The sequence below is a fragment of the Enterococcus sp. AZ149 genome, assembly GCF_051714285.1.
GTDB classification, from domain to species: Bacteria; Bacillota; Bacilli; order Lactobacillales; family Enterococcaceae; genus Enterococcus_D; species Enterococcus_D entomosocium.
Genome location: NZ_JBIORO010000001.1, coordinates 1,077,501 through 1,135,171 on the forward strand (window position 1 = coordinate 1,077,501; position 57,671 = coordinate 1,135,171).

Below are 57,671 nucleotides of genomic sequence, written 5' to 3' on the forward strand. Positions count from 1 at the left end.
TCAAATCCGGTTACCGCCTTAGTACTAAATACTAACCTTTCAACATGCCGGCGTGGCGGAATTGGCAGACGCGCTGGACTCAAAATCCAGTGCCCGTTGAGGGCGTGCCGGTTCGACCCCGGCCGCCGGTATCATTGATGTATCAGTCTTTTATAAGATTGATACATTTTTTTGTTTATAAAAGTCTACAAATACGATTTTGGAGGACAACTCATATAGCAAAGATTTTTTTGTTTTGTTACTATTGAAAGCCTTTTCTTAATCTTGTATAGTTTTTACATGAATAGCTGCAAGGAACAGGAAAGAGGGGGGATCAAATTGAAATGGTATGAGAATAGAATCGAATCAGCGATAGATGGGACAAATCCAATGGTGATCAAAGAATTGTCTGGCAGTTTTGCTGTTTATGGCGATGTCCAATTTCTTCCTGGATATTGTGTATTATTACCTAAAAGAGAGGTGGCTTCTTTAAATGATCTAGATTTAAATGAGCGACAGGTTTTCTTAACTGATATGACTCTTTTAGGAGATGCTATAATACAGTCGTGTTCTCCATTGAGAATCAATTATGAACTATTGGGAAATACCGATAACTTTCTTCATGCCCATCTTTTTCCCCGTTATGAATGGGAAACCGGCGAAGCGAAAAAAATGCCTGTTTGGTTGTATGACAAATCCCATTGGACTAATCCAGAGTATCACTATTCAGAAAAAAGAGATGGAGAGCTAAGACAAAAGATAGCCTCTTGTTTAGAAAATGCCTATCGTTTGTCTAATGAACCTTTCTAATCTAGTAACCTCAATAAAAGAACCTCCATGAAGCGATCGCTTCATGGAGGTTCTTTCCTTAGATCAATCAATATACTTAAGAATTGCGACTTCTTTTGGTTTCAGAACTGTCAACTGTTTGGTCTCTTTGGTTAGAAGGTCTACTCCAGCGGCTTTCAGCTTCACTTCTGTTGTCTGCTCGGTATGGTTTAAGAAAAAGACGAGTGTATAGCCAGCACCTTTGCGACAGGTAACGGAGATTTCAGTAGGAGCAGCCAAGAAGTGCTGGGCATGAGTCGTTAATTTGTGATTTTCCAGAATGGTCGCTAAAAATGTAGTTAGTCCTTCAAGAGACAATTCTGTTCCCACGTAATACGCATACCCATCGTCGATCCGGTTCATGGTAATGGCGGGCTTATCGGTCAAATAACCGGATTGGAAGGTTGCCAAAGCTTTCGCACCTTTTAGATGAATGACTTCCTCCCATAGAGAATTGTCGTTCCGATGACCTTGAAAGTCAATCTGATGCTGGGTAGCTGCTTTCATTGGGTAAAACTCTTCTACAATGATCCCTAATGTGTCTCTAAACAAGCCTGGATAGCCCCCAAGATAGACTTGGTCATTTTCATTGACGATCCCACTAAAGAAATTGGTCAAGAAGATACCGCCTTGTTGCACGTAATCATGGATCTTCTTACCGAATGCTTCGGGTGCTGAATAGAGATTTGGGGCGATCACTAAAGGATAGCCATCTAGGGATTCGGAAGGATGGACAAAGTCTACGCTCAAATTTAACGCCCTTAGCGCGGCATACAGGCTGCGTAACTGATGAATGTACTTTAAGGTTCTTGGTTTGGCATCCAATTCCAGCGCCCACCAATTTTCCCAGTCGAAGACAACCGCGACATCAGCCAAGAAGCGCGTCCCAACGATTTCGGATAGTTGCGAAAATTCGTTGCCTAATTGTGCACATTCACGAAAGATACGGCTTGACTGAGGATCTCCGTGAGGCACCATCGCACTATGAAATTTTTCCGCACCGCCACGAGACTGTCGCCATTGGAAGAACATGATACCATCAGCACCATGAGCTAGCGATTCATAACTCCAAAGACGCAACTGGTTGGGTGTCTTGGCCCCGTTGATTTGTCGCCAATTAACAGCGCTTGTGGCTTGCTCCATGATCAAGAATGGCTTTTTCTTCAAACTGCGGGTTAAATCGTTAGCAAGAAATTGCGGGTAAGGGATTTTTTCAAAGGGATTCGGGTACGAATTCCAGCTGACCACATCTATTTCAGGTGCCCATTTAAATCCATCTACGTATTTGTGTAAGCCCATAAGATTGGTCATATAAGGAATGTCATGGGAATATTTTGCGATCGCCGCCTTTTCAATTTGATAAAGTTCCAGATTCATGTCGGAAAGAAACCGACGGTAGTCTAATTGCTGTGCAGGATTTTTGAAGGTTGGCATTGCCTCTGGTAAGAAAATTTCCTCCCAGCTGCCATAGGATTGACTCCAAAACTTCGTTGACCAAGCATCATTCAATCCAGCGATGGTCAGATATTTCTCTGCTAACCATGTCTGAAATCTTTTCCGACAATGATCGCAATAACACTCGTGGATGTGACAGGTATATTCATTATTGATATGCCACATGACCAGCCCTGGATGATTAGCATAACGGTTTGCGACTGCTTCAGACAAATCGGCGGCATATTGACGATAGATAGGGGAAGTCGGACAGTAGTGCTGGCGCGCACCATGAACCAGTCGATTGCCATGAATGGTCACAGGCAGCATCTCAGGGTGTTTTTGAACAAGCCAAGCGGGAGGAGAAGCTGTTCCATTGGCTAGGTCGATCATGATATTGTTTTCATATAAAAGATCCATCAGCCAATCCAGAAATTCAAAATCATAGGTGGATTCATCTGGCTGCAGATTGACCCAGCCAAAAATATTGATACTTACATAGTTCACACCTGCTTCTTTCATTAAGCGCATATCTTCAAGAATGACTTCTTTAGACCATTGTTCAGGATTGTAGTCGGCACCATAGTAAAGCTGACGTTGCGTTTTCATCAAATCGCTCCTTTATAGACGTTTCTTTAGTATCAAGATACTTGAATCATATCAAATATTCATCTGTTTGATAGCGGTATCATTTGAAAATCATGAAATGATCCAAAAAAACAAAGATAGTTCAATCTGGTTTCGCAACTAGGGCTATAGTCCGCCAGTTCTTTTGCCTTGCTGTTTTTTTAACAAAAATATACAATTGAAAAAGGCGGTAAATTAAAGTATCTAGAATTTATATTCTTTATTAGTTGTTTTTTTATCGGGGGTTTCTTTTTTTAAAATGCATGTTTATAACTATATGATCCGAAAAAACTTTGAATCACGAGTAGAAAAAACACGATGAGTCGAAGAAATGAATAATTATGTGATGTAGAATCAAAAAAAAGAATGACATAAGTTATTCTACAAAATTGCCAAGAAGGAGAGAAAAGTCCATGAACCAGCCAATACAGATCTTTTCTGAGATTGCGCCCTTAAAGCGGGTGCTGTTGCATCGTCCAGGAGCAGAATTGGAAAACTTGATGCCGGATTATCTTGATCGCTTGTTGTTCGATGATATTCCTTTTCTAGACCAAGCACAAAAAGAGCATGATTTTTTTGCCGAGACTTTAAGAAACAGAGGGGTGGAAGTCCTTTATTTGGAAGATCTTGCTGCAGAGACATTGTCGACGACCGGTGCCAAAGAAGCTTTTTTAGAAGATTATTTAAATGAGACAACGATCCTTGATGAAGAGATTCGCAACGAAGTGCGCAATTTTTTCCTGTCGATCAAAGATAATCGCTCCTTTATCGATCATACGATGGCGGGCTTGAAAAAAAGTGAGGTAGAAATTCCAAGAGCTAGCAAGTTAACGGCGATCGTTGAAACGGAATATCCTTTTTTGATCGATCCAATGCCAAACTTGTATTTCACGAGAGATCCGTTTGCTACGATTGGTCATAGCGTTTCCTTGAATCGAATGTATTCTGCAACGAGAAGACGAGAAACCCTCTACGGAAAACAAATTTTTACGCACCACCCGATGTTTTCCCGCAATGAGACGAACTTTTTGTATCATCGGGACGAAACGACGCGGATGGAAGGCGGCGATCAGCTGATTTTATCTGATAAAATCGTGGCGATCGGTATCTCTCAACGAACCGAGGTTGCTTCTATCGAAAAAATTGCCGAAACGATTTTTGCTACAGAACCGAGTTTTGAACATATCTTGGCATTTAATATTGGTGAAGAACGAAAATTTATGCACTTAGATACGGTCTTTACGATGGTGGATCATGATAAGTTCACGATCCATCCAGAAATCGAGGGAGAACTTTCGCTGTATTCAATCACTAAACACAAGGACGGTGTGCGAGTATATGAGGAAAAAGATACGTTGGAAAACATTCTTTGCCGTTATTTAGATTTGCCTGAAGTACACTTGATTCGCTGTGGTGGTGACGACTTAGCGGCAGCAGCCAGAGAACAATGGAATGATGGTTCCAATACATTGGCGATCGCCCCAGGGGAAGTCGTGGTCTATGACCGCAATACCATCACCAACGGGTTGTTAAAAGAGGCAGGCGTCAAGTTGAATGAGATCTCAGGAAGTGAATTGGTTCGCGGACGTGGAGGTCCACGCTGTATGAGTATGCCATTTATTCGTGAGTAGGACGAATCTTTGTTATTTTAATTACGGATTTTTGCTTTGAAATTATGAAAGTTAAGAAATAGAAGAGAGAAAAATAAAAGAAAGATTTGAAACGGAATTCTGTTTCTAATCTTTCTTTTTTGTCATCATTTAACCCCCTATAAATTGAAAAGGATTTCTTTTTGTGAAAATGTGTAATTTTTGTGACTTTTATATGTAAAGACTATAAAAAAACGCTAGGAACCTTGTTCTATCGCTAAATTTATGGTACGGTTATATTAGAAAACGGAAATAGGTGAAGGTATTTGCCACTTATTGATTTTTGACACCCTACGATCAGCGAATGCCATATGCTTGATTTGTAGTGGTTTTTTTTGCGGAAAAAAAGGGAAAGCAGGTGAGAAAATGGCAGTAGATGCAATTCGATTATTACAAGAAGCAGAGCAATTTGCTGAAAATAAAAACCAAGAAGCGGAAGCAGAAAAAAAACAATTGGCACAAGAACGCGAAGAACTGTTGAAGGCGTTTAAAAAAGAGTTAGCAGAAAAAGAAGCCCAACAAAAAGAAGCAATCAATCAAAAAATCGCAGCTGAGTTAACACAGTCAAAAGAACCGCTCATGGCTAAAACGAAAGCAGAAGTGGAAACACTACGAACGATCCCTAATGAGTTAAAGGAAGAAGCATTGGCAATAATAATAAATAAGGTTGTGACATAAATGGCAATTGCAAAAATGCAAAAGTTCAGTCTGTTGACCTTTTACGATCAGAAAGAAGCTGTTTTAGAGCAGCTGCAAGACTTTCAGGGCGTAGAACTGCTTTCTTCGGAGAAATACTACGATTCTGAAGAAACGACGGGTGTTTTGACACCGGTTCGCGAGGAACAGTCTGAAGAAGAAATGGAGAACCAGTTTGGTCAAGTCAACTGGAGCTTAAATTTTTTAGAAGAATATGTACCCAAAAAAGGAATGCTGGCACAACTGCGGCAACCAATCAAAAAATATACCCTTCAAGAATTGGCTGAAACAGCCCACACCTATCCCTGGCAAGAATTATGCCAGACCCTTCGTAAACAAGACAAACGTCTTCGCTTGATCGATCAAGAAAAACGCGATGTATTAGCACAAGAAGCAGAGCTGTCGATTTGGAAGTATTTTAAAGAGCGTCCAGCGGTTTTAAAGGAATTAAAAAAATCAGGTGGCTTGCTAGGTTCGATTCCCACTTCTGAAATGACTGACTTCACGACGAACAGTGAGAAGCTGCCGCTCGTCTATGTGGAAACTGTTTATCAATCACAAACAACCACTTATTTACTGGTCCTTTTCCACAAAGATGTAAAAGAAAAAGTAACTTCACTTCTTAAAAAAGTAGCCTTTGAGCAATACATCTACCCTTATGAGGGCATCCCAGAAGAAGATCTGCAAACGATGAAAGAAAAATCCCAACGTTTAATTGATGAAGAAAAAGAGATCAAAGCCTCTCTTCGTGCAATGACAAACGAGCAAGAAACTTTGCGGATCGTTGCCGAGTATTTAGATGGAGCAATCACCCGCTTAAAAAGCAATAAGATGCTTTTACGTTCTACTCATGCGGTCTCGCTTTCTGGCTGGGTTCCTGTTGATGGAACGGCCGAATTAGAAAAACGCATCAAAAAAGGAACCTCGGATAACTATTACCTCGAATACCAAGAAGTGACGGAAAAAGAGATTAGTAATGTGCCGATTTTATTAGAAAACGCACGTTGGATCAAACCTTTTGAAGGACTTGTTCGGATGTACAGCTTGCCGCAATATGACGAGTTAGATCCGACACCATTTATGGCGCCTTTTTATATGGTGGCATTCGGGATGATGGTTGCCGATTTTGGCTATGGTTTGCTTTTGTTTCTGGCGACGTTTCTTGGGAAAAAGCTGTTCCACCTCAGCAAAGGGCTGGAACAAAACTTGACCCTCTTTCAGTTATGCTCGATCCCCACGATTATTTGGGGCTTGATCTATGGCAACTTCTTCGGATTTGAATTCTCATTCCAACTGTTGTCTGCCCAGGATGATGTCAACCAGATCTTAGTCTTATCCGTGATCTTTGGGTACATCCAGATCATGTTTGGTTTGGCGCTGAAATTCTATATTCTATGGAAGAAAAAAGACCAGAAACTGGCTGCGATGTTCCAAGCCGGTTCATGGATCGTCTTTTTGATCAGTGTGGCTTTTGTTGCCGCAGGAATGCTGCTTTTCCCTGACACACCGTTACAAATGATTGGGATCGTAATGATCGCTGCCAGTCTATTAGCAGTGGCCATCGGAGGCAGTTTAGAAGGTAAAACCTTAGCAGGAAAAATCGGTTCTGGATTGTACGGATTGATGGATGTGACCAATTATGTTGGTGACTTGATCAGTTACACCCGTCTGATGGCGTTAGGGGTTGCCGGCGGAAGTATCGCCTCAGCCTTCAACTTGATCATCAGCTACCTGCCGCCAGCAGCCCGGTTTACGGTTGGTATCTTATTATTTGTGGCATTGCATGGCCTAAATATTTTCTTAAGTTACCTTAGTGCGTATGTTCATGGTATCCGTTTGCAGTATTTAGAGTATTTTGGAAAATTCTTTACGGGGGGCGGACGTGCCTTTGACCCCTTCAAATCAAATGAAAACTATGTAGAGATCATCTCAGAAGAGAAGTTACAGGAGGACAATAATGGAAAATTGGATTAGTTTCTTTTACGAAAATGGTGGAATTGTTTTTGCAGCTTTAGGTGTAGCGACCGCAACGATTTGCGGCGGTATCGGATCAACGATTGGTGTTGGGATGACCAGTGAAGCAGCGTCAGGCTTGATCTCAGAGCAGCCAGAGAAATTCGGACAAGCGTTGATCTTAGAGTTGCTGTCTAGTACTCAGGGGTTATACGGGTTCGTAATTTCCTTCATGATCTTTGGTCAAATCAGCGGTTCGCTCTCATTCGATCGCGGATTGTACTTGTTTATTGCTTCATTGCCAATCGCATTAACAGCGATCGTAGCCGGAAAATGGCAAGGACGTGCCGCAAGTGCTGCGATGCAGATTTTAGCCAAAAAACCAGAACATGTGACCAAAGGAATTATCTTGGTAGCGATGATGGAAACGTATTGTATTTTAGGGTTCGTTATTTCCTTCTTGCTTGTCTTGAATTAAGAGGAGGGAAAAGTGAATGTCTGATATTACACGTTTAACTGACAAAATAACCGCTGATGCGGAAAAGAAATACCAGCTGCAAATCAAAGAAGCGAAAAAAGAAAGTGAAAATCAAGAAAACTTGAAGCGAACGCAATTAGAAAAAGAGCTTAGTGAGCGGTTAGCTTTTTATGAAAAAGAAAAACGTGCGGCGATGTATTTGGAAATCTCAGATGTGCATATTCAATCAAGAAACAAGGTCTTGGCAGCAAAGCAGTCGGTCTTAGATGAGCTGTTTACTGAGGCTTTGACCCGTTTAAATACGATGGATCAAGCAGCATTTTATGCGTTTATCGCTAATGGCTTGGCGAATGCAAGGTTAACTGGTGAGGTTGAGTTGCTTTTAGGTGAGAAGACCCGCCATTTAGTGGATGAGGAGCTCCTCGCTAAATTGCAGGCATCTGCCCCAGATGTTCAGCTGAAACTGGTAAATAAAACGATCCCTCGTAAGGGTGGCTTTTTGTTGCGACAAGAAGCGATCGAGTTGAATTTTACTTTTGATGCGCTACTAGAAGCCAACAAAGAAGAGTTAAGCAATACGTTACTGCAATTGATTTTTGAACAGTAAGCAGGTGCAAACAGATGAATGACATCAAATACAATACCTTAAATACGAGAATTCGGACGTATGAATCGCAATTATTCGATCGCAGCCGCTATGAGCGGATGCTCTCGGCTGCTAGCGCAGAAGAAATCTACGGTATGTTGCAAGAAACGGTTTATGGTGACTTCATCAACGAGGATGATCGTGTACACGACTTTGAACATGTGTTGATGGCGGAGTTGAAACGGGTATACGACACGATGTATCAGCTGACACCGGAAAAAGCGATCGTTGATTTCTTTGCTTTGAAATATGACTATCAAAATCTGAAAGTCTTGGTAAAAGCGGCGTACATGCAAGAAGATTTTTCTGAATATCTTGTCCCAATTGGTACCCAGCCGCTTTCCGTCCTTAAGGATCTGGTCAAGACCAGAAAAAGCAATCTTGTTGCCAAAGAGATGGTTGATTGTGTGGAAGAAGTCTTCTCTTATATTGAGAACTACCATGAGGTCCAATCGATCGACATCATCTTTGATAACCACTATTGGGAACAATTGTGGACGATTGGCAAAGAATACGACGACGATCTGCTGCAAAGCTTGATTCGTCGACAAATCGATATTTTCAACATTTCAACAACGTTGCGCAGTTACGCGATGAAACGCAAGCGCGGCTTTATCAGCGCAGTTTTAGCCGATCATGGAAACCTACCTGCAAAAGAATTGTTAGCTGAGATCACGACTTCCCTTGAGGCATTTGTGGCATATTTACAAGGGACTCCTTATAAAGAACTGATCAATCACAGCTATGAAGAGTTGGTAGAGAAGAAGACCTTGAATACCTTTGATATACGCAAAGACAATTTTCTAATGGCGAAGCTCAAAGAACATAAAATTGTTCCTTTTGGCCCTTCAGCATTGGCAGGGTACTTGTACGCCAAGGAAATTGAAAGCAAGAACTTGCGTATTCTCCTGATTGGGAAAATCAATAAGGTGCCGGAAGAGATTTTAAGAAGTCGGGTGCGTGATAGTTATGCATAAAAAAATAGCAATGATGGGTGGTAAGAACTCGATCTTGCCTTTCAAAGGGCTAGGGATCGACATCTTTCCAGTCAGCGATTTGGATGAAGCCGCCCAACAACTAGAAGAAATGGCTGAAGCCTATGGGGTAATCTTTTTGACTGAGCGACTGATCGAACAATTAGAACCGATCGTTCGCCGCTATGAAGAAGCACCGACACCAGCGATCATTCCGATTCCAAGTAGTACGGGTAGTTTAGGGATCGGCATGGCACGAATTCAGCAAAATGTGGAAAAAGCGGTAGGAATGAATATATTAGATTCATAACAGACAAGTCAGCCAGCTAGGAGGAATAAATGTGGCATTTGGCACAATTGAAAAAGTATCGGGACCACTGGTCACCGCCTCAGGATTAAGTGGCGCAAAAATCCACGAAATCTGCAAAGTCAGTGACAAGGGCCTTATCGGTGAGATCATTGAGATCAAAAAAGGGCTGGTTTCGATCCAAGTATACGAAGAAACAGCGGGAATCGGACCAGGCGAGCCCGTGGAAACGACAGGCGCACCATTGTCTGTCGAACTAGCACCAGGTTTGTTGACTCAGATGTTTGATGGGATCCAACGACCATTAGATACGTTTATGTCGCAAACAGAAAGTGATTTTTTGGAACGAGGGGTTACCATCGATCCACTGAATCGCCAAAAGAAATGGACCTTTGTCCCTCAAGTACAAGTCGGTGATACCGTACAAGGTGGCGACATTTTAGGTTCAGTACAAGAAACATCGGTGATCGAGCATAAGATCATGGTGCCACCAAACTATGAAGGAACCGTCAAAGAAATCATGGTAGGGAATTTTGCTATTACTGAAGTGATCTGTGTCTTAGAAACCATTGAGGGTGAAAAAAACTTGACGATGGTTCAGAAATGGCCGGTTCGTCAACCACGTCCCGTTACTGCTAAATTAAATCCAGGCGAACCGCTGGTCACTGGTCAGCGCGTCATCGACACCTATTTTCCAGTGGCAAAAGGCGGCTCAGCTGCCGTTCCCGGACCATTTGGTGCCGGAAAAACGGTTGTTCAGCACCAAATTGCTAAATGGTCGGATGTGGATATCGTTGTCTATGTCGGCTGTGGCGAGCGAGGCAATGAAATGCGGGATGTTATGAATGAATTTCCTGAACTGATCGACCCAAATACCGGCAAGTCCATCATGGAACGAACGGTCTTGATCGCCAATACGTCGAATATGCCAGTTGCTGCTCGGGAAGCCTCAATCTATACAGGAATCACGATTGCAGAATATTACCGTGACATGGGCTATAGTGTTGCTATCATGGCAGACTCAACATCACGTTGGGCAGAAGCGCTGCGGGAAATGAGTGGACGATTGCAAGAGATCCCAGGAGATGAAGGCTATCCGGCGTACCTTGGAAGTCGAATTGCGGAATACTATGAGCGAGCAGGGCGTTTCCATTCATTAGGCACACAACCTCGGGAAGGAAGCATTACCGCAATTGGTGCGGTTTCACCTGCTGGTGGAGACATCTCAGAACCGGTCACCCAAAATACCTTACGAATCGTGAAAGTCTTCTGGGCATTGGATAGTATGCTGGCGCAAAAACGGCATTTTCCTTCCATCAACTGGATGAATTCCTATTCCCTTTACGAAGATCAAATCAATTCTTATTTAGATCAATTATTAGGCGATCGCTGGTCGGAGCTAGTCAATGAATCAATGGCGATTCTCCAAGAAGAAAGCCGTTTAGAAGAAATCGTTCAATTGGTAGGGATGGATTCTCTTTCTCAAAGAGACCGTTTGACAATGATGACAGCCCGTTCTTTGAGACAAGATTACTTGCAGCAAAACGCCTTTGATGACGTTGACACGTATACATCTCGCAATAAGCAGTTCAAAATGTTGGAGAATATTCTTTACTTTAATGAACAAGCCCAACGTGCACTGCAGCTAGGTGCTTACTTAGATGAGATCACAAAAGGAACGGTTGATCTGCGTGAGCGCATCGCCCGCAGCAAATACATTCCTGAAGAAGAATTGACCCGCTTGGATACGATCAAGCATGACATCAAAGAAAAGTTACAACGAATCATTGAAACTGGAGGTGTTCATTGATGTTAAAAGAATATCGTACAGTTTCCGAAATTGCCGGCCCTTTAATGGTGGTCGAAAATGTTCGAGGCGTTAAATTCGACGAACTCGTTGAGGTCCGCATGGACACAGGCGAGATCCGTCAAGGTCAAGTACTGGAAGTCAGTGATGACAATGCTGTTGTCCAAGTATTTGAAGGTACCAGTAATTTGAGTGCTGAAGAAAGCAAAGCAAGGTTTCTAGGAACTGGTTTAACTTTAGGGGTTTCTCTAGATATGATGGGTCGGGTTTTTGACGGTTTAGGAAAACCAAAAGATAATGGCCCGAGAATCTTGCCCGAAAAACGCATCGATGTAAACGGTGAAGCCATCAATCCGATGGCACGGGACTTCCCGGATGAATTTATCCAAACTGGGATCTCAACGATCGATCATTTAAATACATTAGTTCGTGGACAAAAATTACCAATCTTTTCTGCTTCTGGTTTGCCTCATAAAGAGATCGCTGCTCAAATCGCACGACAAGCAACAGTACCCAGCCAAGAAGGCAATTTTGCGATCGTCTTCGCAGCAATTGGGATTCCGTTTGAAGAAGCTGAATTTTTCGTGGATGAATTCCGCAAAACCGGTGCATTAGATCGATCTGTTTTGTTTATGAACCTTGCCAACGATCCAGCAATCGAACGGATCGCTACTCCTAAGATGGCATTGACTGCAGCAGAGTATTTGGCTTTTGAAAAAGGCATGCACGTCTTAGTGATCATGACCGATATGACGAACTATTGCGAAGCATTGCGAGAAATCTCCGCTGCCCGCCGAGAAGTTCCGGGACGTCGCGGCTACCCAGGGTATCTATACACCAACTTAGCTACACTGTATGAACGGGCAGGACGTTTGATGGGCAAAGAAGGATCGGTTACACAGATTCCGATCTTAACGATGCCAGATGGCGATAAAACCCACCCGATTCCTGATTTGACTGGCTATATCACAGAAGGACAAATCATTTTGTCGCGGGACCTTTACAAACGCAATATCAATCCGCCAGTGGATATTTTGCCAAGTCTTTCTCGGTTGAAGGACAAAGGAACGGGAGAAGGTAAGACCCGTGCAGATCATGCGGCAACGATGAATCAAATTTATGCCGCCTATTCCGATGGGAAAGCTGCCAAAGAGTTATCGATCGTTTTAGGAGAGTCTGCCTTGTCTGATCTTGATAAAAAGTACGCGCGTTTTGCAGATCTTTTCGAAAAAGAGTATGTCAACCAGGGATTTGAAACCAACCGGACGATTGAAGAAACGTTAGATTTAGGCTGGAAGCTATTAGCTACCTTGCCAAAACAAGAGTTGAGCCGTATCAAAGAAGAATTTATCGACGCCTATTACCCAACGGACGAGGATGTGAGTTCTTAATGGCGATCTTAAATGTCAATCCAACTCGGATGGAACTAAGTCGTTTGAAAAAACGGCTGACGACGGCAACCCGTGGTCACAAATTATTGAAAGACAAGCAAGATGAGCTGGTGCGCCAATTCATTCAGCTAGTAAAGAAAAACCAGAAGCTTCGTAAAAAAATGGAAACTGCGCTGCAAGCAGGGATGGAAGAGTATGTGCTGGCTTCTAGTAGTATTCCCGATGTCGTTTTGCAAGAAGCATTTATGATCCCTTTAAATAAAGTGACCCTAGATGTACAAAGTCGGACCATCATGAATATGGATGTGCCAGTGTTAAATCCTGTTTACGAAGAAGAGAGCTCCGATGATGACTTTTCCTACGGTTTTGTAAGTACCACCAGTGAGCTGGATCTCTCGTTGTCTCATCTTGATCAGATGCTGCCAGTGATGCTTCAGTTGGCCGAAATCGAGAAAACCTGTCAACTGATGGCCAATGAGATCGAGCGGACGAGGCGAAGAGTCAATGCGTTAGAGTATATGACGATTCCCAAGCTGACGGAAACCATTCAATACATCGAAAGCAATCTGGCAGAAGACGAACGAGCAACATTGACCCGCTTGATGAAGGTCACAGATATCATTGCGGAAAATGAAGCAAAGTAAGGATTTTGCCAATCATTTGGAAGAATCAAAAAAGGCACGTAGAAGGGGGTTCCTTTCTACGTGTCTTTTTGCTTGTTAAGAGCGTAAGAGCAGTTGGTCATCTTTTAATTCAGCACCGCTATTTTGATGGAACATTTCCATCAATTCAGGGACGGTTAAATGTTGCTTTTGCTCACCGGCAATATCCACGACGATCTTGCCTTGATGAAGCATGATCAGGCGATTGCCATAGCGAATGGCATCTTCCATATCATGAGTAACCATGAAGGCCGTCAACTGCTGTGAACGAATCAATTGATCGGTCAATGCCATGACAGTCAACGAGGTTTTTGGATCTAGGGCAGCGGTATGTTCATCTAATAAAATCAATTTAGGTTGTTGCAACGTTGCCATCAAGAGGGTAATCGCTTGACGCTGTCCGCCTGATAACAAACCGATCTCGGCAGAAAGACGATTTTCTAAGCCTAAGTTTAGACTGGCTAATTTTTCTTGGAAAAACGCGCGATTTTTTGCTTTGACGCCTGTCGCAAACCCTCGGACTTGGCCCCGTTTGTAAGCAAGTGCTAAGTTTTCTTCAACAGTCAAACGAACCGCTGTCCCCATACGTGGATCTTGAAAGACTCGGCTAATATCCTTTGAGCGTTTCGTAACGGATAAACGGGTGATGTCTTTCCCATCTAAGGTGATTTTTCCTTGTTCTGTTGGGATCGTTCCTGCAATACTGTTTAAAAGGGTCGATTTTCCGGCACCATTGCCACCGATGATCGTGATAAAATCTCCGGCATTCATCGTCAGGTCAATGCCTCGCAAGACATGGTTCTCATTGATCGTCCCTTTTTCAAAGGTTTGGTGTAGATTTTCGATTGTTAAGACTGAAGTCATTAGGATTGGCCTCCTTTGGTTTTTGGCAGCATCTTTTTAAGTACTAGTTTTGAACGAAGCTGCGGTAACGAGAGGCAGATGACTAAGACGATTGCGGATGCCAGTTTGATATCATTGGCTTCGACATTGAACTCGAAAACGACGGCCAGGATAAAGCGATAAACGATCGCTCCAATCACGATGGTGATCAACCGCAAAAGCAAAGATTTATTGGCAAATAAAACTTCTGCAATAATGATCGATGCTAAGCCAATCACGATCGTACCGATTCCGGAGTTTAGGTCAGCAAAACCGTTGTTTTGGGCTAAAAGAGCACCTGAAAGGGCGATACAGCCGTTAGAGATCATGTAACCGATGATCTTCATATTATCGGTGTTGATGCCGTTGGCTTCACTCATAGCTAAATTATCGCCTGTTGCGCGCAATGCTAAGCCGATCTCTGTACGGAAAAAGAGGAACAAGCACAAAATGACGATAGCTGCGAAGAGAAAGCCCGCAAGAATCACGGCATTGTTTTTGGTCAGACCCATTGCTTGAAATTGGGTGAAGACCGTGTCTTGTCCTAACAAGGCAATGTTGGGAGCACCCATCACACGATTTGTGATGGAATAAAGCCCAGTCATCGTGATGATCCCGGCCAACAAGGCTGGGATCTTTAGTTTTGTATGCAGTAGTCCGGATACCAAGCCGGCTAACATGCCACCGCCAAAGCCCATCAAACTGGCTAGTATGGGGGAGACGCCATTCGTAATACTGATTGCAGCGATCCCTGCACCTAATGGAAAACTTCCTTCTGCAGTTAAATCAGCGATATCCAGAATACGGAAGGTCAAAAATACTCCGATTGCCAGCAATGCCCAAAGGATCCCTTGAGAGGTGGCAGATTGTAGTAATAGTAAGAACGTGTCGACTAAATTCATATGATTTCCTCAAATCTAAAATAGTATGGTTATTCTGGGGCAGTGATGCTGGCAGGATCAATCCCTAAAGCTGCAGCCATTTCTTCATTGACGACTAACTCTAAATTCTCCGCTGTTTCAACGGGTGTGGTAGCTGGTTCTGCATCGCCATCTAAAATTTTTGCTGCTAGTTTTCCTGTTTGAATGCCTAGTGATTTATAGTCAATACCATAAGTTGCTAGAGCTCCATCATCGACTTGTTCCACGGAACCTGCGACGATCGGTGTTTTGGTTTCTTTCGCCACTTCACCGACGATTGCAGCAGCAGAGGCAAAGGTATTATCTGTTGGAATATAAATGCCATCGACATCTTTTGCCAGGCTAGTGGTCACTTGCTGCACATCATTGGTGGTATTGGCGGTCAATACTTTAACGTCGACTCCAGCAGCTTTTAAGGCTTCTTCTGCCAAGTCTGCTTGAATTTTCGAGTTAGCTTCACCTGCATTATACATAATGCCGATCGTCTTGGCGTCAGGGACGATGCTTAACAGCAAATTGATCTGCTGCTCAATGGGTACCATGTCTGACGTACCGGTGATGTTGCGACCGGGTTCTTCATTTGAGTCGGCTAATTTTGCCCCAACTAAGTCAGTAACTGCGGTAACCACGATTGGGGTATCAGTGGTTTCATTTGCTAACGAAACAGCAGCAGGCGTAGCGATGCCCAATAAAAGATCAGGGTTGGCATTCACTAGGCGTTCGCTCATACTTTTTAAGTTGTCTTGACTGTTTTGCGCATTTTGGTATTCGATCATCAGGTTTTCACCTTCTGTGTAGCCCGCTTCTGCTAAGCCTTCTTTAAATCCTTCGTAGGCGGCATTCAAGGAGCCATGTTCCACGAGTTGCAAGACACCGACTGTTTTTGATCCGTCGTTTCCCTCAGAAGCATTGTTTGATTCCCCACAAGCTGCCAGTGCCAGTAGTGAAGCCGTTAATAATCCAGTTGTGATCCATTTTTTCATTTTCATTGTAACTCCTCCTATAAACGTTTCTTTTTTAATTGGGGTTTACCTGAACAAAAAAATCCATTCAGACAATCGTCTAAATGGATTCGATCCTATACCAAGCGTAAACGTATATTGGCAACCATTTAGAAGATTTTCTACATGGCTGCAAGTTCAAGTTAAAATGCTTTAGCCATCATAGATACAAACAAAACTCGTTTTGCGGTTTGCATCCATAATGTGTTATGAATACAAACTATCTAAAGTAGCTAAAGTAAAAGATATTCAGTTGTGGGGACACGGTCGTTTTTAACATAAAAAAGTTCCTCCATACTTGAATTGTTTTTAGTATAGACAAAAAAAAGCGGACTGTCAAATGTTTTTCCTGAATTATCTGAAAATTTTTGAATAACAATCAGAAAAAGTCTGAAAAAGATGCTTTGTTTCAACAAATTAAAAAGAAAGAAAAAAACTTTGTTTCATCAAGCTTTCTTGCTTGAAAATAAACAAAGTTTTTCTAAACATCACTCGTTTTCTTCTTTATAATAACGAATGGTATTTTTGATTTCACGAATACTGTAAAGCAGATCATCCTCAAAGGATTGATCTTGATCAATATCGATGGTCTCATTGAACATTGCTTCGTATTCAGCGATCGTTAGTTTTTGACGGGCATCAAGTAACGTTTGGTGAGCAGCTTGTGCTAACTGTTTTTCATAACCGGGTACCAATACGCCGCTGAAAAATTCAGCAACCGCTCCTGAGCCGTAACTAAACAGTCCTATCCGATCATTGGCTTGCAAGCTGGAGGAATTTTCTAATAAAGAGATCAAGCCTAGGTACAATGAACCCGTATACAAGTTGCCGGTCCGACGACTGTAAACGATCGATTCTTCATAGCGAGCCATCAGGCGTTCTTGTTGCGTTTCTTCTTCTTCGGCAAAAACAGCCAATAAGGCTTTTTTTCCCATTTTTGTATAAGGAATATGGAAACTCAATGCAGCGTAATCTTTTGCTGTGCGTTGCGTTTTTTCGCAATGGGCTTGCCAAACTTGTTTAAAGGAATCGATATAGACGGCATTTGACAAGTGGCCATCTACCATTGGATATTGATGACCAACGGGACGCCAAAAATCATAAATGTCTTGCGTCAACATCAAATTATCGTTATCCAACTGCAAAATCGCTGGATCTGCAGAGATCAGCATAGCAACTGCACCTACGCCTTGAGTGGGCTCTCCACCGGAAGCTAAGCCATACCGGGCGATGTCTGAAGCCACCACCAAAACTTTGCTTTTTGGATTGGCTTGTACGTGGGCTTTAGCAAACTGTAAGCCTGCTGTTGCGCCATAACACGCTTCTTTGATTTCAAAGGAGCGGGCAAATGGTTGAATACCCAATAGGCGATGCAAAACCACTGCCGAAGCCTTTGATTCATCGATGCCGGATTCTGTGCCGACGATCACCATATCAATTGCTTGTAAATCTTCTTTTGTGAGGATATCTTTTGCCGCATGCATGGCAAAGGTGACGATATCTTGCGTTTTTTTATTGACCGCCATTTGATCTTGACCGATCCCGATCGTAAATTTATTTGGGTCGACCTCTCGGGCGTGAGCTAGATCAACCATATCTATAAAATAGGGGGGGACATAAAAATTTATTTTATCAATACCAACGTTCATTCTGTCGCTCCTTTATGTTCTACGTACTTAGTAGGCTACACGTTCTAAGGTATCATATTTTTTGAAAAAAATGAAAAAGAATTGATTAGAATTTAAACTTTATTAAAGAAAGTAGAAAAGGGCACAGCAAGCTGATGTGGGGTATTCTTTTTTGGAGGATTTAATGATATATTTCAAGAGGAGGTGACGTACGTGGAAGAAGTTGTCATTATCGACGCACTAAGAACGCCAATTGGCAAATACCATGGGTCATTAAAAGAATATTCAGCAGTAGAATTAGGAACAATTGCTGCGAAAGCCTTGTTGGCAAGAAACCAACAAGCAAAAGAACATATCGCACAAGTGATTATCGGAAATGTCCTGCAAGCAGGCAGTGGGCAAAATCCAAGTCGCCAAGTTTCCCTGCAAAGTGGGCTTTCTTCAGATATTCCAGCCTCAACGATCAACGAAGTTTGCGGTTCGGGAATGAAAGCGATTCTAATGGGCATGGAGCAAATTCAGTTAAACAAGGCATCAGTCGTCTTGACTGGTGGGATCGAAAGTATGACGAATGCGCCGCTATTCAGTTATTATAACAAGGCGGATGATCAGTATTCAAATCCAGTATCAACAATGATGCATGATGGCTTAACAGACGCTTTTAGTAGCAAACCGATGGGCTTAACGGCTGAGACTGTTGCAGAAAGATATGGCATCACTCGACAAGAACAAGATGAATTTGCCTACCACTCCCAAATGAAGGCTGCCAAAGCACAAGCGGAAAAGAAATTTGAGCAAGAGATCGTACCCGTGACCGAAAAGTCTGCTACCGTTTCCCAGGATGAAGGCATTCGCGCCGCTACGACAGTCGAAAAATTAGCTGAACTAAAAACGGTTTTCAAAAAGGACGGTACGGTGACTGCTGGGAATGCCTCAACCATCAATGATGGGGCTGCCATGGTCTTGATCGCCTCAAAAAGCTATTGTGAGGAGCATCAGATTCCTTATCTGGCAGTGATCAAAGAGATCGTTGAAGTTGGCTTTGCCCCAGAGATCATGGGAATCTCACCAATCAAAGCAATCGATACTTTGCTGAAAAAGCAAGCACTGTCGATTGAAGACATCGGTATTTTTGAAATCAATGAAGCCTTTGCAGCTTCCTCGATCGTAGTAGAACGTGAACTTGGTTTGGATCCCAAGAAAGTCAACCGTTACGGTGGGGGCATTTCCCTTGGCCATGCGATTGGAGCAACCGGTGCTCGGATCGCAACGACCGTCGCTTATCAGCTAAAAGACACACAAGAACGTTATGGGATCGCCTCTTTATGTGTCGGTGGCGGGTTAGGGCTAGCGATGCTGTTAGAAAACTCTTCGGCGGCAGCAAGTCAAGCCGATTTTCATGAAGAGTCGGCATCAGAAAAAACAGAAAAAAAAAAGTTTTACGCCCTTACGCCTAACGAACGACTAACCTTTCTTGAAGCACAAGGGGCGATCACAGCAGCCGAATCCTTGGTTTTTCAAGAAATGGCATTAGACAAGGAAACTTCCAATCACTTGATCGAAAACCAGATCAGTGAAGTGGAGATTCCCTTAGGTGTGGGGTTGAATCTGCAAGTGAATGGCAAGAGATACAATGTCCCGTTAGCCACAGAAGAACCTTCTGTGATTGCAGCGATGAGCAATGGAGCAAAAATGGCTGGGCCCATTACAACGACCAGTCAAGAACGTTTGCTTCGAGGCCAGATCGTCTTTATGACTGTTCAGGACCCGGATGCCATTTTGGCAAAAGTCAACACAGAGCAAGCGGCGATTTTTGCAGTGGCGAACGCGGCGTATCCCTCGATCGTAAAACGCGGTGGGGGCTTACGACGAGTGATTAGTCGGAACTTCTCGCCAACAGAATCTGAATTAGCAACAGCCTATGTCTCAATCGATTTGTTGGTTGATGTCAAAGATGCCATGGGCGCCAACATCATCAATTCGATTTTAGAAGGAGTGGCCGACCTCTTTCGGAAGTGGTTCCCAGAAGAAGAAATTCTCTTTAGTATTTTAAGTAATCTTGCCACGGAATCGTTAGTAACAGCCACTTGCTCCGTGCCTTTTGACAAACTGAGCAAGATCGGAAAGGGTAGACAAGTTGCCGAAAAAATCGTTCATGCAGCTGATTTTGCCAAGATTGATCCATATCGTGCCGCCACCCATAACAAAGGGATCATGAATGGCGTTGAAGCGCTGATTTTGGCTACCGGAAATGACACTCGCGCCGTTTCGGCAGCTTGTCATGGCTATGCTGCCCGTAATGGTCGCATGCAAGGGCTGACTTCTTGGAAAATAGTAGAAGACCGTTTGATTGGTAGTATCACACTTCCGTTGGCGATCGCCACAGTCGGGGGTGCCACAAAAGTATTGCCAAAAGCCCAAGCGGCGTTGGCTTTGACCGGTGTTGAAACGGCGAGTGAGTTAGCTTCGCTGGCGGCAAGTGTCGGGTTGGCTCAGAATCTGGCAGCTTTGCGGGCATTGGTTTCAGAAGGAATTCAGCAAGGCCATATGAGCATGCAAGCCCGTTCATTAGCTATTTCAGTTGGGGCAAAAGGAACTGAGATCGATCAGCTGGCAGCTAAGCTGCGAGCGGCGAGTCAAATGAACCAAGAGCAAGCCCGTAAATTTTTAACAGAAATACGCAACTAAAAAAGGTTCTCTAGGGAAATTCCTAGAGAACCTTTTGTTTATCGTTTAGAAATCGCCGTGTGGGCATACGCCTCGATCAATGGAATGACTTCTAGTTTAACTTTGTATTTGCGTTCTAGAGCGGTTTCGATGGTAAAAGTATCACTTTCTGTTTCAGAAATTGTTGCTAGAACACGATCTTCTTTCGGGGAAGCTTCGATCACGGTCGTTTCTCCTGAAGATTGTTTTGCAGAAAATTTAGGGAATGCTGCGATTTTTTCGGCAAATGCTGAAAAAGTCATGGATTCGTCAGAATCATCAGCCGTTGATTTTTCCACTTCTTTAGTTTTAGTTGATGCAGGTATAGTTGGTGCCGTTTCTTCCTTCACTTCTGCTGGTTCTTTCGCAGGAGCGGAGGTAGGTGCCGCACTTTCTTGCGGATTGGTCGGTAACCAGTAAGCAGCGATCTCATCGACTAAGTTATCGCTGAAACGATCAAGTAAGCCAGCTTCTAAGCGTTGAATTCGTTTCACGACGATTTTGAAGTTCTCATCTAAAGGAACAGCGATTTTTTGTTCTTTGGGTGTTTCCTTCAACAATTCAATCAATAATTCCTCTTGATTTTTAGGATTGATATAAACAGTTGTCGGAAGGTCGAACTTATCTGCTGTTTTGCGCTCGATCGCTGTAAACAACTGTTGTCGAGCTGTTTCATAAGACGGGCGGAATTGTTGTTTCAATTTTGCTAATTGTTTCTTTTTCATAATCTTCTCCTCTCGATCACTATCGATTATAAGGAAAATTTGCAGAAAAGAACAGTCATTCTCATGAAAAAATACAAAAAAAATTATATATTTCCTGAAAAAACGCCAGCGCTGCTAAAGAAGCGGCGTTGGCGTTTCTACTAGATCATTGATTTGATGGTACTTAGGCATTAGGATCAAAAGCTCCTTGTCTCCAGTGGCGACTAAGTAGTTTTCCCAAAGAAAAAAGCGTACTTCCCCAGTGAGTTTCTCAGCCAGCATCTGCTGATAGTCGCTAGACGACCATTGACGCGCCGGAAAATGTTGGACTTTGTCTGGCCATACAAGAAAAACAAAATCAGCATGTAAGGCTTTTTGAACAGCAGGGGAGAGGTGAATCAAATCAGTTGTCTTCATAGGCTTCTCCTTATAGAGAGTAAAATTAAAACCCTGTCGTATCTGGATTGGTCGCTTTCCCAACGACACCATCTAATTGATCGATCGTTTTCATGTCTTCTTCAGATAGCTCAAAATCAAAGACATGGATGTTTTCTTCGATCCGACTCGATGTGACTGATTTTGGTAATGGCAAGAAACCATGTTGTAAAGACCAGCGTAATGCAACTTGAGCGATTGATTTTTGATGCTTTTCAGCTAATGCTTTCATTTCTGGTACATCAAATATCTTCCCGGTACCTAATGGGCTGTATGCTTCAAGCAATACATCGTGTTCTTGGCAATAAGTTACCACTTCTTCTTGTAACTCGCCAGGTGCAAGGAAAATCTGATTGACCATTGGGAAGATGGTCGCTGTTTTTTTCAATTCTTCAAAATGATGAGGCAAGAAGTTGCTGACCCCGATCGCTTTGATTTTGCCTGCCTGATACAGTTCTTCAAAAGCGCGCCATGTTTCTGCATTCGCTGTTTGCCAGTTGTCACGAAAGGCTACTGGGTTTGGCCAATGGATTAAGAAAAGATCGATATAGTCTGTTTGTAGTTTCTCTAAGGACTCTTCAAAAGAAGACATCACAAGATCATAGGAATGGTTCGCATTCCACAATTTTGTAGTCAAAAAGAGTTCTTCGCGGGGAATGCCGCTTTCTTTGATCGCTTGACCAACACTGGCTTCATTTTTATAGCCTTGGGCTGTATCAATATGGCGGTAACCTACTTCCAGTGCTTTTTTGACTGATGCTACGGCAACGTCGCCGTCTGGTGTTTGCCATGTGCCAAAACCTAACTCAGGGATGGTTACATTGTTTGATAACGTATAGCTGTTCATGTTCATTCCTCCGTTTTCTGTGATACCTTTAGTTTAGCAGACGAGGACGGATTTTCCAATGAATGCATCTTTCAAAAAGGAAGTGGCCAATAAGAAAAATGACGTTTGGCTCTTGTCAGTTCGCCTATTTTTTTTGTACACTAGACAAATGGATAAGGAGCGTAACTAATGGATATTTATTTGAAACATGCGATATTACACATTATTGACCGTCAAACTGGTGATCCGGTTTTTTCTCAAGTTGAACTCGATTTGACCACGGAATACATCCGCGATTATTTGACGAAAAAAATACAGAAACTTGCAACACCGCAAACCAAAACAGGGCGTTTACTCGAAACATCAATGATCGCTCAACTGGTCAAACAAGCACCCGAAGACTTTGTCGCAGCCAGTGAAGCGATCGTCCAACGGTGGTATGAAGCGTACAAGGAAAGTGAAGATGCACCAAGTGCGGATGCCTTTGTGGTCTTGTATGAATTTGATACAAGAATGCAGTTGGCGTTTTTGAAGGTCAACTATCAAGACGGCTATACGCACTTTATTGATAATGGGGAAGCTGGGATCGAAAACAATCTGATTTTGCATCGTGCCTTACTAGCAGGTAAAACTCAAAAGGCCGATGAAGGGATCACAATTGATGTGGAGAGCTTAGACTTTGAACTGATTGAAAAGAAATATAGCTTTTCAGGTGAAAAATATGCCTACTTTTCAACGAAAGTCATTGATGCCGAACCGATTCCCTCGTTAGAAGAAAACGTCAAAGTCATCAAAAAAGTAGCGGAAAAAATTGGTCAGAAATTTGAAACACCTACCTATAACGTTGTTGCCGATCTAAAAGAAGCGGTTTACGACACGATCGAAGAGTCAGGACACATTGATGTCAGTGAAGTGGCGCAAAAAGTCTTTAAAGACAATATTACCGCTCAGCTTTCTTTTCAAGAAGAAGTGGCTGAAAAAGGATTTGTCAATCAGGCACCAATGATGCGGGATGTCCGTGAGATCTCAGAGAAAAAATTCGGGAAACAAAAACTAAAATTATCTAACGGGATCGAATTGATCGTTCCTTTGGATGTTTACCGAGATCCAAATTTGATCGAATTTATCAATAATCCAGACGGAACGATTTCCGTAACGATCAAAAATGTAGAAGAAGTAATTAATCGGATGTAGGACAAAGGTCTTATGTGTGGATGATGCGGAGCTAACAACATAGAACGAGCACAAAAAAGCAGAGATTCCTCTTTAAGTAATGAGGAGTCTCTGCTTTTTTTCTGGATATCTTTGATCAATATCAGCAATTATTGATCGGTCAGTTTCTCAAGGGCGGCTTTGGGAATGTCTTCTTCAGAAACTTCTTCCCAGCTCAGAACACCTTTATTAGGATTGACCAATAATTTCAAATAGGCACCTTCTCTTAAAGGCGCGGAACGGTGCTCATTCATTTTGACCGTTTTGACTTCTCCAGAGGAACTGTAAGCGTCTTGTGTGTAACGGTAGACATCTTCGGCAACTCCGTTATCACTAATTTCCGTGTCGTGCTCGCCGGCATCCCTGATGACTGTATAGTAGTCACTTCCACCATAGTAATAATGATAAGTAGCAAAACAGCCACCAAGGAAAATTGCTGCAAAAACCAGCGTTGCAATGATTTTTTTCACATTTCTCACCTCATCTTCTATTATTCATAAAAATTGTCCTACGTCCAATAGATCGAAAAAAGCAAAGAAATTCTTAGGGATTAGCAGACGAGACATCTCACTTGACTTTGACTAATTTTGACCTATAATAAGAGTAGATTTAAACTTACAAAAAATAAGTTGATACTTATGAATTTGGAAGCGTAAATCGCAAAATATGATTCGAGTCAAAGAACGACTCAACTTTCTCTAGGAGGGAAACAATATGGCAAAACAACATTATGATCGTAGCAAACCCCATGTTAATATCGGAACGATAGGACACGTCGACCATGGGAAAACAACCTTGACTGCTGCTATTACCACAGTTCTTGGGAAAAAAGGACTTGCCAATCCGCAAGATTACGCAAGTATCGACGCGGCTCCTGAGGAACGCGAACGTGGTATCACCATCAATACTGCCCATGTAGAATACGAAACAGAAAAACGGCACTATGCCCATATCGATGCACCAGGACACGCGGATTACGTGAAAAATATGATTACAGGGGCTGCCCAAATGGACGGCGCAATCTTGGTCGTATCAGCGACAGATGGCCCAATGCCGCAAACCCGTGAACATATTTTGCTTTCTCGTCAAGTGGGTGTGAAACATTTGATCGTCTTTTTAAATAAAACAGACCTTGTCGATGATGATGAGTTGATCGATTTAGTTGAAATGGAAGTCAGAGAATTGCTGACTGAATATGATTTTCCAGGTGATGACATTCCTGTGATCAAAGGCTCTGCCTTAAAAGCCTTGGAAGGTGACCCAGAGGCTGAAGCAGCGATCTTAACGCTGATGGATACGGTAGATGAATATATCCCAACACCTGAACGAGACACTGATAAACCATTATTATTGCCGATCGAAGATGTCTTTTCAATTACTGGACGGGGAACCGTTGCTTCCGGTCGGATCGATCGCGGAACAGTAAAAGTCGGTGATGAAGTAGAAATCGTCGGAATCAAACCTGAAACACAAAAAGCAGTCGTGACAGGAGTAGAAATGTTCCGTAAGACGATGGACTTTGGGGAAGCTGGTGATAACGTAGGGGTATTATTACGGGGAATCACCCGGGATGAAATTGAACGGGGCCAAGTGTTAGCAAAACCAGGTTCCATCACACCACATACGAAATTCCAAGCAGAAGTCTATGTGTTGACAAAGGAAGAAGGCGGTCGCCATACCCCATTCTTTAATAACTATCGCCCACAATTTTACTTCCGTACAACGGACGTAACTGGGAATATCGTTTTACCAGAAGGAACGGAAATGGTTATGCCTGGTGACAACGTAACGATCGATGTGGAATTGATCCATCCAATCGCTGTGGAAAATGGAACGACCTTCTCCATTCGTGAAGGTGGACGAACAGTTGGTTCTGGTATCGTGACCACGATCGAAAAATAAAAAACAGTGAAACAGTGCTTCCATTTTCTGAAGGAGCACTGTTTCCTTTTTCATGTCAAACCAGCAACAATTCCTTCATCAGCTTAGGATTGCTTGTTTTTTTCTAAATAATCTTGTGATTTTATTAAGGATTTTTTAGGAGAGAAAAAATTCTAGTCAGCCTGTTCATTTCATAGTACGATAGATTCTGACTTAGAAAAGATGGGATGTATTTGATGAGAAAAATTCGACGTTTCCTAGGATTTGTACTGAAGCTTGCACTCTTGGTGCTGCTGATTGGAGCAGGGGTTTGGGGCTATCGAAACTACACGGCATTGAAAGCTGTCTATGCGTATGAAGCGGAAATCGCACAGCAGACACAAGCCCACGACATCTCTGAATATCAGTCTTTAGCAATGAGTATCATGCTGACGGAGTCAAAAGGACAAGGCAATGATCCGATGCAAAGTTCTGAAAGTGTATATGGAAAACAAAACCAATTTGATACGCCAGAACAAAGCATCGAACAAGGGGTTTCTTATTTAGCCGAGTTGATCGAAAAATCAGAGCAAATGAACTGTGATCTTTGGACCGCAGTCCAGGCTTATAATTTTGGTACAGATTATATTGATTATGTCGCTGAACGGGGTGGCGTGAACACCTTAGAATTAGCAGAAACATATTCCAGAGAGGTTTTATCCCCGTTATTAGGCAATGATACAGAACAAACCTATCGTTATTGGGGCATCCAATCGGTCTTTTATAATGGCGGTCATTTGTATCACAATGGCGGCAACATGTTCTATGCGGATCTAATAAAATTGAACCGATGGAAAATCGATGTTACGGCAGGGTTCTTTTCCTGATCGTCACAAAATAACTGAAGTAAAAAAGCTTGAAATACAAATAGAATATGGTAAAATCATTATGAGTGATTCCGTCTAATTATTCTTCGCACTGATACCTATTAGTGCGTTTTTTTACCTAGTAAACGATGAATACTTACCAAATGGAGGTGAGTGGATGGCACGAATTCCTCAAACGATCATTGACGACATTCGCGAACGTAGCAATATTGTTGATATCGTGGGACAGTATGTCCAGTTAAAGAAATCTGGAAAGAATTATTTTGGTTTGTGTCCCTTCCATAATGAGAAATCACCTTCTTTTTCCGTTGCAGAAGACAAACAAATTTTTCATTGTTTTGGTTGCGGTCGTGGGGGCAATGTTTACGGTTTTTTGCAAGAGCTTGAAGGCATCAGTTTTCCTGAAGCAGTCGTCAAAGTAGCAGAAATGAACGATATTCCTCTTGATCCGCAATACCAGCAATCAGAAGGCATCAATGAAGCGACCTCACAAACGAGTCAATTGATTGCGCTGCATGAAAAAGCCGCCGAGGTCTATCATCACATGTTGGTGAATACGGCTGCTGGCCAAGAAGCGCTTGATTATTTATTGGATCGCGGATTGACGATGGCATTGATCGAAGAATTCAATATTGGTTTTGCGCCGAATGAACGCTCGTTTTTGGAGAAAGTCTTTTTGAATGAACAAGCCAAAGCTGAATTTTTTCCTGATACAGGGCTCTTTGTTCAACGAAACGATGGCTCATTGGCAGACCGCTTTTACCAACGAATCATGTTTCCGATCCGTAATCCTCAAGGAAAAACAATTGGTTTTTCTGGTCGTTGGCTAGCAAGCGAAAAAGTTGGTGATCAAGACCAGCCGAAATATTTAAATAGTCCAGAAACGATCCTTTTCAACAAGCGCGAGGTTCTGTTCAACTTTGACAAAGCACGCCGTGCGATGCGCAAAGATGGCCAAGTGTATTTATTTGAAGGATTTATGGACGTGATCGCCGCTTGGCAGGCAGGAATCGAAAATGGGATCGCCTCAATGGGGACCAGCTTGACCAATCAGCAGATCGCCCATATCGAGCGAGTGGCACAAGAAGTGATTCTTTGTTACGATGGAGATAGTGCAGGGGTTGAAGCGACAAACCGCGGGATCGAGCTTCTGCAAAACAATAGTCGTTTGAAATTATCTGTGGTGCGAGTGCCGGAACGGATGGACCCAGATGAGTATTTGCGCAAATATGGGACAGAAGCTTTTTATAAACTAGCTGTCCACGGCAAAGAAACCGTTTTTGCCTTCAAGATGGATTATCATCGGATGAATCGCAATTTAGCCAATGAGAAGGAGCAACTGGACTATGTCCAAGTTGTTTTAAATGAATTGCAGCGTGTGGATTCTTTGTTGGAGCAAGACCGCTATTTGACTCAGTTGTCTACAGAGTTCAATTTGAGTCGTGAGACCTTGCAGCAGCAGCTCAAGCAAAACCGGCAAGAGCAACGGACGATGCAAGATGTAGCGCCACCGCCGCCAACAGACACCCCTGTGGTCTTTACGCCGCCTACACGGCAGCAGCCCAAAACACAGGTGGAAAAAGCGCAAGAATTATTATTGTACCGTTTGTTTCATGACAGTACGTTAAACCATCGCTTTCGAGCGAGTGGTATATCCTTTATTCATGATCGTTATCAACAACTGTATCTGCTGTTTGATGCGTATATGGAAACAGAAGAACACTTTGTTTTAGCAAAGTTCTTAGATTTTTTAAAAGAAGATTCAATGAAAAAAATGGTGATCGATATTGCAGATCTTAAAGCTTCTGAGGAAGGGACTGAACAAGAATTTCAGGACATTCTGCAGGTCTTTCAAAAGTCGGGCATTGCTGAAGAAATCAATCAAAAACGAATCCAGCAGCAAGAAGCAAGACAAATAGGAAACCAGCAATTAGAACTTGAACTTGCAATCGAAATCATTGATTTGACCAAACGGTTGAAACAAGCTAAATAGCGAACTGAAAGGGGCTTTCTTTCATGGCAGAAGAAACAAAAAAAACGTATGACAAAGCAGTTGCCGAATACATCCGAGAAAACAAAACAAAGGGGCAAGTTGTTTACGATGACATTACCAATCGTTTAGCAACGCCTTATACTTTGGATGCTGATGCAATGGACAAACTAATTCAAAAACTGGAGGATTCCGGCATCAGTGTCGTGGATGAAAATGGAGAGCCTTCAGTCCATAGTTTAAAGAGTAATGAAAAACGACAAGAAACCCAACCTCAAGAAGATTTGTCTGCACCGACTGGTGTGAAAATCAATGACCCTGTGCGGATGTACTTGAAAGAGATCGGTCGGGTACCGCTTTTGACCGCAGAAGAAGAAGTGGCTCTCGCTCTGAAAATCGAAGAAGGCGACCAAGAAGCGAAACAGCGTTTGGCAGAAGCCAACTTACGTTTGGTAGTCAGCATCGCCAAACGTTATGTGGGTCGGGGAATGCAATTTCTTGATTTGATCCAAGAAGGAAACATGGGCTTGATGAAAGCCGTTGAGAAATTTGATTATCGCAAAGGGTTTAAATTCTCGACCTATGCGACCTGGTGGATCCGTCAAGCGATCACTCGTGCCATCGCTGACCAAGCTCGAACCATTCGGATCCCAGTGCATATGGTGGAAACCATCAACAAATTGATTCGTATCCAACGGCAATTATTGCAAGACTTAGGACGCGAACCGACACCAGAAGAAATCGGCGCAGAAATGGATTTGCCAACGGAAAAAGTTCGTGAAATCTTGAAGATCGCTCAAGAGCCCGTTTCATTAGAAACACCAATCGGTGAAGAAGATGATTCTCATCTAGGTGATTTTATTGAGGACCAAGATGCTACAAGTCCGGCAGAGCATGCGGCTTATGAGCTTTTGAAAGAGCAATTAGAAGATGTATTGGATACGTTAACTGACCGTGAAGAAAATGTGCTACGCTTGCGTTTCGGAATCGATGATGGCCGTACTCGGACCTTAGAAGAAGTCGGCAAAGTCTTTGGGGTAACCAGAGAACGGATTCGTCAGATTGAAGCAAAAGCGTTACGGAAACTACGCCACCCATCTCGTTCAAAACAATTGAAAGATTTCTTAGAATAATTAAGGTTTATTGACTTTCCAAAGACCCCCTTTGGAAAGTCTTTTTTGTTCAGGTTTTGTCATCTCTCCATAGGATAAGTAAAGAACTTAATAAAAACGTAACCAAGCAAGTGTTGGCTAATTGCCTAGAATGTGATAAATTTAATTTTGTGCATCTGCACAATTGAGTAATAAAAAAGAAATGCGAAAAAAGACCCATTATTTGTCGGTCTTTGAAATAGGAAGCAGTGGGCGCATCAAGCGTTTGATCTGGTAGGGTACTGCTTCATAGAAGGAAATGCAAAAAACAAAAGGAGTCAGTTTGAATCAATGAAGAAGACATGTCCTGAATGTGGATTTCAAGCAATAGAAGAAACACCCGTTTGTCCCAATTGCGGGTTTCAATGGAACCAAGCAAAGGAGAATGAACAGGAACCATCATCTGACTCTTCCGTTACGCCAGAAGAGCTACAAAACAAAAACGATGATATTCGCTGGTCTGACTTTAAAAATGTTCCGATTGGAAAAATGGAGGAGCACTTAGGCGATCGGCCATCCTCGAATGAAGAAACGATCGACCTTGCACAGCAAGAGGCTTTTTCTGATGAGCAAAAAACAACACTTGAATCAGAGTCTAAACAAGAACCAAAAACAGTGGAAAACTCTGAGTCTACAGAAGAACACACAATTTCAGCCAGTGAAGAAGTTAATGAGACCGATGCACTGAGTACGGATGAACAGCATGACTCTGAGATTTTGGCCGCTTATATCCGACAGCACAAACTTGATGAAGAAGCAAAGGCAGCAGCTGCTCTAGAAGCAGAAGAAACCGCCATTGATCTTTCCTCTGCTGAAGAGGAAAGTCAGATGCAAGCCAGCGAGGAACCTCTGCCGTCAAGCGAGGAGGAAGTGGTGACGGAGCCAGTTATTGAAGAAGCTGAGAAGCAGCCAGAACCAGTCATCGATCCAATTCCTGAACCAATCACCGCAGCGGATGAAACGCCACAAAAGGCGACTGCTGAAGAAGAAACATCTTCTTCCAGTGAAAGCAAGAAGAGCCCTCGCAAAGCACTCTATATTACAGCGGCTTGTTTGTTAGTGGCAGCGGGTGGTGGTTGGGCTTATTACTATCAACAGCAGCAACAAGAAACTGCCCGAGAAACGCAACTGGCGCAGGAAAACCGTACACTCGATCAGATCGAAAATGAGTTGAATGATTTTTATACAAATGATGAGCGAGTGTTCATTAAAAGCGACAAAACAGCAGAACAGCTGACGGCTGTGACGAATCAGTTGGCAGATTTTCAAGACCACGAACGATACGATATCTTGTCACAAGAAGCAGAGACAATTGCTGACAAATTAGCAGCTTTGACAGAGATCAATAGCTATTTCAGCAGTCCTGCAGTTGTGGAGGATCAGTTGGAAGAAGTCTCGTTGAAAGAAGCGACTGCTGTCACAATGGCGAAGCGTGAGAATGGGGATGCCTTTGATGAGTTGATCAATCAAGCCATCGACATGGGACAAAAAGAGTTCAGCGCGATCGAGGAAGTTCAAAATGCAGTGAAGAGCATGGTGGCTTTAAGTGGTGACGGTGAAGCACCGGCGAGTGTCACTCGTGAGAACTACAATGCCTTGATGAAAAAAATCCAAGCTTTGCCAATCGATTCACTGGTTGAAAGTCTTACGACGGAACTACGTAAAGTCGATACTGCCTTGACGAAGCGTGAAACAGCTACCCAACAAGCAGCGGCGCAACAACAAGCTGCCCAAGAAGCAGCACAAGCGGCGGCTTCCGAGAACAACGCTTCCGCTTCGAGCAGCGGATCTACAAGCGCTGCGACGCCCGCGCAAAGTACTTCTGAAGAAGAGTATGTGCTTTCGCCGGATACACCAACAAATACCAACAATCAGCCAATTATTCCAGCCCGCCAAAGTGATTTGAATGATGTAAACAATAGCGCCTGGGTGTGGGCAGATGGTGTCCAAGAAAAAATCATCGCCACAGCGATTGCTCGCGGTTATGTGGTAGAAGGCGGCTATACTTTTGAACGTGTACGAATCGTCAATGGTGAAGGCTATTACAATTTTTATGCGACAAATGCCCAAGGCAGCTTGCTTAAAGGAACGGATGATTCAGCGTTCCCGCTATACTTATTTACGGTAAACGCCAAAACTGGCTATTTCAGAGGCAATGGGAACGATCACACCGTTCGCTAAGTCTCCTGAGACACTAGAAAATTTTCAGAGTTATTACATGCACATGTGAAAAATACTTGTTTCCCCTCCTTGTTTTCGATATGATGAGAGATAATCGTTCAAACAAGGAGGGGTTTTTGTGCAGAAAATTGAGAGATATGATCGGTTTGAAGACGGGGTCATTGCTTGTGTACCAACGATTCTTGGGTACCTGGGCATTGGTTTTGCAATGGGGGTTGTGGGAAAAGGCGTTGGGTTGTCTATTCTAGAAATTATTTTAATGTCTATTATTGTTTATGCTGGCAGTGCTCAATTTATCATTTGCGCCTTACTAGCGATTCAAGCACCTTTCATGACAATCGTCGCAACAGTTTTTTTAGTGAATTTACGACACTTTTTAATGAGTTTGTCAGTAGCTTCCTATTTTAAAAAGACACCGTTGCTTTCTGCCATTGGTATCGGGACACTTTTGACTGATGAGTCCTATGGCGTTTTGACGACGGCATTGCAACAAGACAAACCAGTCACAGCAAAATGGACCCACGGGTTGAACGTAATGGCTTATTTGAGTTGGATTTTTGCGACGTTTTTGGGTGGTTTATTGGGTTCCTTTATTCCAGATCCAGAAGCGTTAGGCTTAGATTTTGCCTTAGTAGCTATGTTTGTTGGTCTTTTTTTATTTCAAGTAGAGCGACCGCTTAAGAAGAAAACCCAGCAAACGCTCTTGATACTAGGGACAGTTGTGGGGACCTTGATTTTATTTATGCGTTTTTCGACCGCAGAGATTGCGGTAATTGCGGCGACACTGGCAGGATGTTTGGTTGGGACGGTGACACACCATGACTAATTTTGTTATACTGATGCTAGTATGTGGATTGGTTACTTGGCTTCCGCGGATCGTTCCTTTTTTATTTTCTAAGAAGCTCGTCTTCCCGGAAACTTTCACCGTTTTTTTGAGTTATTTACCGTTGTGTATTTTGGCGGCATTGTTGGTGCAAAATTTACTGACCTTTCGTGAAGGCCAATTCCCCATTTTGAAAGTTAAAGAAACCATTGCCTGTATCCCGGCATTATTGGTGGGGTATTATACCAAAGATTTGATGAAAATCGTTATCACAGGCGTTATTGCTATGGCGCTGTTGCGTTTCTTTTTATAGGAACGAGCAGTTTTAAAGAAAAAGGAGAGAATAGATGAAAGACTTATTAGCATCCGTATTCAGCGGATTGATCATTGATGAAAACGAACAGAATTATTTTGTTCAAAAAGGCGGGGTTACCTTCCGACTAGCCAAGGAAGAAGGCGAACATCATTTAGGTGAAGCCGTCGAAGGGTTTGGCTATCAAAATCAAAAGCAAGAAAATGTGCTCACTACGAATATTCCGAAAAGCCGCAAAGGGCATTATGCCTTTGGTACAGTCACAGGAAGCCGTCGCGACTTAGGCGTTTTCGTCGATATCGGTTTGAAAGACAAAGATATGGTGGTTTCATTAGATGAATTGCCAACAATGCGGGAACTTTGGCCCAAAAAAGGCGACCGTTTGATGGTCAGCTTGCGGGTCGATGACAAAGAGCGTATTTGGGCTTCATTAGCAGATGAGAAAATTTTTAAGGCATTGAGCAAAAATGGTACGGAGCAAATGAAGAATCAAGATGTTACAGGTAGCGTGTACCGTTTGAAGTTAGCGGGTACTTACTTGCTGACGGATGATTTTTATATTGGCTTCGTCCATCCATCAGAACGGTATCAAGAGCCGCGCCTTGGGGAAGTGGTCAAAGGGCGAGTGATTGGGATTCGTCCAGATGGTGTCTTGAACCTTTCATTGAAACCAAGAGCCCACGAGGCGATCTCAAATGATGCCGCCATGGTTCTAACCTTTTTAGAACGAGCACCTGAGAACAAAATTCCTTTCACCGACAAATCAGCCCCAGAAGAGATTTTGCAAACATTTGGTATTAGTAAAGGCCAATTTAAACGGGCATTAGGAACCTTGATGAAACAGCGTTTGATTGAGCAAAAAGACGGCTTTACGATTCTTATCAAAAAACCTAATTGAGAATACTTGTTTCTTTTATCGTTCTAATTTATAATGATTACAATGTTTGTCTTGAGTGATTTTCACTCAGATTAGAATCGTTATAAATTAACGGCATACGGAGGCAACTATGAACACAACAGCAGCGTTAAAAAAGACCAAGAAACAATTGCACGAGTCGGGGTTTAAATTAACTCCTCAGCGAGAAGCGACGTTGTTGGTCTTATTAGAAAATGAGAAAGACCATTTATCCGCAGAAGAGATTTTCTTTTTTGTGCGAAAAAAAAATTCTGAGATTGGCTTGGCAACCGTCTATCGAACATTGGAGATCTTAACGGATCTGAAAATTGTCGATAAAGTCAGCTTTAATGACGGTGTCGCTCGCTATGATCTACGTAAAGAAGGTGCCAAACACTTTCATCATCACTTGTTGTGTTTGGAATGCGGCAATATTGAAGAAGTCGAAGAGGATCTGCTGGGCAGTGTCGAAGAGATCGTTGAACAAAAGTACCATTTTTTAGTAAAGGATCATCGGTTGACCTTTCATGGTGTCTGTCAAAAGTGCCAAAGCAAAGCCGAGTGATTGTACTTTGGCGATCTTAAATAAACGTTTGTTATCACCCGAATGATAGTCAGATGGTTTCCAATAGGAAGAGTGCTCTTTTTTCCGATTTGAAAGAAACCGAAAAATCTGCTATGATTCGGGTGTTTCCTTGGGCAAAAGATACGGGTAGATGCCTCTTTTTTATTGGCAAGCTACTATCTTAACGAGCCAGAATTTGATATGATAAAAAAGCTGAAAGTAGAGGAAGCCCATGAACGAACAAATCATTGATTATCTTCATTATTTGACCATTGAGCGCGGGCTATCCCAAAATACCCGTGCCAGCTACCAGCGAGATCTGCAACAGTATCTTGCGTTTTTACAAAAAAAACAAGTCACTCAGTGGCAGCAGATCGACCGAGTGATCGTTTTGTCTTTTTTGCAAAGTCTGCAAGAAGCGGGAAAATCCTCGGCAACCGTGATTCGGATGGTTTCCAGTTTGCGAAGGTTCCATCAATTTTTGCGTCAAGAACGGTTTACCGATCATGATCCAATGCAGCATATTGATTCACCAAAAAAACAGCAGAAGCTGCCTGATACCTTGAGTTTACAAGAAGTGGAGCGGTTGATCGAAACACCGGATACGCGAGCAGTTTTGGGCATCCGTGACCGAGCGATTTTGGAAGTGATGTATGCGACGGGCTTGCGCGTCAGTGAGTTGATCGGGTTAAAATTAAACGATCTGCATTTAAGTATGGGATTGTTGCAAACAACCGGAAAAGGCGACAAAGAACGGATCGTTCCATTAGGGGACTTAGCGATTCAATGGATCGAAACCTATCTCAGCGATGCGCGTCCGTATTTGACGAGAAAAACGCCGGATGAAAGCCATCTGTTTGTAAACAACCATGGTACGCAACTGTCTCGTCAAGGGATCTGGAAAAATTTAAAAGCCTTGGTTCGACAAGCTGGGATCACCAAGAATGTGACTCCCCATACGCTGCGCCATAGTTTTGCGACCCATCTATTAGAAAACGGGGCAGATCTACGAACGGTTCAAGAGTTGCTAGGGCACGCAGATATCTCGACCACTCAGATTTACACGCATATAACGAAGAAACGGATGACGGAAGTGTACAAGCAGCACTTTCCGCGCGCCTAGAAATCGAGGATGGAATGGAAGAAATCAAAATAAAATTAGCTGTCTTTGAAGGACCGTTGGATTTGCTGCTTCATTTGATCAAAAAACTGGAGATCGATGTTTATGATATTCCAGTTGCTACCATCACCGAACAATACATGCAGTACATCCATGCCATGAAAATTTTAGAATTAGAAGTCGCTGGAGAGTATTTAGTCATGGCGGCGACTTTGATGGCGATCAAAAGCCAGATGCTGTTGCCTAAACAAGAGTTGATTGCTGAAGTCGAAGAGTACGAAGAAGATCCGCGGGATATGCTGGTGGCACAACTGCTAGAATACCGAAAATTTAAGTACGCAGCCGAACAGCTTTCAGAAAAAGCGGAAGAGCGCAGTTTGTATTACACGAAAGATCCGATGGATGTCGATGAATACAAAGAGGAAGAAGATCAATTAAGAGCCAATCAATTCAACACGATCGATCTCTTTTTGGCTTTTCAAAAAATGATCGAGAAAAAGAAAAATCGCCAAGTACTAGAAACCAAGATTTCTCCTGATGAAAGCACCATCGATGAAAAGATGGCGGCGATTCAGTTGGAGATGCAACATGTGAGTGCTAAAAAAGGCCGCAGCTTTGATTCGTTTTTTACTTCTTACAATAAAACAGAAGTTGTGGTAACCTTTATGGCATTGTTAGAATTAATGAAAAAAGGAACGATTCGAGTAGAGCAATCAGACAATTATGCGTCGATTCTGCTCTATCCAACAGGTAAAGAAGATGAGTAAATATAGTGAATTAGAAGCGATCTTATTCGTCGTCGGTGATGAGGGGATCGGACTTGAAGAACTGAGTTATTTAGTCAAAAGTAATACTGCCAGTGTCTATCAGCATTTGCAGGAACTAAATCAGCAATATGAAGAAAATGAACATACCGCGTTGCATATTCTAGAAGTTGGCAATCATTTTATTTTAACCACTAAAAAGCAATTTGCCCCTTTATTGAAGAAATACGCCGAATCACCGATGGGGAGTTCATTGTCGCAAGCCGCTTTGGAAACTTTGTCGATCATTGCTTATAAGCAACCGATCACTCGGATGGAAGTAGAAGAGATTCGCGGCGTTCAATCCAGCGGTTCTGTCCAAAAACTGGTGGCAAAGCGGCTGATTGAAGAAAAGGGACGCGTGGACGGACCAGGACGAGCGATCCTATACGGTACGACGGAATACTTTATGGATTATTTTGGCTTAAAAAGTTTGGCTGAATTGCCTGACATCCAATCAATGGAAGATGAACTTGAAGAAGATGCACCGTTTGATCTTTTTTACGACCGCTACAAACAAGCAGAAACAGAAGGAGAATGAAGATGGAACGTTTGCAAAAAGTGATTGCCCATGCCGGCATCACCTCAAGAAGAAAAGCTGAAGGATTGATAACCGAAGGCCGTGTGCGAGTCAATGGACAAGTAATCAAAGAATTAGGGGTCCAAGTCGGTTCAAAAGACGTCGTTGAAGTGGACGGCGTTCCGATCGAACAAGAACAACATGTCTATTATCTGTTCTATAAACCTCGTGGCGTGATCTCAGCTGTAACAGATGATAAAAAACGCAAAGTCGTTTTGGATTATTTTGCTGAAGTCCCTGAACGGGTGTATCCAGTCGGCCGCTTGGACTATGATACCTCCGGTTTGCTGCTACTGACAAATGATGGGGAATTATCACAGACACTGATGCATCCAAAACACGAAGTCGAAAAAGTGTATGTTGCCAAGGTCAAAGGCATTGCGGATAAAAAGCAACTGCTCCCATTGACAAAAGGAATTCGGATCGAAGGGCGTAAGACCGCGCCTGCTCGCTTTGAAATCTTATCGACAGACCAAACGGCACAATCTAGTATTGTGCAATTGACGATCCACGAAGGTCGCAATCATCAAGTCAAAAACATGCTAAAAGCAGTTGGTTTGCCTGTGCAAAAACTAAAACGGGAAAACTATGGTCCGTTAGATTTAAAAGGTCTTCGTCCAGGGGAATACCGAGAGTTGTCGAAGAAAGAAGTCAGCCAGCTGAAAAACAGTGCAAAATAGTTGAAAAGTATCTGAAAACGTAACTATTGTTAATTTTTAGATTTTGTGTATAATAGAACATGTAATAAATAGAATAAAGGTTCGTCTTCAGGGGCAGGGTGCAATTCCCGACCGGTGGTTATAGTCCACGACCTATTTCTTCGGAAATAGCTGAATCGGTGAAATTCCGATACCGACAGTACAGTCTGGATAAAGAAGATAGAGCGTATTTGATTTGCTTATGGCTATTTCGAATGCCCTCTTTTTTCCCTGTGGAAAAAAGAGGGCATTTTTTGTCTGGCGCCGACAAGAAAGCCGAGGAAATTTAATAGGTTCGTTTGAAGAGGAATCCTGAACTTAGGAGGATTTATACTGATGAACAACAAAACAAGAAAAATGGTGACGATCGCCATGTGTGCTGCTATGGGAACAATTTTGCAATTTATCGCTTTTCCAATTTTTCCGGCATTCAGCTTTTTAAAGATCGATTTTAGTGATATTCCCGTGATGATCATGATGTTTTTATTTGGTCCTTGGAGTGGGGTAGTGACTGCCTTCATTCGTTCGGTCCTGCATTTGTTCTTATCTGGTTTTTCACCTGCTGATATGGTGGGAGATACGGCAAGCTTTTTAGCATCATGTGCCTTTACTTTGCCAATGTACTACTTTTTCCGCAAAGGTATCCACACCAAAAACAAAATGGTTGGTGTCATCAGCGGTATCTTGTCGGTAACGATTTTTATGAGTGTGGCGAACCTATTTGTGATCACACCGCTTTATCTACGCTTTTTCGGGGTCACAGCCGATCAATTTTTAGGGATGTCTTTGCCGCAATATGTGGCGATCGGGATTTTACCCTTCAATTTGGTTAAAGGAGCGATCGTCAGTGCCGTCTTTTTAGCACTACATGCCAAACTGCTCCCATGGTTGGCTCGTAAGCAGCCCCATCATTCTGCTATAGGAAAATAAAAAATGAGCCGACTTGCTGTGGCAGACGAAAGGTCTGTTAATGGCAGGTCGACTTTTTTATTTTTCTATAAGGATCGCTCTGGTGGGGCATTTGCGATAAGCAGTTTTGACTTTTTCTTGTTGTTCTTCTATGATAAACTGTTGCCGTGCACTCGGTTCTTGGGCAAATAAAACGATCCCATCTTCATCATAATCGAAGATCTCGGGAGCATAGATCGCACATAGTCCACAAGCAATGCAGCGCTCAGGAACAATTTTACAGCGTTGTGACATTTTTTAGTCCTTTCTGGGAGGAAGATATGGATTCTTTTATTTTAGCGCTGTTTTCTGATACTGACAAGTTGCGTCCATCGACACTTTATCAAATTCTCATTGGTAAGCGCACTAGCTCTGTCTTGAGTTATGCCTTTTTTTATGATCGATTAGGTCTTTTTCAAGCGTTGCCACAGTTGAATGAGAGGGAGTATCAACAGACGATCGCTGACTTGATCCAACAAGGGATGCTAAGTCGAGATTCAGATGGTCTGCTGCTCAAAAGGACCGCTGCAAATTATGAACAGTCAAAAGAAATGTTGTTGCATCATACGGATTATTTTCGGTATGGACGAACGACGGAGGAGGCGTGGCGTTTTGTTCGACTGCTGGTCCAAGCAGCTGCATATCAAGGGGTGACCAATCAGTATATTCCTGTTGAGAACACGCCTTTATATACAGAACCTGTGCGTCGACTGATCCATCAATACCCTGAAATCAAAAAGATCACTCATCGAGAACTTTCGGCAGTTTTTGCCCAACTTCCCGCAGAAGTCGCAGATTTTTTAGCAGGCACCTTATCTGGTCCCGATCTTCTGGGGCAGGCGTTTTTCCAACTTTTGCCAGAATCTGTACAAGGTAAGCCTTGGGACAATCTTTATGTAGGAGCTGCGATCCATCAATTTTTAGCCCTGGTTGAAAAAGAGTCTCAGATGGTTCTGTTTCAAGGATTGTCGCCTTTTCTAAATAGGAATCTGAATCAAAGTATGCTGGAAAGTCGTGCATTGTTCTTGCAAGGAGCTTCTGTTGAGCAGATCATGGAAAAAAGAAGGATCAAACGAGGAACCGTTAATGATCATTTGATTGAGTGGGCACTGCTTGATCTGACATTTCCGTATCAGCGCTTTGATACATCATTGATGAATAAGCTGCCAGAAACTTCTTGGAAAAACAGCTATCAAGAATTACAGGAGCTTCTTACGACTGATTTTTTGACGATCCGTTTGTTACAGATTGCTCAGAAACGGGGGATTCGATGTTAGAAAACGCACTGAATCAGTACTTTGGCTTCAAAACATTTCGTCAAGGACAAAAAGAAGTCATCGAAAGTGTTTTAGCGCAGCAAGATACGTTAGCGATTTTGCCTACCGGGAATGGCAAAAGTCTCTGTTATCAGCTGCCAGGGTACCTCATAGATGGCATCGTAATCATTATCTCACCGCTTGTTTCTTTAATGGAAGATCAAGTCTATGGCCTACAAAAGCAAGGGGAAAAACGCGCGATTGCGTTTAATAGTCAACTAGACCCTACCGATCGTCACTATGTGATGCAGCATTTATCGCAGTACAAATTTTTGTTCTTAAGTCCAGAAATGATCGTGCAAGAAGCCATTTTGCAGCAACTCGAACGAGCTAAGATCGCTATGCTCGTGGTGGATGAAGCTCATTGTGTTTCCCAATGGGGCATTGATTTTCGACCAGAGTACTTGCAGCTTGGTGAAGTAAAAAAACGTTTGAAGACACCCGTCACATTAGCATTGACGGCTACTGCTACGGCGCAAGTCGAAGCAGATATTCGGCAAGTGTTGTTAGCAAAGAATGCCAATGTCTACCGTTATTCGATGAACCGCAGCAATATCGGCTTGTTCGTAGAGAAAACGTCAGACAAAGATGCGGCATTAGCAGACTATCTCAGCCGCTTAGGCGGGGCTGGGATCATCTATTGTTCCACAAGAAGCAAAGTCGAAGAAGTCTATAACAAACTGCGTCAGCGCTATTCGGTAGGCTATTATCATGGTGGTCTAGCGAGCGATCAAAGAAAAACGTTGCAGCAGCAGTTTTCTCAGAATAAACTAAAATTGCTCGTCGCAACCAATGCGTTTGGGATGGGGATCAATAAAGAAGATATTCGTTTTGTGATCCATTATGACTTGCCTGATTCGCTGGAAAACTACAGTCAGGAAATCGGTCGAGCAGGCCGCGATGGCAAACAAAGCAGTGCGATCTTGCTTTATCAGGAACACGATGAGCAGATTCACTACTTCTTTCAGCGAGAAAACAAAGAAGAACGCCGTGCTTTAGAACGAATGGATCAGAAAAAGATGAAAGGACCTTTGACACCGCTGCAAGAAAAATGGCAGAAGAAGATGAAGGAGTTGGGGGCTGCGTTTTGGCTGGAAACGCTAAAACAAAACGAACAGCAAAAGCAAGAACAATTACAAAAAATGTTGGCTTATATTCATTTTACCGGCTGTCGTCGCCAGTTTTTATTGGCGCACTTTGGGGAAGAAGCATCAGCAAATCCTTATTGTTGCGACAATGACGGGATCGAATTGGCAGTGGAAGAAGAGCTTTTAGAAAAAAAAGTCATCCTTCATTGGCAAGAACGTTTAATAAAAATTTTTAAAGATATAAATTGAATCGTATTTTGCAGGACAGTTTTTATTTACCTATGGTATAATACATCGGAAGGAAACTAGGAGGGAATACGAGTGAGCAAGAAAGACAATGACTACAATTCAGAAAATCAAGAACCGTGGGAACAACCAATATATGATACAGAATACGATGATTCTGCATCAAGATCCCAACAAAGAAAACAAAAGCGTGGGAATTCACTCTTTTTGACGATCGTTTTAGTTTTGCTTTTCTTGATCGTGGCAATTCCGGTTGGTGCCGGTATTTGGGTATTGAATCATAACAGTGATGCCCCGACCGCAGCAAGTTCAAGCAGTACAGTAGAAAGTACGACAGAATCTTCGACAACCGAGTCATCAACAACGGAATCATCAACTGCTGAATCGACAAGTGAAACGAGTTCGTCAACAAGTGAATCAAGTTCTTCATCAAGCAGTAGCAGTTCTGCACCAGCTTCAACAACGCCATCAAGTAGTAGTGAGCCGGCTCAACAGGAAAACAATGCAGGGCAAGACACTACGCAAAATAATCAAGGGCAAGGAGCGACTGGTACCGAGGAATACACGACGGTGCAAGCAGGTGAAGGTCCTGAACAAGTGGCAGCCCGTACAGGCATCTCAGTTGAAACCCTATATCAATTAAATGGGATTGATCCAAACAACTACATGCTATACCCTGGCGACACATTACGAATTAAATAAAAAACCGCTTTGGCGGTTTTTTTTCTTGGTAGGAAGAAGCCAAGGTGAACGATAAGCAGAAACGATGAAGGAATACACATCGTTGGGAAACGAGGAGTAAGAAAAATGAAAAAAATCAACATCGCTATTGATGGTCCGGCGTCATCTGGGAAAAGTACCGTGGCAAAAATCATCGCCAATGATTTAGGGTTTATTTATACAGATACCGGGGCCATGTACCGCAGCATCACGTATTTGGCCTTAAAAAGCGGCTGTTCATTAGAGGATGAAGCGGCGATCGCTGCTTTGATCGATCAATACCCCATCACTTTTGAACCGACTGAACACGGTCAAGAGGTCTTTGCAGGAGGAGAGCAAGTCACAGAAGCGATCCGTCAGCCAGAAGTAACCAACGCAGTTTCGAAGGTATCGGCATACCCTGCGATCCGCGAAAAACTAGTCCAACAACAGCAGATGATCGCTAAAGATGGCGGTGTCGTGATGGATGGCCGCGATATTGGTACGGCGGTTTTACCACAAGCAGAAGTCAAGATTTTTCTGGTAGCAAGTGTGGAAGAACGGGCGCAGCGCCGTTTCAAAGAAAATCAGCAAAAAGGGATCGGTACCGATTATGAAACTTTAAAAGAAGAGATTCAGCAAAGAGATTACTTGGATTCTCATCGGGAAGTCTCCCCTTTGAAACAAGCAACAGATGCCGTTCGAATTGACACCTCCGGTTTAACAATCGAGCAAGTCGTAGAAGCGATCAAAAAAACGATCCAAGAAAAGATCGACTAGCGAAAACAATGGGTGTTCCCCATTGTTTTTTTATTTTTCCTACGAAAAAGATGAAAGCAAGCAAGAAAACAGACGTGAAAAGACTTTTTCAACGAAAAAACCGTAGTTTTTTAGGAAAATAAGAGAAATCGCTTTATTTTTTTTTCATTCTATTTTAAACTAAAAGATGTAGTGCAATTATTGCAGAATTGTTGGTTAGGAGGACATGAGAGATGACAGAATTTGAAAATAATCAGGTTGAGAGTGGAAATGAATCAATGGAAGCCGCTTTAGACAATTTCCAAGAAGTAAAAGTTGGAGATATCGTTAAAGGCGAGGTATTGGCCATTGAGGATAAACAAGCGATCGTAGGGATCGAAGGCGCCGGTGTCGAAGGCGTTGTTCCTGCAAAAGAATTATCGACTTTACCTGTTGAAGACATCAACGAAGCAGTCAAAGTAGGGGATGTCTTAGAATTAGTTGTGATTTCAGCAATTGGGAAAGACAAAGAAAATGGCAGCTATCTCCTTTCTAAACGTCGCTTAGATGCGAAAAAAGTTTGGGAAGATATCGAAAAAGATTTCCAAGAAGGAAAAATCATCGAAGCACCAGTCACCAACGTCGTTAAAGGCGGATTAGTGGTTGACGTAGGGGTTCGTGGGTTTGTTCCAGCATCAATGGTCGAAGATCATTTTGTTGCGGATTTTGAAGATTACAAAGGGAAAACATTGACCTTTAAAATCGTTGAGATCGAGCCTTCTGAAAACCGCTTGATCCTTTCTCATAAAGCTGTTGTTGAAGCAGAAAAAGCAAAACAAAAAGAAGCTTTACTAGCTGATTTATATGAAGGACAAGAAGTAGAAGGAAAAGTAGCTCGTTTGACTGACTTTGGTGCCTTCGTGGACCTAGGCGGCATCGATGGACTTGTCCATGTCTCTGAAATTTCACATGGGCATGTTGGCAAACCGAGTGACGTTTTGTCTGTGGGAGATACCGTCAACGTCCGTATCTTATCTGTTGATGCAGACAAAGAACGTGTGTCTCTTTCAATCAAAGACACATTGCCTGGACCTTGGACCAATATTGAAGAGCAAGCGGCTGTTGGCAGTGTCTTAACTGGGACTGTTAAACGTTTGACAAGCTTCGGTGCGTTTGTGGAAGTCTTCCCAGGTGTTGAAGGGCTGATCCATATTTCACAAATCTCCCATAAACACATTGCGACACCACATGAAGTCTTACAAGAAGGCGATGAAGTGCAAGTGAAAGTGCTCGAAGTGAACCCTTCAGAACACCGAATCGCATTAAGTATCAAAGCATTAGAAAAAGCAGAAAATACCAATGAAACACAAGAAGTTTCAGAGGATGATTATCAATTGCCAGAAGAATCAACTGGGTTTACCATGGGTGATATCTTAGGCGATGCCTTAAAAGACAGCGACGAAGAGTAATTGTATGCCATCAGCTTATAACGATTCGATGTTTGAATTTGTTATAAGCTGATTTTTTGTTTGCCGAGAAAGCTTGCAACTTTCCATGGCTTTAGGTAAACTAAGTAAGATTGAATACAAGAAGCAGCGTACAAGGACTGCTTTTTTAAATGGAGGGTAAAAAATGTCAAATCCAACAATAGCGATCGTTGGACGTCCGAATGTGGGGAAATCGACCATTTTCAACCGGATAGCTGGAGAACGAATTTCGATCGTTGAGGATACTCCAGGAGTGACCAGAGATCGTATTTATGCCACTGGTGAATGGCTAGGCCGTGAGTTTAGCGTAATCGATACTGGTGGGATCGATTTAAGTGATGAGCCGTTTATGGATCAAATCAAGCATCAAGCAGAAATCGCCATCGATGAAGCAGATGTCATTGTTTTTATTACGAGTGCTCGTGAAGGAGTAACAGATGCTGACGAGCTTGTGGCTCGTTTGTTATACAAAAGCAACAAACCCGTGATTTTAGCGGTCAACAAAGTTGATAATCCCGAGATGCGCAACGATATCTATGAATTTTATGGTTTAGGTCTGGGCGATCCATACCCAATCTCAGGAAGTCATGGATTAGGGATCGGTGATGTCCTAGATGAAGCAGTCAAACACTTTACCAATGAAGCGGAAGAAGAAGACGATTCCATTATCAAGTTTAGTTTGATCGGTCGACCAAACGTCGGGAAATCCTCCTTGATCAATGCGATTCTTGGAGAAGAGCGAGTAATTGTTTCAGATATCGAAGGAACGACTCGTGATGCGATCGATACCCATTTTACTAGCGAAAGCGGTCAAGAATTTACCATGATCGATACCGCCGGCATGCGTAAAAAAGGGAAGGTCTACGAATCTACTGAAAAATACAGTGTCATGCGAGCAATGCGGGCCATTGAACGTTCAGACGTCGTCTTGATGGTCTTGAACGCCGAAGAAGGAATTCGCGAGCAAGACAAACGGATCGCTGGCTATGCCCATGAAGCAGGCCGTGGAATCATTATCGTTGTCAATAAATGGGATACATTGAAAAAAGAAACGAATACGATGCGTGATTTTGAAGAAGAAATCAGAGATGAATTCCAATATTTGGATTATGCACCAATCATTTTCGTTTCCGCAGTGACGAAACAGCGCTTGAATAAGTTGCCGCAGTTGATCGAAGAAGTCAGCATGAATCAAAACATGCGTATTCCATCTGCGTTGTTGAATGACGTCATTATGGATGCGGTGGCGATCAACCCAACACCAACAGACAAAGGCAAACGTTTGAAGATTTTTTATGCGACGCAAGTGGCTGTCAAACCGCCAACTTTTGTTATTTTTGTCAACGAAGAAGAACTGATGCATTTCTCTTATGCGCGTTTCTTAGAAAATCAAATCCGCAAGGCATTCACTTTTGAAGGAACGCCGATTCGGATCATTCCACGCAGAAGAAAATAGAGATTTTATCATACTTTGTTTCTTTTTACAAAGAAATCTGTCCTTTTCTAGAAAAATGGGAAAAAACCAAAAAAAAACCCCCTAAAAACGTTAAAATCCTTGATATTACAAGGTTCTTATGATAACGTTATATCAGAATATTGATGGTAATCAATATTTGACAAAAACCTTGGACCACTCAAGATTTTTGTTGATGCATGACATCAAAAAAAATATCAGGAGGTGAAACCATCCATGGCAAATAAAGCAGAATTAATCGAAAAAGTTGCAGCAGCTACTGACTTAACTAAGAAAGACGCAACTGCAGCAGTAGACGCTGTATTCTCAACAATTCAAGACGCTTTAGCTAACGGTGAAAAAGTTCAATTGATCGGCTTTGGTAACTTTGAAGTTCGTTCTCGTGCAGAACGCAAAGGACGCAACCCACAAACTGGTGAAGAAATCAAGATCCCTGCTAGCAAAGTACCTGCATTCAAACCAGGTAAAGCTCTTAAAGACGCAGTGAAATAATTGAGTCTTGTAGAAACCCTTGAGTAATCAAGGGTTTTTTCTTTTGTCTAACTAGGAACTGCCACTATGCAGGCGGATCGAATGGGAAAAGAAACGGTTATTATTGTCAGAAAATTCAAAAATATTTTTTGTTTTTCTTTTGGTCTAAAAAAAACAAGGGTTGCTGGCACACTTTAATTCTCAAGCAAGAATAAAGGTGATTTAAAAGTCATTCTTATCAAAAGAAGCAAGCGATTAAATGACATCTGATGTGAGAAAGGGTTCCTTGGAATTGTCATTATTGAAAAAAAATTCAGAAAATTCGTTGACAAGTGATTTTGCAAAGGGTATATTGGTAAACAATTACAAGAACGTTACTATTTCTAATGAAGGAGCCATTTTCTATGCGTAATTTTAATCAATATTTATTAGTCATTATTATTGATACCAGGACTTAGAACACGGAAGCAAAAATTATCCGTTTGTTTGAGTCCTATTTGCGTAAGTAAAATGGGATTCTGGCAAAGCATCCCAGTTTTTTATAACCGGGATGCTTTTTTTTATTCCAAAATGCAGGAGATGATGAGTGTGAGAAGTGATCAAATTAAAAAAGGGATCGATGCAGCGCCAGCTAGGAGTCTGCTCTATGCCACAGGACAAGTTAAAAATATCCATGATATGAACAAGCCATTTATTGCGATATGTAATTCCTATATCGATATCGTGCCTGGGCATGTGCATTTACGGGAGTTAGCAGATATCGCAAAAGAAGCGATTCGTGAAGCTGGCGGCATCCCTTTCGAGTTCAATACAATCGGCGTAGATGATGGCATTGCGATGGGACATATCGGTATGCGATATTCGCTACCTAGCCGAGAATTGATCGCTGATTCTGCAGAAACCGTCATCAATGCCCACTGGTTTGACGGCGTATTTTATATCCCAAATTGTGACAAGATCACTCCTGGCATGATCTTAGCAGCCATGCGGACCAACGTACCAGGAATTTTTTGTTCCGGCGGTCCTATGAAAGCCGGCATTGATCCTCGGGGACATCAAATAACCTTATCTTCCATGTTTGAAGCCGTTGGGACGTACAAGACGGGTAATATGACAAAAGAAGATTTTGAGTTTATGGAACAAAATGCCTGTCCGACTTGCGGCTCCTGCGCAGGGATGTTTACTGCCAATTCGATGAATTGCCTCTTAGAAATCTTAGGATTGGCAATGCCAGGCAATGGTACGATTCTTGCCGTGTCTGAAGAACGACGAGAACTAGTTAGACAAGCCGCCTTTAAGTTGATGGATCTTGTTGAAAAACAAGTGAAACCTCGAGACATCGTGACCAAAGAAGCTATTGATGATGCCTTCGCTTTAGACATGGCGATGGGGGGGTCCACCAACACAGTGCTGCATACCTTAGCGATCGCCAATGAAGCTGAGATCGATTATGACTTAAGACGGGTCAATGAAATCGCTAAAAGAGTGCCTTATCTCTCAAAAATCGCGCCATCATCAGCCTATTCAATGCATGATGTCCATGAAGCCGGTGGGGTTTCAGCGATCATTAGGGAGCTATGTGATATCGAGGGAGCGATTCATCCCGATCGACCGACTGTTACCGGTAAGACGTTGCGAGAAAATGTCGCTGAAGCGAAGATCCACAACGAAGAAGTCATCCATCCGAAAGAAAATCCGTATAGTCCAGTTGGCGGTCTATCGATCTTGTACGGAAACATCGCCCCAGAAGGCAGTGTCATCAAAGTTGGCGGGGTTGATCCAAGTGTCCAAGTGTTCAAAGGGAAAGCGATCTGTTTTGATTCTCATGATGAAGCAGTCGCAGCAATTGACAATCATACCGTACAAAAAGGACATGTCGTAGTGATCCGCTATGAAGGCCCGAAAGGGGGGCCGGGAATGCCGGAAATGCTGGCGCCTACCTCAAGTATCGTTGGTCGTGGGTTAGGCAAAGATGTCGCCTTGATTACAGACGGCCGCTTTTCAGGAGCGACGCGGGGGATCGCAGTTGGACATATTTCTCCGGAAGCTGCAGCCGGTGGTCCATTAGGACTAGTCAACGATGGCGATGAGATCATTATTGATTTGCCAAATCGAACGCTAAATCTGCAAGTTTCAGAAGAAGAGCTTGCCAAGCGTGCGCAAGAACGACCGAAGTTTCGTTCAAAAGTAAAAAAAGGATGGCTTGCACGTTATACCGCTTTAGTGACCTCTGCGAATACGGGCGGGATTATGCGAGTACCTGATGAGGAGGAGTAGCAATGGAAAACATCGACTATCAAGCATCGCATCTAAGGACTGGCGCGCAAGTGTTAGTGGACAGCTTGCAAGAGCAAGGCGTCGAAATGATCTTTGGCTACCCGGGTGGCGCCGTCTTACCGTTATATGACCAATTATATGATGCAGCGATTCCGAATATTTTGACGCGTCACGAGCAAGGCGCGATCCACGCCGCTGAAGGCTATGCCAAAGCTACTGGCAATGTTGGGGTCGTTTTAGTGACAAGTGGTCCAGGTGCTACGAATGTCGTTACTGGCATTGCCGATGCTATGAGCGATTCCGTACCGTTGGTGGTTATCACGGGGCAAGTGGCCGTACCAGGAATTGGCAAAGACGCTTTTCAAGAAGCGGATATTCTAGGTATCACGTTGCCGATCACGAAACACAATTACCAAGTCCGTTGTGTGGATGACTTACCGAAAGTGATCGCTGAAGCCTTTCACATCGCTTCAACTGGGCGTAAGGGACCTGTTGTGATCGACCTTCCGAAAGATATTACATTGCAAGAAACCGCTGAAACCTGCTCATTGCCGATCACAAGGAAAAGTTATCAACCGAATGCAGAGCCTTCCCGTCTGCAAATTGAAAAATTGATGCACGTTTTAGAAAAAGCACAGCGACCAGTGGTACTGGCTGGTGCAGGCGTGATCGCGGCTGAAGCTGCGGCTGAATTAAATGCATTTATTGCCAAGTACAAGTTGCCGACAGTCACAACGTTGCTCGGCTTAGGCTTACTGCCAAATGATCATCAATTTTTCTTGGGCATGGGCGGTATGCATGGAACGTATGCGGCGAACATGGCTTTATCAGAAGCCGATTTGATTATCAATATCGGCTCTCGCTTCGATGATCGCTTAGCGACTGCCGGCAGTCAGTTCGGTAAGCAGGCCATCGTTGCTCATATCGACATCGACCCGGTGGAGATCGGCAAGATTGTAGAGACAAAGATCCCAATCGTCGGCGATGCCAAGGCTGCTTTGAAACAGATGCTACGGTATCCGCCAACTAGAGGAACGTGGTCTACCTGGTCGGATCTATGTCAAAAACGGAAGACGGAAAAACCTTATCGCTATGATCGCACTCAAGCACAAGAAATCAAACCGCAAAAAGTCATCGAAGAAGTAGGGCGTTTGACCAAAGGAGAGGCTTACGTCATCACCGATGTTGGGCAGCATCAAATGTGGGTCGCGCAGTATTATCCGTTTCGCTTTCCTAAGCAGTTGATCACCAGTGGCGGACTAGGCACGATGGGCTATGGTATCCCTGCGGGAATTGGCGTCCAATTTGCTCATCCAGAAAAAATGGTCGTGGTGTTTGTTGGCGATGGCGGGTTCCAAATGACAAACCAGGAATTTGCTATTTTGAATGAGTATGGCTTGAATGTCAAATTTGTTTTGTTGAATAATCGTTCGTTAGGAATGGTCCGCCAATGGCAAGAAACATTTCATGGCAAACGACGCTCTGCCTCTGTTTTTGCACAGCAACCTGATTTTGTTAAACTAGCACAAGCTTATGGCATCGAAGGCTGTCGGATCGATGAACCCACTCAGCTTTCTGCTATGCTAGCGGAAGCTTTTGCACATACGGGGCCGCAACTGATCGAAGTAATGGTCTCGCCCTCAGAGCATGTGTTGCCGATGATCCCACCGGGGAAAGCCAATCATGAAATGATGGGGGTCTAAGGGGATGAAACGGGTATTAGCAGCAATCGTCCATAATGAAGCAGGTGTTTTGAGCCGCATCACGAGTGTCTTAAACCGCCGGCAGGTCAATATCGAGAGTATTTCTGTCGGCACAACGGAACGGCCAGAGTTTTCACGAATGACGATCATTGTCAACGTGAACGATTTGGCAGAAACAGAACAAGTGACCAAGCATTTAAATAAACAAATAGATGTCTTGAAGGTTTCTGATATTACAGAAGTTCCTCATATCGAACGAGAGCTGGTGCTGATCAAAGTCAATGCACCAACCACTAGCCGCTCGGAGATCCAAGCAGTGATTGATCCGTTTCGAGCGCACATTGTCGATGTCGCACTGAAAACGATCGTTGTGCAAGTTGCCGGCGATACGAAAAAGGTAGAAGCATGCATCGAAGTTTTGCGTCCCTACGGGATCAAACAGTTGGCACGAACGGGTGTCACTGGCTTTACAAGAGGGTAAGTGCAATTTTGAATTGCTTAAAATAAAGAAAGAATTCGGAGGAAACAAGTATGGTAAAAGTATATTACAACGAGGAAGTTACAGATAATCTAGGAGACAAGAAGATTGCGATCGTCGGCTACGGCTCTCAAGGGCACGCTCATGCGCAAAATTTACGGGACACAGGTCATGAAGTCTTTATCGGCATTCGTGAAGGAAAGTCAGCAGAAGCTGCAAGAAACGACGGATTTGAAGTCTTTCCAGTAGCCGAAGCCACTCAAAAAGCGGACGTAGTCATGATCTTGGCACCCGATGAGATCCAAGGATCGTTGTATAAAAATGAGATCGAACCGAATCTTTCTGCCGGCAATGCATTAGCATTTGCGCATGGTTTTAATATTCATTTTGATGTGATCGCGCCGCCAGAAGAGGTGGATGTGTTCCTAGTTGCGCCTAAAGGACCGGGCCACTTGGTGCGTCGAACCTTTACCGAAGGGTTTGCGGTGCCAGCCTTGTTTGCAGTCTATCAAGATGCGACTGGCAACGCACAAGCGACAGCTTTATCTTATGCAAAAGGCATTGGTGCCACACGGGTCGGCGTTTTGGAAACGACCTTTAAAGAAGAGACCGAGACCGATCTTTTCGGGGAACAAGCCGTACTTTGTGGCGGTTTGACCAGCATGATCGAAGCGGGCTTTGAAACATTGGTAGAAGCCGGGTACCAACCGGAATTGGCGTATTTTGAAGTTTGTCATGAATTGAAACTGATCGTTGACTTGATTTATGAAGGAGGATTCAAAAAAATGCGCCATTCGATCTCGAATACGGCAGAGTATGGCGACTACGTTTCCGGTGCTCGGGTGATCACCGCACAAGCCAAAGAAAACATGAAAGCCGTATTGACAGATATCCAAAATGGTCAATTCGCGAAAGGATTCATTGAAGACAATCAAAATGGCTTCCCTGAATTCTATAAAATGCGTGAAGAAAACAGCAACCATCAAATTGAAAAAGTCGGCAGCGAGTTACGGAAAATGATGCCGTTTGTTGCGAAAGATTAGAGGTGGCGCGTTTGTTGGTGACAGTTTCTGCAATCGAACAAGCATATGAACGACTGCGGGGAGCAGTTAGTCATACACCGCTGCAGTATGATCGCTTTTTATCTGAAAAATACCAAGCGACGGTTTTGTTGAAGCGAGAGGACTTGCAAAAAGTCCGCTCCTTCAAATTACGAGGTGCCTACTATGCGATCACCCAAGCAGATCCTGTGCAGACCAGTCGTGGCGTCGTCTGTGCCAGTGCCGGAAATCATGCCCAAGGCGTTGCTTATACCTGCCAAGAACAGCAGATCCATGCGGTCATTTTCATGCCAACAACGACGCCGCAACAAAAAGTCGCGCAAGTTCTCTTTTTCGGCGGCGACTACGTCAAAATCGAATTGGTGGGAGATACCTTTGATGCGGCGGCGCAGGCTGCCAAACAATTTGCAAAAGAAAAGCAAATGGCTTTCATTGCTCCTTTTGATGATCCCAATATTATCGCAGGACAAGGAACAGTAGCCGTGGAAATGTTGGCGGATGCTGAAAAAAAACAAGTATCGATCGATTTGGTGGTGGCAGCCATTGGTGGCGGTGGTTTGATCAGCGGGACCGCAGCCTATTTGAAAGAAAAGCAGCCAAATATAAAAGTTGTTGGAGCAGAACCTGTAGGGGCCGCCTCGATGCAAGCAGCCTTTGATCACCAAGGACCGGTGGCTTTAGAGCATATTGAAACCTTTGTCGATGGTGCGGCAGTCAAACAAGTCGGAGCTCAGACCTATGCCCATGCCAAACGCTATGTGGATCAATTGGTAACGGTGGAAGAAGGTGGAATCTGCCAAACGATTCTAGAATTATACAGCAAACAAGCGATCGTCGCTGAACCAGCTGGTGCCTTGAGCGTGGCAGCTCTGGATGAGATCAAAGAGCAAATCAAAGGCAAGACGGTCGTCTGTATTGTGAGTGGTGGTAACAATGATAGTTCCCGCATGGCAGAGATCGAAGAGAAATCACTGATTTATCAAGGATTGAAACATTATTTTATCGTCAATTTCCCACAACGTCCCGGTGCGTTGAAGGAATTTGTTAGCCATGTATTAGGGCCTGATGATGATATCACGAGGTTTGAATATACGAAAAAAATCAATCGTGGAACAGGACCAGTAATGCTGGGAATCTTGTTGAAACAAAAAAACGATCTACCCGCATTACTGTCACGAATTGAACAGTTTGATCAAGGCTACATCAACCTTCAGCAAAATCAATCACTTTACTCGCTTTTGGTTTAGAAAAAAACATGGTTTCCTTTGTAATACAGGAAACCATGTTTTTTGCTTTTTGGCATAGAATCATGGGACAAATCGGCGAAAATACTTCCTAATGGTTAGCGATTTAGTAGGTGTTTCAACGGCTTCTTGCTATAATAGTAAGTAGTAGCAACAAAGGAGTGAGCCGATGGAAGCTGTTTTTTACAGAAATGAGCAAGAAACCCAGATTTCTTACGGGGAAACATTGGCATCGGTCATGAAAGGACAGTCGATCGAGCCGCAGCAGGTGATCATTTTGACGAATCAGCGTTATTATGACCGCTTTTCAGAAAAAGTAACCCGCCTGTTTTTGCCGCGCGAGGTCAATTGGTATATTTGTACCAACCAAATGTATTGCAACAACTTTAGTGAATTTAAGGCCGCGATGGATTTCTTCGGTCGCTTTTCAAAGCAAGAGTCCTTGTTGATCGTCGGGTTTGGGAATGAAGGTGTATTGGCACTGAGCAGTTTTATCCATGCGACTTCGGTCCTATCGACACAGCTTTGGTTGATTCCTGTTTCCTTGCGGGCCTTAGCCAAAAGTGTCAAAGAAACAGCGATCGTTGTGAAAAAGCCAGATATCCCGATGCTGGAAAATCCTAATGCACCACAATTTGTTATTTTCGATCAGACGATTGCCGAAAAGCAAATCGATGGGAAACTTGTCGACTTTTTGACCCTGATCCGTGGTGGCGTGCTTGCCGATAGCGATTTTTTAAAGGAACTTTATCGAACGTACCCCAGTCATCAGGCATTGATGAGACACTCGTTGGCAGCTTATACCAATCAGCTGATCCAATTGTATCAGCAGTCGGGACGCGAATTAGAGGAGTTTGGGCAACTCTTTGCCGATGCTGCTTATCAAACAGAAAATGGTCACTTGCTGTCTGATGCGATGAAATTGTTCTTTGGCTTTTTGTTTCATTTTATTTGGACAGTCCAGCAGCAGCAGTTGACTGTCGATCTGCCAGTATTTTGCCAATGGCTTGCACGATTAGGCTTTCCTATCGAATTGCCCGAGTCTTTTTCCTTAAGCGAATATTTCAGCCGTGTACTAGAATTGCAGCAAAAAGAAAAAAAACTGTTATTTTTGGCAAAAGTTGGTACAATAGGGGGCAGAACGGAAATCGAGGAGAAAGATCTTGTCCAAACGATGGAGACTTATCAGCGATTAATCAATGAGATTCGAGGGGTCTAAATGGAAACTTATAGTGAAAAAATGTTAAAAGCACTAGCCGCAGAAGAGTTGGCTGAAGCACAATTGAATTTTACCGAAGCACTGCAAAAAGATGATGATGAAACACTTGGCGCTTTAGGCGATGAATTACTGCAGATCGGTTTTTTAGAAGAGGCGAAAACGTTATTTGAAACCTTGCAGCAGCGGCATCCTGAAAATGAAGCTTTGCTGCTTCCTTTAGCGGAAATTGCGATGGAAGAAGACCAGATTGAAACAGCCTTCACCTATATCGATCAAATACCACCAACGAGTGAAGCTTATCTGCAAGCCTTGTTATTGAGTGCGGATCTCTATCAACTGATCGGTATTCCGGAAGTCAGCGAAGCCAAATTAAAAGAAGCGCAAAGCCTTGTGCCAGAGGAACCCTTGATTCGTTTTGCCTTAGCTGAGTTAGCTTTTTCAACGGATCGCTATCAAGAAGCTGTTGACCTTTATCAAGGATTGCTGGAAGAAGATATTACGGATATTTCGGGGATTTCGATCGTTGAACGGACCGGAACGTCATTGAGTATGGCAGGTAAGTTTGAAGAGGCGTTGGAATATTTTGAAGCAAGCTTAGAAGACGAACAGACGGACGAGCGTCTCTTTCAAACGGCTTTAGTCTATTTGCAGCTGAAGGAAAATGAACAAGCGATTCGCTACTTGCAGCAGTTGCGGGTCATGAATCCCCAATACCGGGCCTTGTATCTTTATTTGGCTGAAGCATTGCAAGAAGAAGAACAGCTGGAAGAAGCGCAACGTGTGATCGAAGAAGGGATTCATGAAGATCCATATCAAGTGGATTTCTATCATTTTGCTGCCGAGAATGCTTACCGACTTCATGACAGTGAAGCAGCCGAGTCATTTTTACTTAAAGCACTGGAAACTGGTGAAAAAGAAGAGGATACATTACTGACTTTAAGTAATTTATACTTGAATGAAGCGCGTTGGCAAGAAGCGATCTTGGCGATCGAGCGAATGGAAGACAATGAACAGCCTCACGCTTTATGGAATCTAGCGCAAGCCTTCAATGCGTTAGAAGATTTTGACAAAGCAGCAAAATATTACGAAGAAGCCAATGCTGATTTGCACCATGAACCGGCGTTTATGAAGGAATACGGCATTTTCTTACGTGAAGAAGGGCGTTTACCTGAAGCTCTTCATTTGCTACAACATTATTTGGCACACGAACCAGGTGATTTAGAAGTACAGTCGATCGTGGAGGACTTATTAGAAAGATAGGTGAGAGAAATGAACATCAATGTACAAGAAAAGAAAAAGTTTCTTAATTGGTTAGTTTCGACCGTTTCCTTCAGCCGCCGAGAAGTCTCTTGGGTGTTAAACTATCTGGCGAACCATGAAGCGATCTTGGCCAATGTTCATTTTGTAGAAGGGGCAGCCGCAGCCAAACGGGGCTTAAGTGTCCGCAGTACGGAAGTTGGAGGCGAACCCTTTGTCTTGAGTATCGAAGGACAGACCTTTTATGACATTGATCAGATTTTTCACGAGATTCGCATGAATTGGAAACAACCCTTGTATCTTGAATGTCTCTTTCCAGATTCTTGGTCGCAATCCTTTTATTTAGCAGTTTTAGAAGACAATCCTTATGAACGTTGGAACGACCACTTGGATCAAGAAATGACCCAACATGTTACCCAGTACCTTGAAAAAGAAGAAGCAAAAACCAAAATTGATACCTTGTATCGGCAGATCGATCTAGCATTGGAAAATGGGGATCGTGATGCCTTCTTGGAACTTTCCGATGAAGTAAATCGGCACTTGCTCCAACAAAAAGAAGAAAGCCGCTGACAAATAAAAAAGCAGTCCTTTAACCGGGACTGCTTTTTTAGTCTTTATTTTGTTTTAGAGACCGCTGCTTTGCGCTGTAAGAACCGTGACTTAGGTCTTAAGTAGGTAAAGCCTTCGCCTTCGACTTCATGGACATTGATGACAGAAACAAACGCTTGCGGATCAAAGTCATGAACAATGCGCTTGACTTCAGAAATCTCCCGTCCGCTGACCACCATATAAATGATTTGTTTCGATACTCTTGAGTAAGCCCCTTCGCCCTGTAAAAACGTGACACCGCGTTCCAATTCATCCATTAAAACAGGAGCTATCTCTTCGCTATGATTGCTGATCACTAAAATCCCTTTGGCTGAATAGCCGCCGTCTAAGATCGAATCGATCACACGAGTGAAGACATAAGAAAAAATCAAGGTATACATCATGCGGTTCAAATCTATATAGGTCAAAGAAAGCAACAGGACGAACACATCAAAGATCAAAAGCGACCGCCCGATCGTCACCCCAAAGTTTTTCTCTAAAATGCGCGCCAGTACATCGACGCCACCTGTTGTTCCACCGACTTTGTAGACGATCCCACTACCGATCCCTGCAATCAAACCAGCCAAGAGTGCGACGATCAGTAGATCATGCTGTAGATCGATCAACAGGGGAACACTCTGCCAAAATGCCAACCAAAAAGACAAACCAAAGGTTCCTAAAATCGTATACACTAATGAGCGTCGACCAAGAATTTTGCCACCGATCAAAATGATCGGAATATTTAAGATCAATGTACTAATGGCAGGATTGATTCCCCATAAGGCTCGCAGGATCAAGGTGATCCCTGTCACACCGCCTTCTGCTAAGTCATTTGGGATATTTAAATAGACTAGACCGAAGCCATAAATACTCGTACCGAAAATAATCAAAACAATGTCGCGAATCGTTCGCCATGAAAAAAATGCCCGCATCCTGTTTCCTCCGTTATTCAACTTCCACAAGTATCAATGTAGCACGAAATCATTGAATGTACAACAAATCCTGAGGGGGCTCTATCTAGGCAGGCAGCCATTCTTTTGGTAAGATAAACGAGAAAGGGTGAAGAAGATGACAGATAAACGTTCCTTGGCATCGATGCAAGAAGAAGTCGACGCCTATATTCAACAATTTAAAACTGGCTATTTCAGCCCCCTCGCCCAAATGGCTCGTTTGACTGAAGAAGTTGGCGAATTGGCGCGAGAAGTAAATCACTATTACGGGGAAAAAAATAAAAAAAGCGATGAAGTTGAAAAGACCGTGGCAGAAGAACTGGGCGATGTACTCTTTGTGACGATGATCATGGCCAATTCACTAGACATCGACCTGACTGAAGTGTTTGAGGAAAATATGGCAAAATTCAATCAGCGGGATGCGTATCGTTTTGAAAGAAAAGATGGGAAAGTACATGAAGCTGACTAAACTACCAAAAGAATTTGCAGAAGCTGCGCCACTCCTAAAAAAAATCGAAGCCGCGGGCTATGAAGCATACTTTGTTGGCGGCAGCGTGCGGGATACGATTTTAGGCCAGCCGATCCATGATGTCGATATTGCTACCAGTGCGTTTCCAGCCGAAATCAAGGCGCTTTTTCCTCGAACCATTGACATTGGTATCGAGCATGGGACGGTGCTGGTCTTGTGGGAACAGGCGCAATATGAGATTACCACCTTTCGAACCGAAGCCGCCTATCAGGATTATCGCAGACCTGACAAAGTTGATTTTGTCCGTTCCTTGAAAGAAGATCTAAAGCGGCGGGATTTTACCATCA

At 43.1% G+C, this 57,671-nt stretch carries 55 protein-coding genes, 2 tRNA genes and 1 riboswitch (2 of these 58 cut by a window edge); of the genes, 46 read left to right on the top strand and 11 right to left on the bottom strand.

Annotated elements, in window-relative coordinates:
* The 3 genes from IGI94_RS05090 to IGI94_RS05100 all read left to right on the top strand — a co-directional run.
* Positions 1 to 19, top strand: a tRNA-Cys gene (locus IGI94_RS05090); it begins 52 nt to the left of the window's first position.
* 27 nt (positions 20 to 46) lie between these two features.
* A tRNA-Leu gene (locus IGI94_RS05095) sits at positions 47 to 131 on the top strand.
* Between the two features lie 148 nt (positions 132 to 279).
* Positions 280 to 789, top strand: coding sequence for an HIT family protein (locus tag IGI94_RS05100; protein ID WP_087664366.1), 510 nt, complete (start codon positions 280 to 282; stop codon positions 787 to 789).
* A 63-nt stretch (positions 790 to 852) separates the two neighbouring features.
* Here the strand turns inward: IGI94_RS05100 and IGI94_RS05105 are convergent, their stop codons facing one another.
* Positions 853 to 2,850 (bottom strand): beta-galactosidase, encoded by a 1,998-nt coding sequence (locus IGI94_RS05105; RefSeq protein ID WP_438899514.1) that lies wholly within the window; start codon positions 2,848 to 2,850, stop codon positions 853 to 855.
* A 431-nt stretch (positions 2,851 to 3,281) separates the two neighbouring features.
* Here IGI94_RS05105 and arcA point away from each other — a divergent pair, with 431 nt between their 5' ends.
* From arcA to IGI94_RS05155, 10 genes are all read left to right on the top strand, one after another.
* Complete coding sequence (arcA, locus tag IGI94_RS05110; RefSeq protein ID WP_008380978.1) at positions 3,282 to 4,499, top strand: arginine deiminase; 1,218 nt, start codon at positions 3,282 to 3,284, stop codon at positions 4,497 to 4,499.
* A gap of 384 nt (positions 4,500 to 4,883) precedes the next feature.
* Entirely contained in the window at positions 4,884 to 5,195 is a 312-nt protein-coding gene (locus IGI94_RS05115; RefSeq protein WP_438899515.1) for a hypothetical protein, read from the top strand.
* Complete coding sequence (locus IGI94_RS05120) at positions 5,196 to 7,187, top strand: V-type ATP synthase subunit I (RefSeq protein WP_438899516.1); 1,992 nt, start codon at positions 5,196 to 5,198, stop codon at positions 7,185 to 7,187.
* Positions 7,171 to 7,644, top strand: a complete 474-nt coding sequence (locus tag IGI94_RS05125; protein ID WP_005237160.1) for a V-type ATP synthase subunit K — start codon at positions 7,171 to 7,173, stop codon at positions 7,642 to 7,644. Before IGI94_RS05120 ends, IGI94_RS05125 begins: the two co-directional genes overlap by 17 nt.
* 16 nt (positions 7,645 to 7,660) lie before the next feature.
* Positions 7,661 to 8,251 carry a V-type ATP synthase subunit E gene (locus IGI94_RS05130; protein WP_061053898.1) on the top strand — a complete coding sequence of 197 codons (591 nt, stop codon included), beginning with the start codon at positions 7,661 to 7,663 and terminating at the stop codon, positions 8,249 to 8,251.
* A gap of 14 nt (positions 8,252 to 8,265) precedes the next feature.
* Positions 8,266 to 9,267 carry a V-type ATP synthase subunit C gene (locus IGI94_RS05135; protein WP_005237156.1) on the top strand — a complete coding sequence of 334 codons (1,002 nt, stop codon included), beginning with the start codon at positions 8,266 to 8,268 and terminating at the stop codon, positions 9,265 to 9,267.
* A complete protein-coding gene (locus IGI94_RS05140; RefSeq protein ID WP_005237155.1) occupies positions 9,260 to 9,574 on the top strand; it encodes a V-type ATP synthase subunit F in 315 nt (104 codons plus the stop codon). The genes IGI94_RS05135 and IGI94_RS05140 overlap by 8 nt, the downstream gene beginning before the upstream one ends.
* A 31-nt stretch (positions 9,575 to 9,605) precedes the next feature.
* Positions 9,606 to 11,381, top strand: coding sequence for a V-type ATP synthase subunit A (locus IGI94_RS05145; RefSeq protein ID WP_008380990.1), 1,776 nt, complete (start codon positions 9,606 to 9,608; stop codon positions 11,379 to 11,381).
* Positions 11,381 to 12,769 carry a V-type ATP synthase subunit B gene (locus IGI94_RS05150; protein ID WP_005237151.1) on the top strand — a complete coding sequence of 463 codons (1,389 nt, stop codon included), beginning with the start codon at positions 11,381 to 11,383 and terminating at the stop codon, positions 12,767 to 12,769. The genes IGI94_RS05145 and IGI94_RS05150 overlap by 1 nt, the downstream gene beginning before the upstream one ends.
* Positions 12,769 to 13,413: a V-type ATP synthase subunit D gene (locus tag IGI94_RS05155; RefSeq protein WP_016613064.1), complete on the top strand. Its 645-nt coding sequence runs from the start codon at positions 12,769 to 12,771 to the stop codon at positions 13,411 to 13,413. Before IGI94_RS05150 ends, IGI94_RS05155 begins: the two co-directional genes overlap by 1 nt.
* A gap of 75 nt (positions 13,414 to 13,488) precedes the next feature.
* Here the strand turns inward: IGI94_RS05155 and IGI94_RS05160 are convergent, their stop codons facing one another.
* The 4 genes from IGI94_RS05160 to IGI94_RS05175 form a co-directional block, all read right to left on the bottom strand.
* Positions 13,489 to 14,295 (bottom strand): ABC transporter ATP-binding protein, encoded by an 807-nt coding sequence (locus IGI94_RS05160; protein ID WP_005237149.1) that lies wholly within the window; start codon positions 14,293 to 14,295, stop codon positions 13,489 to 13,491.
* Complete coding sequence (locus tag IGI94_RS05165) at positions 14,295 to 15,215, bottom strand: ABC transporter permease (RefSeq protein WP_438899517.1); 921 nt, start codon at positions 15,213 to 15,215, stop codon at positions 14,295 to 14,297. Before IGI94_RS05165 ends, IGI94_RS05160 begins: the two co-directional genes overlap by 1 nt.
* A 29-nt stretch (positions 15,216 to 15,244) precedes the next feature.
* The gene (locus IGI94_RS05170; RefSeq protein WP_086332194.1) at positions 15,245 to 16,222 is read right to left on the bottom strand and encodes an ABC transporter substrate-binding protein; all 978 of its coding nucleotides are present in this window, start codon (positions 16,220 to 16,222) and stop codon (positions 15,245 to 15,247) included.
* Positions 16,223 to 16,722: 500 nt separating this feature from the next.
* Positions 16,723 to 17,883, bottom strand: coding sequence for a hydroxymethylglutaryl-CoA synthase (locus tag IGI94_RS05175; protein ID WP_016613067.1), 1,161 nt, complete (start codon positions 17,881 to 17,883; stop codon positions 16,723 to 16,725).
* Between the two features lie 192 nt (positions 17,884 to 18,075).
* On the opposite strand from IGI94_RS05175, the gene IGI94_RS05180 reads away from it, so the two are divergent.
* The gene (locus tag IGI94_RS05180; RefSeq protein WP_086332195.1) at positions 18,076 to 20,550 is read left to right on the top strand and encodes a hydroxymethylglutaryl-CoA reductase, degradative; all 2,475 of its coding nucleotides are present in this window, start codon (positions 18,076 to 18,078) and stop codon (positions 20,548 to 20,550) included.
* Positions 20,551 to 20,588: 38 nt separating this feature from the next.
* Here IGI94_RS05180 and IGI94_RS05185 read toward each other — a convergent pair whose 3' ends face one another.
* The 3 genes from IGI94_RS05185 to IGI94_RS05195 all read right to left on the bottom strand — a co-directional run bounded on the left by IGI94_RS05185 (position 20,589) and on the right by IGI94_RS05195 (position 22,560).
* Positions 20,589 to 21,293, bottom strand: coding sequence for a hypothetical protein (locus IGI94_RS05185; protein WP_005237132.1), 705 nt, complete (start codon positions 21,291 to 21,293; stop codon positions 20,589 to 20,591).
* A gap of 114 nt (positions 21,294 to 21,407) precedes the next feature.
* Entirely contained in the window at positions 21,408 to 21,689 is a 282-nt protein-coding gene (locus IGI94_RS05190) for a hypothetical protein (RefSeq protein WP_016613070.1), read from the bottom strand.
* 25 nt (positions 21,690 to 21,714) lie between these two features.
* A complete protein-coding gene (locus tag IGI94_RS05195) occupies positions 21,715 to 22,560 on the bottom strand; it encodes an aldo/keto reductase (RefSeq protein WP_016613071.1) in 846 nt (281 codons plus the stop codon).
* Positions 22,561 to 22,722: 162 nt separating this feature from the next.
* On the opposite strand from IGI94_RS05195, the gene IGI94_RS05200 reads away from it, so the two are divergent.
* Entirely contained in the window at positions 22,723 to 23,727 is a 1,005-nt protein-coding gene (locus tag IGI94_RS05200) for a nucleoid-associated protein (protein ID WP_005237126.1), read from the top strand.
* Positions 23,728 to 23,855: 128 nt separating this feature from the next.
* Here the strand turns inward: IGI94_RS05200 and IGI94_RS05205 are convergent, their stop codons facing one another.
* On the bottom strand, positions 23,856 to 24,215 hold the full coding sequence (locus tag IGI94_RS05205) for a YxeA family protein (RefSeq protein ID WP_086332196.1): 360 nt from the start codon (positions 24,213 to 24,215) through the stop codon (positions 23,856 to 23,858).
* A 244-nt stretch (positions 24,216 to 24,459) separates the two neighbouring features.
* On the opposite strand from IGI94_RS05205, the gene tuf reads away from it, so the two are divergent.
* From tuf to IGI94_RS05275, 14 genes are all read left to right on the top strand, one after another.
* Entirely contained in the window at positions 24,460 to 25,647 is a 1,188-nt protein-coding gene (tuf, locus tag IGI94_RS05210) for an elongation factor Tu (protein WP_005237121.1), read from the top strand.
* 215 nt (positions 25,648 to 25,862) lie between these two features.
* Positions 25,863 to 26,492, top strand: a complete 630-nt coding sequence (locus IGI94_RS05215) for a lysozyme family protein (protein WP_086333083.1) — start codon at positions 25,863 to 25,865, stop codon at positions 26,490 to 26,492.
* Positions 26,493 to 26,649: 157 nt separating this feature from the next.
* A complete protein-coding gene (dnaG, locus tag IGI94_RS05220) occupies positions 26,650 to 28,485 on the top strand; it encodes a DNA primase (RefSeq protein WP_008381016.1) in 1,836 nt (611 codons plus the stop codon).
* Positions 28,486 to 28,508: 23 nt separating this feature from the next.
* A complete protein-coding gene (gene rpoD, locus IGI94_RS05225) occupies positions 28,509 to 29,615 on the top strand; it encodes an RNA polymerase sigma factor RpoD (RefSeq protein ID WP_005229298.1) in 1,107 nt (368 codons plus the stop codon).
* Positions 29,616 to 29,924: 309 nt separating this feature from the next.
* Entirely contained in the window at positions 29,925 to 31,814 is a 1,890-nt protein-coding gene (locus IGI94_RS05230; RefSeq protein WP_438899518.1) for a cell division site-positioning protein MapZ family protein, read from the top strand.
* Between the two features lie 118 nt (positions 31,815 to 31,932).
* Positions 31,933 to 32,640, top strand: coding sequence for an AzlC family ABC transporter permease (locus tag IGI94_RS05235; RefSeq protein WP_008381022.1), 708 nt, complete (start codon positions 31,933 to 31,935; stop codon positions 32,638 to 32,640).
* A complete protein-coding gene (locus IGI94_RS05240) occupies positions 32,633 to 32,950 on the top strand; it encodes an AzlD domain-containing protein (protein WP_061053905.1) in 318 nt (105 codons plus the stop codon). The genes IGI94_RS05235 and IGI94_RS05240 overlap by 8 nt, the downstream gene beginning before the upstream one ends.
* Before the next feature lie 34 nt (positions 32,951 to 32,984).
* Positions 32,985 to 33,848: a CvfB family protein gene (locus tag IGI94_RS05245; protein ID WP_008381026.1), complete on the top strand. Its 864-nt coding sequence runs from the start codon at positions 32,985 to 32,987 to the stop codon at positions 33,846 to 33,848.
* A 109-nt stretch (positions 33,849 to 33,957) separates the two neighbouring features.
* Positions 33,958 to 34,410 (top strand): ferric iron uptake transcriptional regulator, encoded by a 453-nt coding sequence (gene fur, locus IGI94_RS05250; protein WP_005237105.1) that lies wholly within the window; start codon positions 33,958 to 33,960, stop codon positions 34,408 to 34,410.
* A gap of 232 nt (positions 34,411 to 34,642) precedes the next feature.
* Positions 34,643 to 35,533, top strand: coding sequence for a site-specific tyrosine recombinase XerD (xerD, locus tag IGI94_RS05255; RefSeq protein ID WP_005237104.1), 891 nt, complete (start codon positions 34,643 to 34,645; stop codon positions 35,531 to 35,533).
* A 14-nt stretch (positions 35,534 to 35,547) separates the two neighbouring features.
* Positions 35,548 to 36,297, top strand: coding sequence for a segregation/condensation protein A (locus IGI94_RS05260; RefSeq protein ID WP_008381030.1), 750 nt, complete (start codon positions 35,548 to 35,550; stop codon positions 36,295 to 36,297).
* The gene (gene scpB, locus IGI94_RS05265; protein WP_005229316.1) at positions 36,290 to 36,874 is read left to right on the top strand and encodes an SMC-Scp complex subunit ScpB; all 585 of its coding nucleotides are present in this window, start codon (positions 36,290 to 36,292) and stop codon (positions 36,872 to 36,874) included. The genes IGI94_RS05260 and scpB overlap by 8 nt, the downstream gene beginning before the upstream one ends.
* Before the next feature lie 2 nt (positions 36,875 to 36,876).
* The gene (locus IGI94_RS05270) at positions 36,877 to 37,593 is read left to right on the top strand and encodes a pseudouridine synthase (protein WP_034872188.1); all 717 of its coding nucleotides are present in this window, start codon (positions 36,877 to 36,879) and stop codon (positions 37,591 to 37,593) included.
* Positions 37,594 to 37,672: 79 nt separating this feature from the next.
* A riboswitch (FMN riboswitch) is annotated at positions 37,673 to 37,797 on the top strand.
* A gap of 150 nt (positions 37,798 to 37,947) precedes the next feature.
* Positions 37,948 to 38,541, top strand: a complete 594-nt coding sequence (locus IGI94_RS05275; RefSeq protein WP_016613081.1) for an ECF transporter S component — start codon at positions 37,948 to 37,950, stop codon at positions 38,539 to 38,541.
* 57 nt (positions 38,542 to 38,598) lie between these two features.
* On the opposite strand, the gene IGI94_RS05280 is transcribed toward IGI94_RS05275, so the two are convergent.
* A complete protein-coding gene (locus IGI94_RS05280; RefSeq protein WP_005237096.1) occupies positions 38,599 to 38,814 on the bottom strand; it encodes a ferredoxin in 216 nt (71 codons plus the stop codon).
* A 26-nt stretch (positions 38,815 to 38,840) separates the two neighbouring features.
* On the opposite strand from IGI94_RS05280, the gene IGI94_RS05285 reads away from it, so the two are divergent.
* The 15 genes from IGI94_RS05285 to IGI94_RS05355 all read left to right on the top strand — a co-directional run bounded on the left by IGI94_RS05285 (position 38,841) and on the right by IGI94_RS05355 (position 55,887).
* Entirely contained in the window at positions 38,841 to 39,836 is a 996-nt protein-coding gene (locus IGI94_RS05285) for a helix-turn-helix domain-containing protein (RefSeq protein ID WP_016621013.1), read from the top strand.
* Positions 39,830 to 41,212, top strand: a complete 1,383-nt coding sequence (locus IGI94_RS05290; RefSeq protein WP_061053907.1) for a RecQ family ATP-dependent DNA helicase — start codon at positions 39,830 to 39,832, stop codon at positions 41,210 to 41,212. The genes IGI94_RS05285 and IGI94_RS05290 overlap by 7 nt, the downstream gene beginning before the upstream one ends.
* Before the next feature lie 72 nt (positions 41,213 to 41,284).
* Positions 41,285 to 41,911 carry an SAG1386/EF1546 family surface-associated protein gene (locus IGI94_RS05295; protein WP_005237087.1) on the top strand — a complete coding sequence of 209 codons (627 nt, stop codon included), beginning with the start codon at positions 41,285 to 41,287 and terminating at the stop codon, positions 41,909 to 41,911.
* Positions 41,912 to 42,016: 105 nt separating this feature from the next.
* A complete protein-coding gene (gene cmk / locus IGI94_RS05300) occupies positions 42,017 to 42,688 on the top strand; it encodes a (d)CMP kinase (protein ID WP_005237085.1) in 672 nt (223 codons plus the stop codon).
* A 212-nt stretch (positions 42,689 to 42,900) separates the two neighbouring features.
* Positions 42,901 to 44,115 carry a 30S ribosomal protein S1 gene (rpsA, locus tag IGI94_RS05305; protein ID WP_005229333.1) on the top strand — a complete coding sequence of 405 codons (1,215 nt, stop codon included), beginning with the start codon at positions 42,901 to 42,903 and terminating at the stop codon, positions 44,113 to 44,115.
* Between the two features lie 163 nt (positions 44,116 to 44,278).
* A complete protein-coding gene (gene der, locus IGI94_RS05310; protein WP_005237082.1) occupies positions 44,279 to 45,589 on the top strand; it encodes a ribosome biogenesis GTPase Der in 1,311 nt (436 codons plus the stop codon).
* A 234-nt stretch (positions 45,590 to 45,823) separates the two neighbouring features.
* The gene (locus IGI94_RS05315) at positions 45,824 to 46,099 is read left to right on the top strand and encodes an HU family DNA-binding protein (protein WP_003126821.1); all 276 of its coding nucleotides are present in this window, start codon (positions 45,824 to 45,826) and stop codon (positions 46,097 to 46,099) included.
* Positions 46,100 to 46,666: 567 nt separating this feature from the next.
* Positions 46,667 to 48,355, top strand: coding sequence for a dihydroxy-acid dehydratase (gene ilvD / locus IGI94_RS05320; RefSeq protein WP_008381045.1), 1,689 nt, complete (start codon positions 46,667 to 46,669; stop codon positions 48,353 to 48,355).
* 2 nt (positions 48,356 to 48,357) lie between these two features.
* A complete protein-coding gene (ilvB, locus tag IGI94_RS05325) occupies positions 48,358 to 50,058 on the top strand; it encodes a biosynthetic-type acetolactate synthase large subunit (protein ID WP_086332198.1) in 1,701 nt (566 codons plus the stop codon).
* Positions 50,059 to 50,062: 4 nt separating this feature from the next.
* Positions 50,063 to 50,539 (top strand): acetolactate synthase small subunit, encoded by a 477-nt coding sequence (gene ilvN / locus IGI94_RS05330; RefSeq protein ID WP_005229349.1) that lies wholly within the window; start codon positions 50,063 to 50,065, stop codon positions 50,537 to 50,539.
* Between the two features lie 50 nt (positions 50,540 to 50,589).
* Entirely contained in the window at positions 50,590 to 51,579 is a 990-nt protein-coding gene (gene ilvC, locus IGI94_RS05335; protein WP_005237076.1) for a ketol-acid reductoisomerase, read from the top strand.
* A 2-nt stretch (positions 51,580 to 51,581) separates the two neighbouring features.
* A complete protein-coding gene (gene ilvA, locus IGI94_RS05340) occupies positions 51,582 to 52,844 on the top strand; it encodes a threonine ammonia-lyase IlvA (RefSeq protein WP_082741570.1) in 1,263 nt (420 codons plus the stop codon).
* A gap of 166 nt (positions 52,845 to 53,010) precedes the next feature.
* A complete protein-coding gene (locus IGI94_RS05345; RefSeq protein ID WP_008381049.1) occupies positions 53,011 to 54,060 on the top strand; it encodes a hypothetical protein in 1,050 nt (349 codons plus the stop codon).
* Entirely contained in the window at positions 54,061 to 55,320 is a 1,260-nt protein-coding gene (locus IGI94_RS05350) for a tetratricopeptide repeat protein (protein ID WP_061053910.1), read from the top strand.
* Positions 55,321 to 55,329: 9 nt separating this feature from the next.
* Positions 55,330 to 55,887 carry a YpiB family protein gene (locus IGI94_RS05355; RefSeq protein ID WP_008381051.1) on the top strand — a complete coding sequence of 186 codons (558 nt, stop codon included), beginning with the start codon at positions 55,330 to 55,332 and terminating at the stop codon, positions 55,885 to 55,887.
* A 44-nt stretch (positions 55,888 to 55,931) separates the two neighbouring features.
* On the opposite strand, the gene IGI94_RS05360 is transcribed toward IGI94_RS05355, so the two are convergent.
* Positions 55,932 to 56,837, bottom strand: coding sequence for a YitT family protein (locus tag IGI94_RS05360; RefSeq protein ID WP_005237068.1), 906 nt, complete (start codon positions 56,835 to 56,837; stop codon positions 55,932 to 55,934).
* Between the two features lie 136 nt (positions 56,838 to 56,973).
* Between IGI94_RS05360 and IGI94_RS05365 the strand changes: the two genes are divergently transcribed.
* Complete coding sequence (locus IGI94_RS05365) at positions 56,974 to 57,324, top strand: nucleotide pyrophosphohydrolase (RefSeq protein ID WP_008381054.1); 351 nt, start codon at positions 56,974 to 56,976, stop codon at positions 57,322 to 57,324.
* Positions 57,311 to 57,671: the 5' end (the start) of a CCA tRNA nucleotidyltransferase gene (locus tag IGI94_RS05370; protein ID WP_086299632.1), read on the top strand. 854 nt of this gene lie beyond the right edge of the window; the window shows 361 of its 1,215 coding nt (coding positions 1–361); its start codon is at positions 57,311 to 57,313; its stop codon lies off the right edge, out of view. The genes IGI94_RS05365 and IGI94_RS05370 overlap by 14 nt, the downstream gene beginning before the upstream one ends.

Excerpts from the sequence above, each read along its gene's own strand:
- IGI94_RS05200 (WP_005237126.1), top strand. The coding sequence starts at position 22,723 with ATGGATATTTATTTGAAACATGCGATATTACACATTATTGACCGTCAA.
- rpoD (WP_005229298.1), top strand. The coding sequence starts at position 28,509 with ATGGCAGAAGAAACAAAAAAAACGTATGACAAAGCAGTTGCCGAATAC.
- IGI94_RS05240 (WP_061053905.1), top strand. The coding sequence starts at position 32,633 with ATGACTAATTTTGTTATACTGATGCTAGTATGTGGATTGGTTACTTGG.
- IGI94_RS05260 (WP_008381030.1), top strand. The coding sequence starts at position 35,548 with ATGGAAGAAATCAAAATAAAATTAGCTGTCTTTGAAGGACCGTTGGAT.
- IGI94_RS05150 (WP_005237151.1), top strand. The coding sequence starts at position 11,381 with ATGTTAAAAGAATATCGTACAGTTTCCGAAATTGCCGGCCCTTTAATG.
- rpsA (WP_005229333.1), top strand. The coding sequence starts at position 42,901 with ATGACAGAATTTGAAAATAATCAGGTTGAGAGTGGAAATGAATCAATG.
- IGI94_RS05245 (WP_008381026.1), top strand. The coding sequence starts at position 32,985 with ATGAAAGACTTATTAGCATCCGTATTCAGCGGATTGATCATTGATGAA.
- IGI94_RS05175 (WP_016613067.1), bottom strand. The coding sequence starts at position 17,883 with ATGAACGTTGGTATTGATAAAATAAATTTTTATGTCCCCCCCTATTTT.
- IGI94_RS05195 (WP_016613071.1), bottom strand. The coding sequence starts at position 22,560 with ATGAACATGAACAGCTATACGTTATCAAACAATGTAACCATCCCTGAG.
- IGI94_RS05135 (WP_005237156.1), top strand. The coding sequence starts at position 8,266 with ATGAATGACATCAAATACAATACCTTAAATACGAGAATTCGGACGTAT.
- IGI94_RS05275 (WP_016613081.1), top strand. The coding sequence starts at position 37,948 with ATGAACAACAAAACAAGAAAAATGGTGACGATCGCCATGTGTGCTGCT.
- IGI94_RS05270 (WP_034872188.1), top strand. The coding sequence starts at position 36,877 with ATGGAACGTTTGCAAAAAGTGATTGCCCATGCCGGCATCACCTCAAGA.
- IGI94_RS05130 (WP_061053898.1), top strand. The coding sequence starts at position 7,661 with ATGTCTGATATTACACGTTTAACTGACAAAATAACCGCTGATGCGGAA.
- IGI94_RS05185 (WP_005237132.1), bottom strand. The coding sequence starts at position 21,293 with ATGAAAAAGAAACAATTAGCAAAATTGAAACAACAATTCCGCCCGTCT.
- IGI94_RS05155 (WP_016613064.1), top strand. The coding sequence starts at position 12,769 with ATGGCGATCTTAAATGTCAATCCAACTCGGATGGAACTAAGTCGTTTG.
- tuf (WP_005237121.1), top strand. The coding sequence starts at position 24,460 with ATGGCAAAACAACATTATGATCGTAGCAAACCCCATGTTAATATCGGA.
- IGI94_RS05105 (WP_438899514.1), bottom strand. The coding sequence starts at position 2,850 with ATGAAAACGCAACGTCAGCTTTACTATGGTGCCGACTACAATCCTGAA.
- IGI94_RS05115 (WP_438899515.1), top strand. The coding sequence starts at position 4,884 with ATGGCAGTAGATGCAATTCGATTATTACAAGAAGCAGAGCAATTTGCT.
- IGI94_RS05315 (WP_003126821.1), top strand. The coding sequence starts at position 45,824 with ATGGCAAATAAAGCAGAATTAATCGAAAAAGTTGCAGCAGCTACTGAC.
- IGI94_RS05355 (WP_008381051.1), top strand. The coding sequence starts at position 55,330 with ATGAACATCAATGTACAAGAAAAGAAAAAGTTTCTTAATTGGTTAGTT.
- IGI94_RS05290 (WP_061053907.1), top strand. The coding sequence starts at position 39,830 with ATGTTAGAAAACGCACTGAATCAGTACTTTGGCTTCAAAACATTTCGT.
- IGI94_RS05360 (WP_005237068.1), bottom strand. The coding sequence starts at position 56,837 with ATGCGGGCATTTTTTTCATGGCGAACGATTCGCGACATTGTTTTGATT.
- der (WP_005237082.1), top strand. The coding sequence starts at position 44,279 with ATGTCAAATCCAACAATAGCGATCGTTGGACGTCCGAATGTGGGGAAA.
- IGI94_RS05345 (WP_008381049.1), top strand. The coding sequence starts at position 53,011 with ATGGAAGCTGTTTTTTACAGAAATGAGCAAGAAACCCAGATTTCTTAC.
- IGI94_RS05365 (WP_008381054.1), top strand. The coding sequence starts at position 56,974 with ATGACAGATAAACGTTCCTTGGCATCGATGCAAGAAGAAGTCGACGCC.
- IGI94_RS05230 (WP_438899518.1), top strand. The coding sequence starts at position 29,925 with ATGAAGAAGACATGTCCTGAATGTGGATTTCAAGCAATAGAAGAAACA.
- IGI94_RS05100 (WP_087664366.1), top strand. The coding sequence starts at position 280 with ATGAATAGCTGCAAGGAACAGGAAAGAGGGGGGATCAAATTGAAATGG.
- arcA (WP_008380978.1), top strand. The coding sequence starts at position 3,282 with ATGAACCAGCCAATACAGATCTTTTCTGAGATTGCGCCCTTAAAGCGG.
- IGI94_RS05285 (WP_016621013.1), top strand. The coding sequence starts at position 38,841 with ATGGATTCTTTTATTTTAGCGCTGTTTTCTGATACTGACAAGTTGCGT.
- fur (WP_005237105.1), top strand. The coding sequence starts at position 33,958 with ATGAACACAACAGCAGCGTTAAAAAAGACCAAGAAACAATTGCACGAG.
- xerD (WP_005237104.1), top strand. The coding sequence starts at position 34,643 with ATGAACGAACAAATCATTGATTATCTTCATTATTTGACCATTGAGCGC.
- dnaG (WP_008381016.1), top strand. The coding sequence starts at position 26,650 with ATGGCACGAATTCCTCAAACGATCATTGACGACATTCGCGAACGTAGC.
- IGI94_RS05160 (WP_005237149.1), bottom strand. The coding sequence starts at position 14,295 with ATGACTTCAGTCTTAACAATCGAAAATCTACACCAAACCTTTGAAAAA.
- IGI94_RS05125 (WP_005237160.1), top strand. The coding sequence starts at position 7,171 with ATGGAAAATTGGATTAGTTTCTTTTACGAAAATGGTGGAATTGTTTTT.
- IGI94_RS05170 (WP_086332194.1), bottom strand. The coding sequence starts at position 16,222 with ATGAAAATGAAAAAATGGATCACAACTGGATTATTAACGGCTTCACTA.
- IGI94_RS05280 (WP_005237096.1), bottom strand. The coding sequence starts at position 38,814 with ATGTCACAACGCTGTAAAATTGTTCCTGAGCGCTGCATTGCTTGTGGA.
- scpB (WP_005229316.1), top strand. The coding sequence starts at position 36,290 with ATGAGTAAATATAGTGAATTAGAAGCGATCTTATTCGTCGTCGGTGAT.
- IGI94_RS05120 (WP_438899516.1), top strand. The coding sequence starts at position 5,196 with ATGGCAATTGCAAAAATGCAAAAGTTCAGTCTGTTGACCTTTTACGAT.
- IGI94_RS05140 (WP_005237155.1), top strand. The coding sequence starts at position 9,260 with ATGCATAAAAAAATAGCAATGATGGGTGGTAAGAACTCGATCTTGCCT.
- IGI94_RS05350 (WP_061053910.1), top strand. The coding sequence starts at position 54,061 with ATGGAAACTTATAGTGAAAAAATGTTAAAAGCACTAGCCGCAGAAGAG.
- ilvC (WP_005237076.1), top strand. The coding sequence starts at position 50,590 with ATGGTAAAAGTATATTACAACGAGGAAGTTACAGATAATCTAGGAGAC.
- ilvN (WP_005229349.1), top strand. The coding sequence starts at position 50,063 with ATGAAACGGGTATTAGCAGCAATCGTCCATAATGAAGCAGGTGTTTTG.
- cmk (WP_005237085.1), top strand. The coding sequence starts at position 42,017 with ATGAAAAAAATCAACATCGCTATTGATGGTCCGGCGTCATCTGGGAAA.
- ilvB (WP_086332198.1), top strand. The coding sequence starts at position 48,358 with ATGGAAAACATCGACTATCAAGCATCGCATCTAAGGACTGGCGCGCAA.
- IGI94_RS05165 (WP_438899517.1), bottom strand. The coding sequence starts at position 15,215 with ATGAATTTAGTCGACACGTTCTTACTATTACTACAATCTGCCACCTCT.
- IGI94_RS05190 (WP_016613070.1), bottom strand. The coding sequence starts at position 21,689 with ATGAAGACAACTGATTTGATTCACCTCTCCCCTGCTGTTCAAAAAGCC.
- IGI94_RS05215 (WP_086333083.1), top strand. The coding sequence starts at position 25,863 with ATGAGAAAAATTCGACGTTTCCTAGGATTTGTACTGAAGCTTGCACTC.